The sequence below is a fragment of the Pseudomonas avellanae BPIC 631 genome (assembly GCF_000444135.1).
GTDB lineage: Bacteria > Pseudomonadota > Gammaproteobacteria > Pseudomonadales > Pseudomonadaceae > Aquipseudomonas > Aquipseudomonas avellanae.
This window is the reverse complement of sequence record NZ_ATDK01000330.1, coordinates 1-47462: the sequence shown is the minus strand read 5'-3', so window position 1 is coordinate 47462 and position 47462 is coordinate 1. Positions and strand designations below refer to the sequence as shown.

The following is a 47462-nucleotide window of genomic DNA, read 5'->3' as shown; positions in this document are numbered from 1 at the left end:
GGCATTGCAGGCTCGTATTGGTGTTGTGTGAGAACTCCAACAATACGGGCCTGTTCTCATAGGGATCAATAGGTTACGTCGAAACGGGAACAGACCCTAGCCGCAACGGCCAGCAGTTGCGGCGACCGTCAGGCCACGTTACGGCCTGGCGGGTTCATCCACCCGCGCGTACATCGTCACGGGCTCCAGAATGGCACTGGTGAATCGGTTTTCGTCGAACTGCACCCTGTACCGGGAAGAAACAGCCCTGGCCGAGCCCTCTGCGTTACGCAACGTCTCTGCAGACACATCAATCCCGAAATGAGGGAACGGCTCCTGAGCCACCCAGCCTCCGGCAGCCAGCACCAACAGTAGAAATACACCCGCGATGGGCTCTTTAGGTCCGCACATATCGCTTCTCCACTCAGGTAAAACGATTCGGTTCAAGATGAGCGACCGCTATACAGGCCGGGACGTCGCTCGCGTGTTGCCACCCTCGGTTCACTCGAAAGGCTCCTCGCCTTGCAGCTTGGTGCGGTGCATCATGCGCCCGCATTCAGGGTCGTACGCCTCTGCACGGTGCATGGTGCCGGTGTTGTCCCATATCACCAGATCGCCCACCTGCCACGCATGGCTGTAACTGAACGCCTCTGACGTGGCCCACTCGCGCAAGCCCACCAGAATCTGCGCGCTCTGCGCCAGGCTGGCACCGACAACATGCTGCGCCGTACACCCCAGAATCAGCGATTTGCGGCCGGAGCGGTGCTTCCACACCAGCGGCAGCTCCTTTTCGCCGATAGCCTGCATCGCCTTGAGCATGGCAAGACCGGGTTCCGGATTGTAATAGAGTAACGATGCCCATGGCGCGTGAATAACGCGTAAAGTTTCGTAACGTTGTTGATCAGCGCTCGACAGCGCGTCGTAAGCCGCATACGTATTACAGAAACCCGTGTTGCCTCCCCAAGAGGCCGTGACCTTACAGGACAACAGCGAAGCGAGGATTGGCGCGTCACTGCTCGTACCGTCGATGTGCCAGTAAAGCGAACCCTTGAGAAACTCGGCTCCCGCCGGGTTCTCTTTTACATCGAGACTGATTTTGGTGATGTTCTGGCCATCGCTGGCTTCCGGCGAAAAAGTCCCGAGCGTGCGAGTGAAAGCGATCTGCTCAGCATCGGAAAAGTGAATCTGCGGGAACACCAGCACACCTCGCTGCTCCAGCAGTTCTCGGATTTCCCCGGCGAATTGACCCGACAGCAACTCCTGCTTGCTGTTGAAAATACGCGCGCCAATACCTGGCTTGATGGATTCCTGCGACAGCTGAACGACCGAAGTGGCTAACATGATGCGACCCTCTTCATAAGTGAACACAACGGTACACTTATGAAGAAAAGTAAGCAACATCTTATTAAGTGAACTGGTTGTAGGCGGCGCAAACACCTTACACTGGCCGACCACCGGCCCTTCAAGGAATGAATCAACGTGCACGCTCCTGCCCCGCAAATCCTAATCCAGCGCATGGCTGAAACCCACCTCGAAGGCGTGACCGCGCTCTACAACGAGCCAGCAGTCTGCCGTCAGGTGTTGCAAATGCCTTTTCAGTCCATCGAGGTCTGGCGCCTGCGCCTGGCCAACAGCACTGAACGACAGGTGAAACTGGTCGCGCTGAATGGCGGCGAGGTGATCGGCAGCATCAGCCTGGAACAATACTCACGCAGCAGGCAAAGCCATGTCGGCTCTTTCGGCATGGGCGTCGCCTCGGCCTGGCAGGGCAAAGGCGTTGGCTCAAAGCTGCTGGCGGCGGTGCTGGACGTGGCAGACAACTGGATGAACCTGCACCGGGTAGAACTGACCGTGTATGCCGATAACGAGGCCGCACAAGGTCTCTATCGCAAGTTCGGTTTTGAAGTCGAAGGCCGCCTGCGCAACTACGCGGTGCGCGATGGCGCATTCGTCGATGCCTTGAGCATGGCGCGCCTGAGATAAGCCAAGGCGCTCGATTGCCGCTTGAGCAATCGCTGAAAGCATGCAAGGATCAGCCATGAATCAAATTCCTCAAAGCAACCGACATCACCATCACGGCGCCATCTCAAGGTGCTGCGGTTGCTTGTGCTCATCGATTGGTCAGGCTTAGGTTCATGCTCTGACCATCAGTGAAACAGACCAAGGCGCCCCAGGCGCCTTTTTTATTGCCTGGTTTTATTGCCTGGTTACTTACAAAAGAATCAGTTACCCGAAAATCAGTGGAGATCACACCTATGACCATGCTACGCGGAACCCGCATCGTGACCGGAACAGAAGCAGCAGCCTTGCGTGAAACGGAAAATCGTTTCCGGAGCTATCTTCATCGAAGCGGGCGCTGAGGAAGCAATCGTCCCGGCTTTATGGGGTCAGGACACGTTTATCGAAAAAGCCGGCGGCAGCGAAATCATCGGCCAGATGTGGGCCTTCAACGACAAGGCCGGGCGCGCCTGCTGCCTGATCCCAGAGGCAACTGCGCTGTTTCAGGAGCGCAGCGAATTGCTGCTGAACGGACGAAGCGAAGCGCTGTTTTTCTATGTGGCGCGCTGTTACCGGTATGAACGGCCCCAGGCTGGGCGCTATCGGGAATTTACTCAGTTGGGGCTGGAAATTCTCGGCCCCTCGCCACAACAGGCATTACTGTGCAGCCAGGCAATATGCACTGGCTTTCTCGACTCTCTGGGGCTGGATTATCAGCTGAACATTGCCGTCAAACGAGGCCTGAGTTATTACCTGGAAGGCAATGGCTTCGAGGTGCGCTGCCCGAAATTGGGTGCACAGCAACAGGTAGTGGGTGGCGGGGCCTATCGGGAGGGTGCCGGATTTGGCATAGGGCTGGAGCGACTGGTGCTGGCGCTTGGGCCTGGAGCTGATTGACGCACACTGACTGACAGCGCCTCTGCACTGAGGCGCTTGTCTACTGAGCGTCAAACCAGCAAGGATGCAGTCTCGGAAAATGCGCTCTCAACCACTCCACAAAGGCCTGCACCTGCGGCGCAAGATGCGACCGGCTCGGGTGGTGTGTCGATCTTTGCCGCGCAGATTGCAACGGCGCTGGGGGCGAACGTCATCGCGACCTCCAGCAAGGACGAAAACCTGCAAGCGGTGAAAGCGCTCGGGGCCGTCGCTGGCGTGAATTACCGAACCCATCCCGAGTGGGCAGAGGAAGTGCTGAAGCTCACCGACGGCAAGGGTGTGGACCTGTTGCTCGACGTGGCCGGTGGCGACGGCATCAATCAGTCGATTGCTGCCACAAAGGCGGGAGGACGCATCGCGCAGATCGGCTTTCTGACCGGCCAGACCTCGGCGCTCAACCTGATGCCTATGATCTTCCGCCAGACCACCTTTCGCGGCATCGCCGTAGCTCCCCGCTCGTCGTTTGACCGGATGAATGCGTTTCTCAACGAGCACAGGATTCGCCCGGTGATTGATCACGTCTACCCGTTCGAGCAGGCTCGCGAAGCCTATGAACACTTGGCCACAGGTGCATTCGGCAAGGTGGTGATCAAGGTCGGTAAAGACTGACCCAAGTGGATCGAAACCGGCTACGGCCCATCGCTTGCAACAGGCTGGACGCGCGCAACGGGTTACACTGCGCGCCCACCCTGCCCTGACCCGAGGCATTGCATGAAAGTTGGCGTGATTTCCGACACTCACGGGCTGCTCCGACCCGAAGCCATCGTGGCGCTTGAGGGCTGCGAGCAGATCATCCACGCCGGTGACATCGGCAGCCAGGACATCGTCGAGCAACTCGGCGCCATCGCCCCGCTGCACATCGTGCGGGGCAACAATGATGTAGACGCAGAGTGGGCAACATCCATCGCCGATCACCTGTGTTTCGACATCGAAGGCTGGCAAGTCCTGCTGGTCCACGACATCGCCGACGTTTCAGTGCTGCTGGATGACAGCGTGAGACTGGTCGTCACCGGCCATTCACACAAACCCCTCATCGAATGGCGCGGGAACACCCTGTACCTCAATCCGGGCAGTGCCGGAAGAAGACGGTTCAAGTTGCCGGTAACGCTGGCGCTGCTTGAAGTGGGTTCGGATGCGATGGCGCCGCATCTGTTGCAGTTGCTTGACTGATCGTTGTCGTTGCGGCGCTATGTGCTGTGTTTTACACGAAACTCGTTGAATCTCGTACCGATGCTCCGCGTCCGATCTTGAATGCGCGTTTGCTCAGGCGCGCGCACCCGTCAAGACATCAATGACCGCTGTGGTCACCGTGCCCGCCGTGCTCGTCAGTGGTCAGCGATTTGGCCACTGCGGTAACCTGAATCGACTCCTTCACGCCCTTGGCATCTTCAACGATCAGGGTCAGTGGCACCTTGTCGCCCTCTTTGACCTGCGCCGCCAGGCCCATGAACATGACGTGGTAGCCGTTGGCATCGAACACCACTGGCTTGCCCGCCGGCAGGTCGACCGAGGTGACACGCTGCATGCTCATCACATCACCTTTCATGCTCATCTGGTGGATCTGCACGGTCTTGGCAACAGGCGATGCAACGTCTACCAGTTTGCTGTCGGTGCTGGACGTGATGTGCATGAACGCGCCTGTGGCAGGCTGGCCCGGCACGGTGGCACGCACCCAGGCATCATCGACCTTGGTGTCGGCCAGCGCCTGAGCGCTCAGACCGAGCAGCGAAAGGGTCAGCAACAGTGGCTTTACGGCGTTACGAATCAGAACGGTCATCAGCATACTTCCATCAAAGTGAGCAGATCTTCGGTGCATTGTGGGGCAGACAGTATGTGCGACAAGCCCAGGCGCAGGACGCCACGGGTGTCGTAGACGTAACTGGTGGCGGTGTGGGAAATCGTGTAGGTATCGCCCAGCGGGACTTTCTCGAAAAACACGCCGAACTCCTTGGCCGTCGCGACGGTTTCTTCAAGCGTACCGGACAAGGCAACGAAGGTCGGATCGAAAGCCTTCACGTAGGCGTCGATCACCTCAGGCGTATCGCGCTCCGGGTCCAGAGTGATGAACACCACCTGGAGCGTCTTGCCCTCCTCGCCCATCAGCTTTCTGATCTGCGCTGCGCGCGCCAGCGCCGTCGGGCAAATGGCCGGGCATTGGGTGAATCCGAAGAAAATCATCGGCATCAGGCCGCGAAAACTCGAAAGCGTCTTGACGTTGCCTTGCGAATCCTTGAGCCGGAAGTTGCGGCCAACAATCTCGTTGCTCATGTCCTTGCCATGCTTGAACGGCAAGGCATTGGAATTGCCGCAGCCAGTCAGCAGGCCAAGGCTCAGCAACGAGAGGCCTGTGACCACCTCGCGGCGGGTCGGTCGGTACGTCATGTCTTACGTCCCCTGGAGGATAAGGCGCGTGGGTTCAGACAAATTCAAAGGCGGCGAATTTACCACTCAAGGACGGTGGGGAATACCGACAATCCTGTATCAAACCATGAGCAGGCGCGCAAACGTCGGCCTCATGGGCTGCGCTGCACGGTGCGACAAAACAGCACAGGCGGTTCGACAATCACCAAGCCTTCGCAAACGCCACAGGCACGCTTGGCAGTAAATGCAAAATATTCATGTAACATACTTATATAATTCAATACATTTATAATTAACATATAACCAAAAGGCCTTTCCCAGCCTGCTTTCATAACTCTATATTCGCCAGCAGACCGACCCTGACCTGTGGAGGTGCCCAAGACCTTTTCTAAATGCTCATAAGGATCACCGTGTTATGGCCCTCCCTGCTCGCGCCATCTGCCACACCCTGCGCACCCCGTTGATCAAAGGCATGGCGCTCGTCAGCCTCGGCCTGATGAATCCGGCTCAGGCCGCCGATAAATCCACGGAAGAGGAAGCCCGCCTGGAAAAGGTCACGGTGATCTCCACCGGGGTGCGTGGCACGCAGCGCACCGTCACCGACAGCCCGGCCCCGGTAGACATCGTGACCAGCGATCAACTGCTCAAGACCGGCCGCGCCGACCTGACCGAAGCCATCGCCAAGCTGCTGCCATCCTTCAACTACGGCACCAACGTCGCGGGCTATAACTCGACCATCCGCCCGCTGTCCAACCGCAGCCTGGCACCGGCTTACACGCTGGTGCTGGTCAACGGCAAACGTCGCCACAACAGCGCCCTGCCCGCCAATGGCTCGACCGACAGCAGCGGCGCGAACTCGGTGGACATCGACATGATCCCGATCAGCGCGGTGGAGCGTATCGAGGTGCTCAAGGACAGTGCCGCCGCGCAATACGGCTCGGATGCGATTGCCGGGGTGATCAACGTGATTCTAAAATCCAGCGCCGAGGGCGGTCACCTGGGGGTGACTTACGGCAAGCTGTACAGCGGCGAAGGCGAAGTCAGCAAGTTTGAAGGCGACACCGGTTTCGAACTGGGCAACGGCGGCTTTCTGCACCTTTCAGCCGACGCCCGCAAACGCGGTGATGCCAGCTGGAACGAGAAAGCCACCAATACCGCCTACTTTCCCGGCGACCCCAGAGAGGCGACATGGGATCGGGTCGGCGTCAAGAATGGCGACCCGCAGATCAAGGCGTTCAACCTGGCCTACAACGCCGAACTGCCGCTGGATGACCAGACAACGCTGTATTCCTACGGCACCTACGGGCAGCGCGACGCCATTATCAATAACTACTTCCGTTACCCCAACGGCAACGCCAACATCCCCGAGCTGTTCGCCGACGGCTATTACCCGCTCAACAACCTGGACGACACTGACTATCAGTACCTGATCGGTGGCAAGGGCGAGGCGCTGGGCTGGAACTGGGACCTGAGCACCACGTACGGGCGCAACAACAATCATCAATACAGCGACCTGACCATCAACCCGTCGCTGGGACCGGCCTCCCCGACGTCATTCGATGACCTGGCGACGTATCGATTCGAGCAATGGGTCAACAACCTCGACATCACCCGCGCCTTTGACGGGCTGTTTGGCGTGCCGCTGCAAGTGTCCGCAGGGCTGGAACATCGCTGGGAGCGTTTCCGGACGTTCTCCGGCGACGCGCAGGCCTATCAGGTGGGCGGTTATCGCTTTCCGGCGAGCCTGCCCAACGGTCAGGCCAACCCACTGGCCGGGCAACTGGCATCGATTGCCGCGCAGGCCGCCGCCGTTATCTCGCCGCAGGATGCCACCAGCCTGCAACGCAACAACTATGCGGCCTACGTGGATTTCGGCATCACCCCGATCGAACCGCTGTTTGTCGGTCTGGCGCTACGCGCCGAGCACTTCGACGATGACTCGGGCAACACGGTCAGTGCCAAGCTCAACTCGCGCTACGAATTCACCGACACCTTCGCGGTACGCGGCACCGTCGGCACCGGCTTTCGTGCGCCCTCGCTGACCCAGACAGGCTACAGCATCTCGGACAACCGGGTCGGTGCTGCGCCGGATGGCACCATTGTGCCCGCTGTGACGCGCATCGCGCCGGTCAACTCGGCGCTGGCCCAGGCACTTGGCGCGACCACCCTGGACCCGGAAAAATCGCGCAATCTGGGCTTCGGCGTGACCTGGCAACCGGCACCGCGCACCAGCCTGACGGCAGACGCCTACTGGATCGAAATCGCCGACCGCATCGCGCGCACCGAAAGCCTGTACGGCCCGGCGCTAGCGCCGATTCTCAGCGCACAAGGTGTCGACACCAGCACCTGGACCTCTTATTACGCCAACGCCTTCGACACCCGAACCCGTGGCCTGGACATCGTCCTCGACCACTCCAGCCAGTACGGCGCGTGGGGCGATGTGCGCTGGAGCGCCGGGTTCAACTACAACAAGACCCTCATCACCGACGTCAAGGATGCGCCCGCCGCCTTGCAGGGCCTGGGCAGTAACCCCGGCGGCAGCCTGACCTGGGTCGGCCGCGCCCGCGAAGGCGACCTGGCCGATGCACAGCCAAAAACCAAATGGGTGCTGGGCGGCAAATGGACGCTGGGCGATCTGGGTGTGAACCTGCAAACCACCCGCTACGGCAAGGTCAAGACCCTCCAGCAACTGGAAAGCGGCGACCGCAGCTTCGGTGCCAAATGGATTACCGATCTGGATGTGTCGTACACCCTCTACGACAACATCACGCTGAGCCTGGGCGGCACCAATATCTTCGATGTGCGCCCGGACAAACACGCAATCCCTTCCGCCGTCGGGCTGAATCTGTACGGCAACTCACCGTTCTATCCGGGCGGCGGCTTCTGGTACAGCAAGATTGCCTATGACTTTTAGCCTGCCGGCGTGAACACAACCTGTTCGTGGACCTGTTCGGCCGCCATTGCGCTGAAGTGCAGTGGGTTGATGCCGTAGTAACGACGAAACACCTTGGCGAAATGGCTGGCACTGGAATAACCCACTGCCGCCGCCACTTCGCTGACCGCCCCCTGTTGCTTCAACAGTTGCGCCGCCCGCTCAATGCGGACTTTCTGCAGATAGCCGTAGACGCCGCTGTCGTAGCTCTGACGAAACCCCTGCTTGAGCTTTTTGGTATTGAGCTCAACCGACTGGGCCAGCGATTCGATAGTCCAGTCCTGCTCGGGGTGCGCCTCCAGCAGCTTGCGCGCCCGTTCGACGCGCATCAGGTCACGGCCCCCCGCGTTGAGCCCGGTAAAATGCGCCAGGTCCTGAATATGCGCAGTCAACTGGCCAAGCATTTCATAAGCCTTGCCACGCAGCAGCAAATCCCTGGCAACCCCTTCAAGCTTGCAGCCGAGCATTTCCTGGCCAATGCGCCTTACCACCTGCGGTGCCGGAAACTGCACAAGCCGGGCCGTGCGATCCTGGGAACGGGTGTTTTCCCAAGGCCCCTGATAATCGAACAATTGACCGGCCAGATCGAGCATGCCCAATCGGTGCGCGGCAAAACTGATATTCACGCCGCGCCAGCAGGTGCCAGCGGGTACGAAGCCCTCGCCCCTGACCGGAACCGTCGAATGGAACAGGCAACAGTGATCTTCACGCCAGCTCAGCGGCGAGGTGTCGGCGAAGTAACGCCAACCCGAGCAGTTGGCGTGGTACGAGACGGTCAGCGATGCTTCGCAGAAAGCATCCAGATGCCGGTCTTCGTCGACCTGCCAGTCAATGAGCCGGATATCAAGCTCATCACCCACTTCATCGGTCAGGACCTTGGGCAGCTCGTAGTCAGCGCAATAATGATTGAGACTCATCGGCATGCACTCGTTTGGGAATCAGACTCAAATGATAACACTTATCAACTAAAGTACCGATTGCGCGCATTTCGACCCTGATCGCACGCGCAATGAAACGGTTAAGTCCAGAGAATACGGCCATTCCCTCTCACCCGAGTCTTTTCATGCAACGTTCCCTACTCAGCCTGGCAATCATGCTCGCGGTTTCCCATCAGGCGCTGGCCGATAACGTAATGACCTTGCCTGACATGCTGGTAACCGCCGGCAAGCGCGTGCAGTCTCAGGACCAGACCGACCTGGCGCTGTCGGTGGCAAGCCAGGCGGATCTGGAACGTGCCAATGTCTATGCCAGTGGCGACCTGGAGAGAGTATTTCCGGAACTGTTGATGCGCAACACCGGCGCAAGCGTATTCCCCAGCCTGAGCCTGCGCGGCGTTTCATCTTCTGACCCCTACAACGCGCCTGTCGGCATTTATGTCGATGGTGTGCCGCAATACCTGGGCACCTTCAATCAGCAGTTGCTCAATATCGAACACATCGAACTGCTCAAAGGCCCGCAAGGTACGCTTTACGGGCGTAATGCCCACGCCGGGGCACTGAATATCCTCACCCGTCAGCCGGACAACACGCCGACCGCCACGCTGCAAAGCCGCTTCAGCAATCTGCACCAACAAGTATCGGCGACCGGTTCGACGCCGCTGGTGGACGACAAACTGTTCATACAGGGCACCGTGTACCACGACGACACCGACGGCGAGCTGACCCGCAGCGAGCACCACGGCGACAGCGACAACGGGGGTGGCAATGTCGGTCTGACCTTCAAGCCCAACGAAGACTTCAGCCTCAAGCTGGCTTATGCCCGTGATCGCCTGACCTCCTACAACGAGCAGTATCTGGCAGACGCCACGTATGAAAAGCGTCGGGCAAGCGTTCCGCTGCTGGAGTCGGTCTATGTGCGCCGCGTGGAAACCAGCAGTGCAACCCTGGACTGGAACCTCAGCGATGCGCTCAAACTAACCTCCATCACCTCCTTGCAGAACTATCGACACGAGCGACTGTACGGCGATCTGGGTTTTCACTGGCCCGAAACCCAGCGCACCGTCAGCCAGGAACTGCGTCTTTCCACTCAGGGCGACGACCGTGCCTGGGACGCGGTAGGTGGACTTTACTGGCAGAAGAGCCGCAGCCACTCAGAGCGCGAACCTGACAGCAGCGCCCCGCTGTTCGGCATGTATGGCGTGGCCGACAGCCGCATCGAGAGTTCCGAAAAAGCAGTGTTTGGCGAATTCACCTGGCACCTGGCACCGCGCTGGGACCTGACACTGGGCGCACGGCACAGCGTCGAAAAAGCCGAAACCGATTACACCCAGGTTGATGCAGCCTTCACGCCCGGCTTCGTTTACAGCGGCAACGACACCTTCACCAGCACCACGCCCAAGATTGCCCTGGGTTTCCAGGCGACTCCGGACACGCGGCTGTATGCCTCGGTCAGCAAGGGCTACAAGGCCGGTGGCTACAATCGCATTGGTGCCATTACCCCGGGCGCCGTGGCGTATTCGCCGGAAAAATCGCTGAACACGGAGATCGGCGTCAAATCCAGCCTGCTCGACCAGCGCCTGTGGCTCAACGCCGCGCTGTACCGCATCGACATCGACGACGTGCAGCAATTCATCGGCGCCGCCGGCACCGGCACCCAGTCGCTGAGCAACATCGGCAAGGCCCGCAGCGAAGGCGCGGAGCTGTCCATGGACTGGCATGCAGATGAAGCCACCCTGATTCGTCTGGCGGGCACCGTCAACCGCAACCGCATGCTCGACTCCGAGCGCCAGGGCAACAGCCTGACGTACACGCCCGGACGCACCTTGCGCGCATCGGCCGAACACAGCTTCTACTTCGACGGCCTGCTGGGCGAGGTGCGGCCCAGCGTCGGCATCAGCTACACCGGCAAGCATTATTTCGACGTCGACAACGAGGTGTCGCAGGGCGGCTACAGCCTGGTGGACGCCCGACTGGCATGGCTGCCCATACCTGATCTGGAGGTTGCGCTGTACGGCAACAACCTCGGCGACAAGCACTACCACTCCTATTCCTATCTGTCTGGCGGCGCGCAGTTCAGCCAGCCCGGGCAAGGCCGGGAACTGGGGCTGAGTACCAAAATCAGCTTTTGATCTGAACAGACTCGACCAGGCTCGCGCACACGTGCACGAGCCCCATCGAGAAGCCACCGAGCCCATTCATCGGTAACAACGTCGGCCGCCCTTTCGGGTGTTCGTCAGCCGCTGCATGGCGAAATGACCGGTACGAATACCCAAGGAGTGCCCAATGAAGCGCAATCATGCTGCTGCCGACAGGCCCACAACCCGCCCCCTCAGCCATACCGGGCTGCTCAGACTGGCACCGGGCATGTTTGCCCTGTCGATCGGTTGCGCCGTGGTGTCAGCGCTGCTGAGCCTTGTACCGCTGTGGTGCATCTACAAGATCGCGCAGGTCTTGCTGAGCCCCTTGCCTGATGCACATGCGGCATTGGTCTGGGGCCTCTGGGCGCTGGCGGCGGTGCTGCTGCGCTGGCTGATCATGACCCTCAGCCATGTGAGCGCACATCTGGCGGCCTTCGAGTTGCTGTGTCAGTTGCGCAGCCGGATTGCCCGGCATCTGGGCGAAGTGCCGCTGAGCTTTTTCAGCCAGCACAGCAGTGCCGACCTGCGCCGCACAATGAGTGACGATGTCGGTGCGCTTGAAGGGTTCTTCGCTCACTCGCTGCCCGACTCTGTTTCAGCCGCAATCATGCCGCCGCTGACCCTGGCGGTGCTGTTCATCGTCGACTGGCGGCTGGCGCTGGCCTGTATCGCCCCGTTGCCGCTGGCGTTTCTTGCGCAGATGCTGATGGTGAAAGGCTCGGCCGAGCGCATGGCGCAGTGGCAAGGCATGCAGCAACGTATTTCACAAAGTTTCAGCGAGTACCTGCAAGGCATTCAGGTGGTGAAAAGCTTCGGCCTGACCAGCCTGCGCTTCGGCTCGCTGAGCAACGACATACGCGGTGCGGCAGAGTGGGTGGCCGGGTTTGCACGCAAGAGTTCGCTGTTCTGGGTGGTGTTTTCCGGGCTGCTGAGCGCCAGCCTGATGATCGTTGCACCGTTGGGCGCCTGGTTGCTGCTTAACGGCACTGTCACGCTGCAAACCCTGCTGTTGTTTCTGCTGCTGGCACCTGCCGCCCTGATGCCCTTGCTGCGCCTGACCTACATGCTCGGCGATCAGGTGCAGCGCAATGCCGCGCTGGCGAGGATCAACAGCGTGCTGCTCAGCCCGCCGCTGAGCGACAACGCCGATGCGCAAATCCCTGACGCCCCGCTGGACCTGTGCCTGGAAAACATCTGCCACGCCTATAGTGAAAAACAGGCGCTGGATCACGTCAGTTTCACTGCCCGGGCAGGTCAGTTGACCGCCCTGGTCGGCCCCAGCGGTTCGGGCAAAAGTACCCTGGCGCAACTGGTCAGTCGGTTGTTCGACGCCGACAGCGGCAGCATCACCCTGGGTGGCACCGAACTGCGCGACTGGCCACTGCAGGCGCTACTTGATCGGGTCGCGACGGTGTTTCAGCACGTGCACCTGTTTGACGGGTCGGTGCTCGACAATCTGCGCCTGGCCAACCCCGACGCCGATCAGGGGAGTGTCGAGGCCGCAGCACGTGCCGCGTGCGCCCATGATTTTATCGAACGCCTGCCGCAGGGTTATCACACAGCGATTGGCGAAGCCGGCGCGCAACTGTCCGGCGGCGAGCGCCAGCGCCTGTCGATTGCCCGCGCCTTGCTGAAAAACGCCCCCGTGCTGATCCTCGATGAAGCCACGGCCTACGCCGACAGCGAAAACGAGGTGCTGATCCAGCAGGCACTGGCCAACCTGTGTCGGGGCCGAACCGTCCTGATGATTGCCCATCGTCTGCACACCGTCATCGCGGCACAACGCATCGTCGTCCTCGATCAAGGCCGGGTGCTCGGCATCGGCCGCCATGAGCAGTTGCTTGAAAGCTGCGAGCTGTATCAACAACTCTGGCAAGACCACACCCGCATTCGCCAATGGCAACTGAGCAGTGGAGAACCCGCATGATTTCCAGTCTGATGCGCGCGGGCGAACGCCTCGCAGGGCAACGCGATCCACGCCTGAACAAAGGCTTGCGCCTGGCAGCCCTTGAAGGCCTGTTGAGCGCAGCGCCCTACCTGTTGCTGTACTGGCTGCTGGCGAGCCTGTTCGACAATACGCTGCAGGGCTGGAGCGTAATCTGGCTGGCGCTGGGCATGCTTGCCTGTCTGATCGCGCGAATTGTCGTCGGCGCCCTCGGCACACCGCTGATATTCACCGGTGCCTACGCAATGATGGCCAATGCCCGCCTGCGCCTGGTCGACCATTTACAGAAGCTGCCGCTGGGCTGGTTCGCGACCACCCACAGCGGAGAAGTCAGCGCTCAAGTCACCAGCGATCTGGCCATGGTCGAGCACCTGTGGTCGCACTTTCTCGGCGTGTTTGCGCTGTCGCTGGCTGAACTGACGTTTATTCTGCTTCTGCTGTTCTGGCTCGAACCCCTCCTCGCCTGCACGGTGTTGGTCACGTTGCCGCTTGCAGCGCTGGCAATCTACGTGGCAATCCGCAAGACGCTGCTGCACGCCGATCACATGCTCGCCACCAGCAACCGCACTCAGGCAGCGTTGCAGGAATACATTCAGGGCATTGCCGTGATCCGCAGCTTCGGACGTTTCGGCGGTGCCTTGCAGCGCTTGAACCGGGCGCTGGACGAGCAACACCGCGCAATGATCAGTATCGAACTGAAACCGGCAGCATGGGTCGCCCTATTCGGTCTGGTCATAGAGGCCGGTTTCATCCTCATGGTGCTGCTGGGCTGCAACCTGCTGCTCAACGGGCAGATGAGCATCCAGCACCTGATGACTTTCACCGTGCTGGCCTGGCCGCTGTATCGCAAGTCCATCGACCTGGGGTTTTCCATTCTGTTGCTGCGCTTCGGCCACCGCGCGCTGTCGCGCACCGAGCAGTTGCTCGACCAGCAACCGATGCCCGAGCCTGCGCAGCCTCGCAGCCCCGAACATTTCGATATCGACCTCAAGGATGTGCGTTTCAGCTATGCCGGACGCGAAGCGCCGGTTATCGAGGGGCTTTCGTGCCACCTGGCCGCTGGCACCCTGACTGCACTGGTAGGCCCCAGCGGCGCTGGGAAAAGCACCCTGGCGCAGTTGGTCGCCCGCCTTTGGGACATCGACAGCGGTCAGTTACGGATTGGCGGCATCGAGGCGCGGGAGATCGGCAGCGATCACCTGCAAAAGCACATATCGATGGTCTTTCAGGACGTCACGCTGTTCTCCGGCACGGTACTCGACAACCTGCTGGTCGGCAAACCCGACGCCAGCGAGCAGGAGGTCATTGACGCTGCACGTCTGGCCCACGCCCACACGTTCATCGAGGCGCTGCCCGACGGCTACGCCACGCGCATCGGCGAAGGCGGCGGCTGGCTGTCGGGCGGTGAACGGCAACGCCTTTCCATCGCCCGTGCGCTGCTGAAAAACAGCCCGATCCTGCTGCTCGACGAAGCCACCTCAAGCGTCGATCCGTCTTCGGAAGCCGCCATTCAGCGGGGCCTCGATGCGCTGGTACGTGCTCGCACCGTGCTGGTCATCGCCCATCGTCTGCACAACATCCAGCACGCCGACCAGATTCTGGTCATGGATCGCGGACGCATCGTGGAACGGGGCCGACACGCTGAGCTGTTGGCGCAGCAAGGGCTGTACACCCGCCTGTGGAACCGCCAGAGCCAGGCCCGGAACTGGCACCTGAACACTTGAATCCCCTGCGCCGCGCCACCTTGAGCGCGGCACGAGTACTTGTCTGGATGGAGTCTCACCATGTACACATCGACCAGAAAAGCCTCGACTGCTCGCGGTACGCCACCTCAAGCTTTCGACCCCGCCCTGCTGGGCGAGGACATCGCCAGGCAACTGCGTCTGTCCCCGGAGCAACTGGCGGATGACGCCAACCTGTTGAAGCTGGGCATGGACTCGATGCACCTGATGGCCTGGCTCAACCGGTTTCGCCGTCTGGGTTTCAAAGTGACCCTCAGCGACCTCTATGACCAGCCGACACTGCACGGCTGGCAGCAACTGCTGGGCAGCGCGACCGTTCAAGTCAACAGCGCCCAGATCGCCGGCAACGACGAGCCGCTTGCGCTCATGAGCGACGGCCAGCCCTTCGCCCTGACCAGTGTGCAGCACGCTTATCTGGTGGGGCGCTCCAGTGAACAGCCGCTGGGTGGCGTGGGTTGTCATCTTTATCAGGAATTCGACGGCCACGGCCTGACACCGCAGGTGCTGGAAGCCGCCATTTATCGGTTGATCGAACGGCATCCGATGCTCAAGACGTGCTTTCTGGCCGACGGTCGTCAACAGTGGCAAGCGCATTCGGCCTGGCCGGGCCTCAAGGTTCATGACCTGCGCGATAGCGATAACACGCTTCGCCAGCAACGCCTGTCGGAGCTGCGCGAACAGCTGGGCCATCGTCGCCTTGACGTCGAAAACGGCGAAACCTTCGATTTTCAGCTGTGCCTGTTGCCCGACGGAGGAAACCGGCTGCTGGTCAACATTGACCTGCTGGTTGCCGATGCGGCCAGCTTCAATCAGTTGTTCGAAGAACTGATCGCGCTGATCGAAGACCGGCCGTTGCCGCCGTCGCCCGTCGATTACGATTTCTGCAGTTACCTGACGCAGGTAAAACGCAATGATCAGGCCCGCGTCGAGAAGGCCAAAGCCTGGTGGCTGGGACGTCTGGACGACCTGCCACTGGCACCGATTCTGCCGCTGGCGCAAGACCCTGAGCGCATCGCGCAGGTGCGCATCAGCCGCCGCCGCGGGCAGCTGGACGCAGCGCAATGGCATGCGTTCAAGGACCACGCTGGAACCGCTGGCGTGACGCCAACCATGGCGCTGGCCACGCTGTTCGGTGCAGTGCTGGGGCGCTGGAGCGGGCAGCAGTCGCTATTGCTCAACCTCACCCTGTTTGACCGCCAGCCTCTGAACCCGGCAGTCGCCAGCATGATCGCCGACTTCACCAATATCCTCGCGTTGCCGGTGAGCTGCTACGGGCAAGCCTTCGCGGAGCTGGCGCGAGCCAATCAGCAGTCGTTTGCCGAGGTTCACGAACACAGTGCGTGGTCGGGGGTAGAGGTGCTGCGCGAACTGAAGAAACGCCAGCGCCACCCGCACGGTGCGCCGCTGGTGTTCACCAGCAACCTGGGCCGCCCGCTGTTTGGCGAAGCCGCAGAGAACACGCTGGGCGCGCCCGGCTGGGGCATTTCCCAGACGCCGCAGGTGTGGATCGACCACCTGGCGTTCGAGCATCAGGGTCAGGTCTATCTGCAGTGGGACAGCAATAACCAGCTGTTTCCCAAGGGGCTGACCGACACCCTGTTCGACGTCTATTTCGAACACGTGCTGGCGCTGGTCGCAGACCCCGCGCACTGGTCACAACCCTTGCCCGACCTGATGCCTTGCGCCCAGCGTGCCGTCCGCGAACAGGCCAATGCCACCGGGCAGGCCATTCCTGAAGGGCTGCTGCACGACGCCGTTTTCCTCCAGGCCAAACGCACCCCGCAAGCTACCGCACTGATTCAGGACCAGCGCCGTCTGAGCTTCGCCCAATTGGCCGATCAGGCCAGTCGCCTGGCGGGCTGCCTGCAAGCCCTGGGTGTCACAGCGGGCGACACCGTGGCGGTCAGCATGACCAAGGACATCGGCCAGATTGTCAGTGTGCTGGGCATTCTCAAGGCTGGTGCGATCTATGTGCCCGTACCGCCGGACCAGCCATTGGCGCGGCGTATCGGCATTTATCAGGGTGCGCGGGTGAAATGCGTGCTGACCAGCGCCGATGAGCCTGACGAGCACGACATCGGCACGGTCCTGACCTGGCAGCAAGCCATCCTCAGCGAGCCGCTTCAGCACCAGGTACCCATCAGCGCACAGCAACCGGCCTATATCATCTACACCTCAGGCTCGACCGGTGAACCCAAGGGCGTGGTGATCAGCCATCAAAGCGCCTTGAACACCTGCGTGGACATCAGCCAGCGCCACGCCGTCAGCCCCCAAGACCGTGTGCTGGCGCTGTCGGCGCTGCATTTTGACCTGTCGGTGTATGACATCTTCGGTGTGCTCGGCGCAGGTGCTTCGCTGGTGCTGGTCAACGACCAGCAACGTCGCGACCCGGCGCTGTGGTGCAAGCTGATTGATGAACACGGCATTACCCTGTGGAACAGCGTACCTGCCCTGCTGGACATGTTGCTGACCTACAGCGAAGGCTTCGATCTGCACAGCCCGGCGAGCCTGAGGCTGGTGATGCTGTCCGGCGACTGGATCGGCCTGGACCTGCCGGAGCGCTATCACCAGTACCGCAGCGATGGTCGGTTTGTTGCCATGGGTGGTGCGACGGAAGCGGCCATCTGGTCCAACACCTGCACCGTGAGCCGGGTTGAGCCGCACTGGCGCTCGATCCCCTATGGCACGCCGCTGGCCAACCAGCGTTATCGCGTGGTTGACGAACTGGGCCGTGACTGCCCGGACTGGGTCGCCGGCGAGCTGTGGATCGGCGGCGTAGGTGTTGCACACGGCTATTTCAACGATGCCGAACGCAGCGCACGGCAGTTCGTCGAAGTGGCCGGCGAACGCTGGTACCGCACCGGCGACATGGGCTGTTACTGGCCGGACGGAACGCTGGAATTCCTCGGCCGTCGCGACAAGCAGGTCAAGGTCGGTGGCTACCGCATCGAACTGGGTGAGATCGACGCAGCCTTGAACCGCCTGGAAGGTGTCAAGTCAGCCATCAGCATGGCACCGGGCGAGCGGGAAAAAAGCCTGGTGGCGTTTGTCGTGCCGCACGGTTCCAGCCTGTGCAGCAGCGTCGAAGCCGACCCGCGCACACCGGCCGGTTACGCCGACTGGCTGACGCCTGTCACCGTCGCGACTGACACAACGGACGGTCTGCTGGCCGATTTCCTGCTTGAGCATCTGGCGTTCAACGGCATACCGTTCAGCCCCTCTCTGACGACCGCCCAGGTGTTACAGACCTACGGCAGCGAGACGCACTGGCACCCGCTTCTGACGCGCTGGCTGGAGTGGCTCGCAACACAGGATCGCCTGTGCCGCGACGTCGAGGGCGCGTGGCAACTCAATCATTCGAGCGCAAAGGCCACGTCGCACGACGTTGCGTCGGATGCACTCACACACGCCCTGCAGGCGCACCACGACGCCCTGCGCGACATGCTTTCAGGCAAGCGCAGCCCTCAGACCCTGCTCGAGCACCCTTACTGGGCTCCCGAACAACTGCTGATGCACGCTGACGGCAGCCGCGAAACACTCAATGCGCTCGCGACATCGCTGGCGGATCTGAGCAAACGCCTGCAACGCCCGGTGCGCCTGATCGAAGCCGGTGCCCGCAGCGCTGTCACCGGGGCGTTTCTGCTGGGGCGACTCGACGCAGCGCAGTTGCACTACACCGCCCTCGATACGTCACAGGCAATGGTCCTCAAGGCCCGCGAACGCCTCGCAGGCTTTATTCATGGCAGTGCGCGCCGCGACATCGACAGCGAGCGCCAGACGCTTGTTCACAGTGCCGACGTGTTGCTGATCAACAATCAGCTGCACCGCCTGGATGTGCCGCAAGCAGCGTTACAGCAGTGGACGCCACTCTGCGCGCCAGGCGCTGCGGTCTATGTGCTGGAGCTGGCGCAGGCCTCGGCGCTGGCACTGGTGAGCGCCGATTTGCTTAACGAAGGCCGCAGCGCAGCCGAACAATTGCATCACAGCGAGCACTGGACGGCGCTGCTGATGCAGGCCGGGCTTGCCGCCCCTGAAACGGATCGAGCGGGCGCCCTGCAACGCCTGATCCTGCGCGCGCCCGATGTGCTGCAGCGCCCCGACCCTGCCCGGCTTGCCAAGGCGCTGGCCAACGAACTGCCCGGCTACATGATTCCGCAGCGCCTGTATTTTCTCGACGCATTGCCGCTGACCGCCAACGGCAAGATCGATCATCAGGCACTGCTGCAACGGTGCAAACCTGCCGCCACACAACCCGACCAATGCCAAGCCCCTGAAAACGTCCGCGAACAGGTGCTCGCACAGCTCTGGCAGGAGCTGCTGCAGAGCGGCGCGGTGCATCGTCACAGCCAGTTCTTCCAGCTTGGCGGCGACAGCCTGCTGGCAACCCGACTGATCGGCGAACTGGCCGGGCGTGGCTACCGCGCCCGGCTCGACGACCTGTTCAACTTCCCGAGCCTGCACGCGTTCGCGGCGACGCTGGTGGAGCACAATGCTCCGGCAACCGTGCGGCTTGAACACGACCCGGCGGGTCGTTATCAGCCCTTTGCCCTGAGTGAAGTGCAGCAGGCTTATCTGGTCGGGCGTCAGCCAGGGTTCGTGCTGGGCGGCGTGGGCGCGCATTTCTTTGTCGAGTTCTGCGTCGAACGACTTGATGTCCAGTTGTTTCAAAACGCCTGGCAGCGCCTCATCGAACGTCACGACGTTCTGCGTGCCGTGGTCCGTGACGGCATGCTGCACGTGTTGCAGCAGGTCCCGGCCTTCATTCCCCGGCGGCATCGGGTAGCCGCGCTGGAGGGCAGCGAAGCCCTTGCACTGCGCGACCGGCTTTCCCATCAGGTGCTCGATGCCGGGCAATGGCCACTGTTCGATGCGCAGATCGTCGAAGATGGCAGCCCGCATAGCCGGATTTTCGTCAGCCTCGACAACCTGCTGCTCGACGGCATGAGCATGCAAATACTGTTGGCCGAACTTGAGACGCTGTACCTGCACCCCGAACAGGCGCTGGAGCCGATCGCTGTCGGCTTTCGCGACTACCAGTGCCTGCGCGCCAGCCAGCCGCCCTCGCCCGGCGCTCAGGCGTACTGGCAGCGGCGTATCGACAACCTGCCGCCTGCACCGCGCCTGCCGCTGCGCTGCGCACCAGCCGACGTCGGCACACCGCGCTTTGTGCGCCTGGCCGAGCGGCTGCCCGCATCCCGTTGGGAGCGTTTGAAAGCCCAGGCCAATCAGCACCAGTTGACACCCTCGGGGCTGCTGCTCAGCGCTTTTTCCGCCGTGCTGTCGGCCTGGAGCAGCGCGCCAGAGCTGACCCTCAACCTGACCTTGTTTGACCGTCAGCCACTGCACGCGCACATCGACCGGGTGCTGGGCGATTTCACCTCGCTGCTGTTGCTGGCCTGGCACCCCACCACTGACTGGCTTGGCAGTGCTCAAAATCTACAGCAGCGGCTGTGGCGTGACCTGGCCCAGCGCGATCACTCGGCGATCCGGGTCATGCGTGAACTGGCCAGCCGCCATGGCATGGCTGCCGCGCAGATGCCGGTGGTCTTCACCAGTGCGCTGGGGTTCGACAACGGCCGCTTCATGGCCCAATCGTCATGGCTCAAACCGGTCTGGGGCATCTCGCAGACGCCGCAGGTCTGGCTGGATCATCAGGTGTATGAATCCGAAGGCGACCTGTGCCTTAACTGGGATGCGGTCGAGGCGCTGTTCGACCCCAACGTGTTGCGCGCCATGTTCGACCAGTACCTTGCCCTGCTCGAACGACTGGCCGAAGACCCGCAGGCATGGGCCTTGCCCTTGGCGCAACTGGTTACACCCGGACAACCTGGCGCTGACGTGGCACCGTTGCCCCGCCCGCAACCGCTGCCATTACCATTGCCGCACGAGCCCGAACAACAGGCCGATGAACAGCTCGTCGATCAGATCCGGCATGCCTTTCATGAGGTGGTCGGCCTGAAATTGCAGGACTGTCGGCAGAACTTCTTCGACGCAGGCGCCAGTTCGCTGAAACTGGTGCAGTTGCACGTAAAACTGACCCAGCAAGGCCATCGGCAGTTGCAGGCCACTGACCTGTTCGGCTACCCGAATGCCCGCGCACTGGCGCAGCACTTGAGCCAGACGCAACCGGCAAACGACACGCGAGACCAACCCCGACAGGCGCAACTGACGCAAAGAAACGCCAGAAGGTTACGGCGCAGCGGAGGTGGCTCATGAGCCGCTACCTGCCTTATTGGTGTTACTACCTGCATCAGGGCATGCTCACCGCGCTGATTTTGCAGGGCGTGGTCGGTTATTTCCGCCATCAGGGGCTGGATCTGGCCAGCCTCAGCCTGCTGTCGCTGACATTCCTGCCCTGGATCGGCAAGTTTCTCTGGGCACCCTGGTGCGAGCGCCACAGCCTTGAATTGCGCGGCAATCACTACCTGGGCAGCCTGGTGCTACTGCAACTGTGCATGGCGCTGACGCTGCTGGCGATCGGCTTTCTTGCCCCGGAGCACTCGCTCTATCCGATCATGACCGGGCTGATGCTGCTGGCGCTGTTATCTGCCAGCCATGACATCTATGCCGATGGCATCACGATCACCACCAGCGACGCCGCCAGCCGTCCGTTCGCCAACACCGCACAAGTGGGTGGCAGCTATCTGGGGATCGTGTTCGGCTCGTTCGTGTTCCTGTTTCTGGCCGAGCACTGGGGCTGGCGCGCCGGTTTCATCGGTATGGCGACAATCTCGTTGCTACTGCTGCTGCCGGTCGGGTTGCTGCCGGCCAGCAACAGCATCGACGAACCGGCAGTCAAGCCAAAGCTCGACCGCAGCAGCTTTACCGCGTTGTGGCCCGCCCTGTGCCTGACCGCCATTTATTACCTCGCCATGCGCGGCCTGATGGCCATCCAAACCGTGCTGTTGATGGACAACGGAATGAGCCTTGCCCAACTGGGTCTGGCTTCGACGCTATACAGCACGGTGGCCAGTGCCATCGGCGTGCTGCTCGGCGGCTGGATGGCCAGACGCTTCGGTGCCTGGCGCTGCCTGCTGCCGGCCATGTTGCTGCACGCGCTCATCGCCCTGGCGGCCGCGCTTGGCGCACGCGTCTATGACCTTACCGCGTGGCTGGTGGTGTTCAGCCTGGTCAACATCGCCGCCGCGATAGGCTTCGTCACCCTTTACAACCTGCTGATGGGCGTGGTCCGCCCGCACCAGCCCGCCTCGGATTACGCCTTGCTGCAATCGGTCGATGCCGCCATTGCCATGCTGGCGTCGATAGCCGCTCTGCAATCGGCCCACTACCTGGGCTATCCGCCGCTGCTCGCGGTACTGGCGAGCATTGCCTTTATCTGTCTGTGGCCCGCATGGCGCCTGTGTCGCCGTCTTGAGCGCGCCACGCCCGCCAGCCCGTCTTTCACGCCTGCCCACGAGGTCATCCATGCCCACCCTTGAACACACCTACGGTGCCAGCGAGCCCATTGCGGTCATCGGCCTGGCCTGCCGTTTTCCCGGTGCCCGCGACAGCGCCGAGTATTGGCAAAACCTGCTGGCCGGTCTCGAGTGCAGCCGTCACTTCAGCCGTGAAGAACTGCTCGCCGCAGGGCTGTCAGCCGAGCTGATCGACAACCCGGACTTCGTCAATGTGGCAGCAATCATCGACGATCCTGACCGCTTCGACGCCGCCCTGTTCGGTTACTCGCGTCAGGAGGCCGAATCCATCGACCCGCAGCAGCGGCTGTTCCTGCAGACCGTCTGGCACGCGCTGGAACACGCCGGTTTCGCGCCTCGCGACGTGGCGCATAAAACCGGCGTATTTGCCTCCGGGCGCATGAGCACCTACCCGGGCCGAGACGCTATTCGCGTTACCGAAGTGGCGCAGGTCAAGGGCCTGCAGGCGCTGATGGGCAACGACAAGGATTACCTGGCCAGCCGCGCCGCCTACAAACTCAACCTGCGCGGCCCGGCCATGAGCGTGCAGACCGCCTGCTCAAGCTCGCTGGTGGCGGTGCACATGGCCTGTGAAAGCCTGCGCAGTGGCGAGTGCGAAATGGCCGTGGCAGGCGGCGTGGCCGTGTCGTTTCCGCAGCAGGCCGGTTACCTGTACCAGCCGGGTATGATTTTCTCACCCGACGGTCGCTGCCGCCCGTTTGACGCCAGTGCCCAGGGCACCTTTGCCGGTAACGGCGTCGGTGCCGTGACCCTGCGTCGCCTGGAGGACGCTTTGCGCGACGGCGACCCGGTATTGGCCGTGTTACGCGGCAGCGCGATCAATAACGATGGTCATCACAAGGTCGGCTACACCGCACCCTCGGTGATCGGTCAGCGTGAAGTCATCCAGGATGCCCTGCTGCTGGCCGACATCGATTGCGCCAGCATCGGCATGCTCGAGGCGCATGGCACCGGCACACCACTGGGCGACCCCATCGAGGTTCAGGCACTGCGTGATGCCTTCGCGCACCGCACGGACATCGGTGGCTGCGCGCTGGGTTCGGTGAAAGGCAACCTCGGCCACCTGGACACCGCCGCAGGCATCGCCAGCCTGATCAAGACCGTTCTGGCGGTCAGCCACGGGCGTATTCCGCCCAGCATCAATGTCGAGCGGGTCAACCCGGCGCTGCAACTGGAACAAAGCCCGTTTTACGTCCCTACCCAGGACCGTTCATGGCCGGCCGGACCACGCCGCGCCGGTGTGTCGTCATTCGGCATTGGTGGCACCAACTGCCATGTGATTGTCGAAGCACTGCCCGACGCATTGCGCACCTCAGGCCCGGTGGCGCAGGCCAGTGCTCTGCTGCTCAGTGCTGCCAGCCAGCACTCGTTGCGCCAACTGGCGGGCCTTTACGCCGAACGCCTGCACGCGACGGCCCCTGCCTTCGACCTCGCACACACCGCGTTACATGCCCGGCAACTGAACCTGCCGTTTCGTCTGGCGGTGCCGTTGCACGAAGAAACCGCCCCGGCGCTGCAGGCGTTTGCCCAGGGCGGCAGCGATGCCTTGCTGTATCAAGGACAGGCTAGCCAGGGCGCGCAGGTATGGCTATGCAGCGGACAGGGCAGTCAGTGGGCCGGAATGGGCAAAAGCCTCTACGGTCAGTCGAAGGCCTTCAGCGAAAGTCTGGACCGCAGCTTTGCAGCCTGTGCCGCGCACCTGCAACCCTCGTTGCAATCGGTCATGTTCGGCGACCACGCAGAGCTGATCGACCGCATGGATTACGCGCAGCCGGCCATCGTCGCCTTTGAAGTGGCGATGGCGGCTCACTGGCGCGAGGCGGGCCTGAGCCCGGACCTGTTGATCGGCCATTCGGTGGGTGAATTCGCTGCCGTGGTCATCGCCGGGATCTATCGACTGGAAGACATCCTGCCGCTGGTGATCATCCGCGGCCGGCTGATGAACCAGTGCGCGGCACAAGGCTCGATGCTCGCGGTGTTCTGCGACGCGGCAACGCTGCAGCCTCTGGCGCTTGAACACGGCGTGGAAATCGCCGTGCATAACGCAGAGCAGCATCTGGTGGCCTCCGGTGACCGCCACGCCATCGACGCACTGGCGCAAACGCTGCAAGAGCGAAACCTGCGGCATAACCATCTGAGCGTGGCCGGCGCGGCGCACTCGCGCTTGCTGGACCCGATTCTCGATGAGTTCCAGCAAGCCAGTGCAGCTTTGCGCCCCGCCCCGGCGAAAATACCGCTGATCTCGACCCTGACTGGCCAACCGCTGAGCCACGCCGAGCTTGAGTGCGGCGATTACTGGCGCAGGCACCTGCGTGAACCGGTGCGCTATCACCAGGCACTGACTCACGCCTTGCAAACCGGCGTGACGATCGCGCTGGAACTGGGTGCCGATGCACCATTGACCGGCATCGGCACGCGCCTGGAACACGCCGGCGTGCACTGGATCGCCAGTGCCCGCCGCCATAAACCAGCTACCACCGTCTTGCAGGATAGCCTGCTGCGCCTGTTCGCCGCTGGCGCCGCCTTGCCGTGGCGCACCCTGTTGCCCTCGGTCGGCAAGCGCATCCATGCCCCGCTGTATGTTTTTGACGAGCAGCGCTACTGGTGCGATGCGCAGCAACAACCGGTCACGCAAACGCCGGATCTGTTGCTGGAGGCCGGTCGCAAGGTCGTGTTGCAGGAAGGCGCCAATCTGGACCTGCCACGCCTGGAGCGCCTGTATCACTGCGTGACCCAACTGCATGCCATCTACGTTGACCAGATGGTTCGTCAGTGTGTGCACGCGAGCATAGATCAGGGTGCCGAGCCGCTGAGTATCCTGCGTGGGGGCCGGTTGCTGCCGCGCCATCGGCAACTGCTGGTGCGTCTGCTCAATGCCTGTGTCGAGGATGGCTATTACACCCTTGAACACGGCCGTTACCGCAGCGCCCGGTCCATCCCCTACGAACAGCGCCCGGCATTGCTGGCTGAGCTGCGCAGTTGCTGTGAAGAGCTGGACGTGATCGCTGACACCGTCGAGCGGGCGGGAGAGCAACTCTTCGCCATGATGAGCGGTGCGGTGGAGCCGGTGTCGGTGATCTTTCCGGAGAGCGCTTCCAGCGGTGTTGAAGTGCTGTATCAGCAATTCAGCTTCGGCCGCTATTTCAATCAGATCGCAGCAGGTGTGATCACCGGGCTGATCCACGAACATCAGCACTCCGGACGCGGGCCGCTGCGTATTCTGGAAGTCGGGGGCGGCACCGGTGGCACCACCGCCTGGCTGCTCCCGGAACTGCGCAACGTCGCCGATGTGCGTTATTGCTTCACGGACATTTCCGCGCTGTTCAGTCGCCGCGCCGAAGAAAAGTTCAGCGAGTACGATTTTGTCGAGTATGCCCAGTTCGACCTGCAAAAACCCGCCAGCGAGCAGGGTTTCCGGGCCGGGCACTACGACCTGATCGTTGCCGCCAACGTGATCCACGCCACCCAGCACGTGGGCCAGACCCTGCGCAACCTGCGCCCGTTGCTCAAGACGGGCGGCGCGCTGTTGATGCGCGAGATTACTCGTCCGATGCGCCTGTTCGATTTTGTCTTCGGCCCGTTGGTATTGCCGCTGCATGACGAGCAGGCGCGCGGTGGTGAACTGTTCCTGTCCACCGAACACTGGCAGCAACAATGCCTGGAAAGCGGCTTTGAACGCCTCGACTGGCTGCCCGACGATGGCAGCGCCACCGCCGGTATCAGCGAACACATCCTGCTGGCACGCACCCAGGCCGCCAACGTTGCGCCAGCCCTGCTCACCGCCGGGCACGACAGCGGCAGCACGGTGCTGGGCAGGCAACTGGGCGAACACTTTTACCAGCCCGACTGGACAGATTGCGCAGGCCAGCCGCAACGCTGGAAGACACGCTTGCAGGAAGCCTGTGAACAACTGGCCGCGCGCCACGGCGATGCTCGCCGCGCTCCCGTATTTACCCGCGCGGTGCCGTTGCCCGAAACCCTGACCGGCCTGGCGCTGCACTGGAGTGCCGAGCCATTCGGGGAGGCCAGCGTCGAGCTCAAGCAGTGCAATGATCAGGGGCAATGGCAGCGGCTCGGCAGTGCCGACAACCGTTCTGAGCGCCTCACCACACTGCCCGCCGCAAACACTGCATCCGGCACCCATTACGTCTGGCAATGGGCGCCAGTGAATGCCCAGGATACCCCGTTGGCGAGACTGCGCGTCGAACCGGCCAGCGTCCGTCCGGCACTGGCCGCCGTTGGCGTGGCCCATGACCCGGAGGCTTCAGCGTGCCTGCTGATTGTGCAAGGCGGCTCGCTGGCGGAGGTCGCCAGCCAGGTGCTCGATGCGGTGAAAGCCGACACCGGGCAACCTCTGCTGGTGGTCACCCGCAACGCGTGGTCACTGGCTGCCGATCACACGGTAAAACCCGAGCAACGCGCACTGTGGGGCTTGCTGCGGGTTGCCTGCGCCGAACAACCGGAGCGCGCACTGGCTGTCATTGACCTGGATAGCAGCAAGCTCAACGGTAGCGATGACTGGCAGGCGCTGCTGCCGGGCTTGAAGGCGGCGCAAAGCGGTGAGCGCTGGATTGCCGTGCGTGACGGCGTCGCACAGGTGCAGACGCTCAGCGTTCAGCTTCATCAGAGCGTCAGCCTCCCGGCACAAAGCTTCAAAGACACCGGCTGGCATATCGTGACCGGCGCATTCGGCGGCCTGGGTCGCCTGAGCAGCCATTGGCTGGCCGATCAGGGCGCGTCGCGCATCGCCCTGCTTGCGCCACGCTGCCCGCATGACGGCGAACAGTGGATCGACACCCTGCAACAGCACTATGGCTGTGAAATACGCTGGATGGCCTGCGATGTCAGTGATCAGGCTGCGCTGGCGGCCTGCCTCGACGCGCTGCGGGACGAGGGCGGCCTGAGCGGCGCGATCCACAGCGCCGGCGTGCTGGACGACACGCCGCTGAGCAACCTCGACGCCGCGCGCATGCAGCCGCTGCTGCAGGTCAAATGCTCGGCAGCCCGCCAACTGCAGACGGCGCTGGCGGATCAGGGTCGCTACCTGCTGCTGTATTCCTCGGCTGCCGCCAGCCTCGGCGCAGCGGGCCAAGGGGCTCATGCGCTGGCCAGTGCCTACCTGGACGGACTGGCCGAATCGCAAACCGACGCCCGCCTGCACACGGTCAGTATCGCGTGGGGCGCCTGGGGCGAAACCGGACGCGCAGCTGACGACCAACTGCATGCGCAACTGGCACTCGGCGGCATGGGTACGCTGGCAACCAGCGAAGGCTTGTGGCACCTGGAACAGGCGGTCATGCGCAATTCGCCGTGGCGTCTGGCGATGCGTATAGACCCTGAGCGCATCGATCCGCGCCGGCGTCTGCTGACGCAGCACATCGAGCAACCCGCGACGCGGACGCCCGCGAAAAACAGTCGCCACAGCGATGCACTCCCGGCACCGACCCTGACCGGTGATCCGCAGGCAGATCAACATGCGCTCAGCCAGTGGTTGAGCGCATCGATCTGCCGTCAGTTGCGCCTGAGCCCTGACGCTGCACCGGCGCATAATCAGGACCTGATGCAACTGGGCCTCGACTCGTTACTGTTCCTTGAGCTGAGCAGCGACATCCAGCGCCAATTGGGCGTTCGTCTGGACGCCGAACAGGCGTACCGCGACCTGAGCATTCGTGGCCTGAGCGCACTGTTGCTGTCCAGCACCGAAAAAGCGCCGCTTGCAGCCCGTGACACTGTCATCGTGCCGCAACCCGATAGCCGCTTCGAGCCTTTCCCGCTGACGCCTATCCAGCACGCTTACTGGCTGGGCCGCACCGACCTGATCGATTACGGCGGCGTGGCCTGCCATGTGCTGTTTGAATGGGACAAGGCTTACGTAGACTTCGACCTGACCCGCTTCGAGCAGGCCTGGAACGCACTGATCGCCCGTCATGACATGCTGCGCATGGTGATCGACAGTGACGGCCGCCAGCGCATTCTGCACAACACGCCCTGGTATCGCCTGCCACGCAACGACCTGCGCGAGTTGCCTGCTGAACAACAGCAACAACGCCTGCTGGACATTCGTGAAGACATGTCTTATCGCGTCTTGCCCACCGACTGCTGGCCGCTGTTTGAAGTCACGGTCAGCGAACTCGACGCCGGGCATTGCCGTCTGCACATGAACCTCGACCTGCTGCTGTTCGACGTGCAGAGCTTCAAGGTGATGATGGACGATCTGGCCAGCGCCTACGCCGGCCAGACACTCAAGCCGCTGGAACTGACCTTCCGCGACTACGTGATGGCTGACCTGGCACAGCGCGACAGCCTGCAATGGCGACAAGCCTGGCGCTACTGGCAGGACACGCTGGAACAGTTGCCTGGCGCACCGCAATTGCCACTGGCAGACAGCCCGCCAAAGGGCCAGCCACGTTTCCGGACCGTTCAGGGCAAACTCGACGCGGCGCAATGGAACCGTTTCAAGGCGCACTGTCAGCACGTGGGTGTGACGGCCTCTGCCGCGCTGCTGGCGTTGTTCGCCCAGACGCTGGAAAGTGTCAGCCGCACCCCGGAATTCACCCTCAACCTGACCTACTTCAACCGTCGGCCCCTGCACCCGCAGGTTCAGCAACTGATCGGTGACTTCACGTCAGTGTTGTTGATCGATTTCCAGTTGGGGCGCGGTGAAAGCCCAGGTCAGGTCATGGCCAGCACGCAGGCGAGGCTCTGGCAGCGCCTGGCACACACCGCCGTGAACGGCGTGGAATTGATGCGCGAACTCGGCCGTCGTCAGGGGCTGACGCGTCAACCGGCCATGCCGGTGGTGTTCACCAGCATGCTCGGCATGTCGCTGGACGGCAAAGCCATCGACCAGGCCATGACCTCGACCCTCGGCGACCCGGTGCACGTCTTCACTCAGACCCCGCAAGTCTGGCTGGACCATCAGGTGATGGAAATCGACGGCGAGCTGGTGTTCAGTTGGTATTGCATGGAAGACGTGCTCGCCGACGGCTTGATCGATAGCCTGTTTCAGAGCTATTGCGACCTGTTACAAACGCTGGCCGACCAACCGCAGGGCTTCGACAGTCTGCCCGAGCTGCCACGCCACGACTGGTCGGTGAACCTGGACGGCGAGCGCTTCGACCCGCAACAGCTCGAAGCACAGTTGCGTCGTGAGCCGGGGGTGCAAAGCGCGCGCGTCAGCGTCGATCGCGAAGGTCGTAGCCTGCTTGGCGAGTTGATCAGCCAGTCACCGAGCGCGGTCGATGAAGCGTTGTGCGCCCCGCTGCCACTGCCGCTGAGCGAGTTGCCGCAACTGAGTGAAGCGCAACGCCTGGAAGTTGACCTGACCTGGCAGGCGCTGGAAAGCCGCGCTCGTGAAGGTATTCTGAGCACCCTGCAAAAGCGCGGGCTGTTCAGTGAAGCCGGGCAGCGTCATGACCTGGCACAGGTGATGACCCGACTGGGCGCGCAGCCGCAATTTGCGGGCCTGTTGCGCCAATGGCTGGCAATGCTCTGCCAGCAACGCCGCGTGCAGCAGGACGGCCAGCACTATCAGGCCCTGCCCGCGCAGGCGCTTCAAGCCGCTGGCCAGATGCTCCCCGACGCCGAGTGGAGCCAGACGCTTGGCACGTACCTTAACGCCTGTATCGAACAGCACGCAGAACTGCTGCGCGGTGATTGTTCGCCGTTGAGCCTGTTGTTCGGTCACAGCGATGCCGTCGTTCAGGCCCTCTACAGCAACAACCCGGTGCTGCACTGCCTGAACAGCGCACTGGCGCAAACTGCCAAAGCGCTGGCGGGCACACGTCGCGACCTGCGGGTGCTGGAAGTCGGTGCTGGCACCGGTGCGACAACCCGGCACCTGTTGCCGATGCTTGAAGAACACTTGAGCGAATACCGCTTCACTGATGTGTCCAATCTGTTTCTCACCCAGGCCCAGGAGAATTTCGCTGCCTGGCCACAACTGACCTGCTCGATGCTCGACGTCAACCAACCGGTGGATTTCAGCCAGCACCCGGCTCAAGGCTACGACTTGGTCGTGGCGGTCAACGTGATGCACGACGCCGCGCATGTCACACGCTCGCTCAAGCGTCTGCACCGCCTGTTACGCAGCGGTGGGCATTTGCTGTTGCTGGAAGCCACCGAACGCGACAGCGCGCTGCAACTGGCGAGCATCGGCTTTATCGAAGGGCTGAGCAACTTTGAAGACGAGCGCAGCGAAGACGACAAGGCCATGCTCGATCTGCCGCGCTGGCGCACTGCCGTGCAGGCATCGGGGTTCAGTTGGGTCATGAACTGGCCACAGCAGGCCGACGACAGCATGCGTCAGCACTTCATGCTCGCCAGAGCCGAAGGCATCAGCCATCTGGACCTGGCGGCCGTGGCCGATCACCTGGAGCCACACCCTGCACAATGGCCACTGGCATTGCGTCAGGTGGAACAAGTGGTTACAGCGCCTGCGGCCAGACAAACCCCGCAACAGACCCGCGACTCGGGGCCGCGCCGGGAGGCTGATCCGGCATTGCTGGAGGCCGTTTCGCAGCTCTGGCAGGAGCTGCTCGGCCAACCTGTCGAAGCCGACAGCGACTTCTTCCTCAGCGGCGGCGACAGCCTGATCGCCACGCGCATGATCGCCCGCCTGAACCGCATGGGGCATTCCGGCAGCAGCCTGCGCAACCTGTTCGACACCCCACGGCTGAGTGATTTCTGCGCCACCCTGCTCGACCACAGCGTGCAGACCGATGACAACCCGCTGGCGCTGGCCAGAGGGCGTAACACGCTGTCGCTGTTCGTGTTCCATGCCTCGGATGGCGAGGTCAGCGCTTATCTGCCGCTGGCACAGGCGCTGGACATGCAGGTGTTCGGGCTACAAGCGACGAATGCGCTGGGCACTGATTCGCTCAAGGCGCTGGCCGCCCAGTACCTGCAGGCCATTCGTCGTCAGCAGGCCAGCGGGCCTTACGTGCTGCTGGGCTGGTCGTACGGCACCTTCGTGGCCGAAGAAACCGCGCGTCTGCTGCTGCGCCAGGGTGAGCAGGTACGCCTGATTCTTCTTGATCCAGTGTGCCGCGCGGACTTTCGCTTCGATGATCGCCCAGGCTTGTTGCGCCTGATGGCCGAGGGCGCAAAAAGCATCGCCCTGCCTGACGACCTCGAACAATTGCCGGCCGCCGAGCAATTGAACGTGTTCATGAACAACGCCACGCAGGCCGGCGTGCTGAAAAACCCGCCACAAGCGCAGCAGGCCGAACAGTGGCTGCAGCGCATCGAGCACCTGATGACGCTGCTGGCGCAACACTCGCATCCACGACAACTGGACCTGCCCTGCCTGTGGCTGAGCGCCGAAGGCCGCCCGCAGCACTGGCTGCCCGCCGAGCAGGACTGGCAGGAATGGGCCGCTACGGCGTGCCGCGAATCGATACCGTGCGATCACTGGCAACTGCTGCTCGACACCGATCAGGTTCAGCGTACTGCCGCGTCGATCCGCGACTGGCTGGCCGCCACCCACAAGGAGAGTCATCCATGAAAAGGCCATTGAAGGTGCTTGTTGTCGGGGCCAAGTTCGGGGAGCTGTACCTCAACAGTTTTCTGCTCGAACAGCCCGGTTTGCAGCTGGCCGGGCTGCTCGCCAACGGCAGCCCGCGCGCCAGAGCGCTGGCCAACGCGTTCGGCATCGCACTGTATACCGATGTCGAGCAACTGCCGGACGACCTGGACATTGCCTGCTTGGTGGTGCGCTCGGCGGTGGTCGGCGGGGCCGGTGGGCAATTGACCGAGCGCCTGCTGCAACGCGGGCTGCATGTCATTCAAGAGCACCCGGTGCACCCGGATGAAATCGTTCGGCATCAGCAACTGGCCACCCTGATGGGCTGCCAGTACATCGTCAACAGCTTCTACCCGCACACCGAGGCGGGCCGCTGCTGGAGCGGCACGGCGCAACGCATCTCGCGGCTGCTCGACGGCCGCAAACCCAGCCTGGCACAGTTGACCACCAGTCGCCAGCTGCTCTACTCGGGCCTGGACCTGCTGTTTCAGGCGCTGGGCTGCGATCTGGCCAGGCAGGTCAGCGTCAGCCTGCTCGATGGCGACGATGACTTTCATACCCTGTCGCTGAACCTGCCGGATGGCCGCGTGCTGCTGCGCCTGCAACGCTGGATGGCGGCCGACGATCCGGACCTGCACAGTCTGGTCATGCACCAGCTCAATCTGGCGTGGCCCAGTGGCTACCTGTCGCTGGACGCCACCTACGGCCCGGTCAACTGGACACCTGCGCTGCACGCCGAGGCCCATGACGACGATCGCCAGACCCTCTACACCAGCAACGCCGACTACCTGCAGCACGCAACCGCGATGCCGTTACACCCGGCAGCCAGTCACTGGCGTAGCGCGCATGAAATCGAAGGGCCTGCCGGTGTCGCCTGGCTGCTGCAACAACTGCTGGCTGTCCTGCAAGGCCAGCCCCGCGCCGACGGCCTGCAGGCGGATTATCAGTTAGCCGTGGCCAGGCTCTGGCAAGACATCCTGCGCTGCGCCGGACCCGCCGAGCAGCGCATGGCCAGCGCGCCGCTTTTCATTGATGCCGCGCAACTGCGGGCGGAGGGTTGATCGCATGGATGTGGGTATGGATGCAGGTATGTTGCGCCCTTTTCTGCGCGCCGATCAGCGCCAGCCGCATGTGCTGCTGTGCCCGTTTGCCGGGGCCAGCGGTGGCGCCTTTCATCACTGGCGCGAGCTCGACGAGCCGGGCCTGAACCTGACGCTGGCGATCTATCCGGGGCGTGACCAGCGCATGCACGAGCCCTGTCTGCGCAAGGTCCAGCCACTCGCCGACAGCCTTGCCGCAGACATTCAGGCTATGCCGGATGCACAACGCCGAACCCTGATACTGGCCGGGCACAGCATGGGCGCGCAGGTTGCCTTAGAAACCTGCCTGCTGCTGGAACAGGCCGGCACGCCACCCGCAGGGCTGGTGTTGTCGGCCTGCCATGCACCCCACCTGACTGGCAGGCGGCTGCTCAGCCATCTGGATGACCAACGCTTCATCGAACAACTGGTTGCCATCGGCGGGGTCAGCGACGCCTTGCTGGCAAACCCGGACCTTCTGGCGTTGTTCATGCCCTTGCTGCGTGCCGATTTTCAAGCCACGGAAAGCTATCACCGTCCGTTGCAGGCGGATCGTCAGCGCTTGCAGACACCGACGCTGTTGCTGCACGGCAGTCACGACCCCGAAGCCGATCAGGAGGAAGTCAGCGCCTGGCGGCAATGGCTGTGCGGCGACTGTCGGCAACAGGTCATGGCCGGCGACCACTTCTACCTGACGCAACGCCCCAGAGCCTTCGCTGCAGAGGTTCTGAACTTCATCGAACAGAGCATCAGCCCTTTCCATCCGTAACGGGAAACGACCATGCACACCGAACACACGTCTCACGACCCGCTGCACCCCTTCGCCGACCAGACCCTGCCTCAACGGCTGCGTCGCTGGGCGAGTCAGTACGGCGCACACACCGCGCTGGTCGCAGGCGACGTATGCCTGAGCTACACGCAGTTGGATCAGCGGGTTGATCGCCTGGCCGGGGGCCTTGCAGCGCTGGGCATTACGGCCGGTGACCGGGTCATGCTGCAACTGCCCAACGGCGTCGGTTTTGTCTGCGCACTGTTTGCCGTAATGCGCATCGGTGCGGTGCCGGTACTGGCCATGCCCACCCAGCGTGCAGAGGACATTGCGGCGCTGTGCCGGCTGGCTGAACCGGTGGCCTACCTGATACCCGATCGCCTTCGGGACTTCGACTATCGGGACATGGCTGCGGAGATCGTCAAGCAGCAGCCCTCACTCGCGCACGTGATCGTCGACGGCGAACACGGGCCTTTCAACGCGATGTCGGCGCTGGATGCACCCTGCCCGGCCGATCCGCTGGCCGACCCGCGCGGGCTGGCCTTGCTGCTGCTTTCCGGCGGCACCACCGGCACGCCAAAACTGATCCCGCGCAGCCACGCCGACTACGCCTACAACTTTTCCCACTCGGCCAGACTCTGTGAACTGGACAGCGACAGCGTGTACCTGGCCGTGTTGCCGACCGCGCACAATTTCACCCTCGCCTGCCCCGGCGTGCTCGGCAGTCTGGCCGCCGGTGCAACGGTGGTACTGGGCGACAGCGCCAGTTGCGATGCGGCCATGCCGTTGATCGAGCGCGAAGGCGTCACCCATGTGGCGCTGGTCCCGCCGCTGGCGCAACTCTGGGCCCAAGGGCGCGATTGGGAAGACAGCGACCTGACCAGCCTGAAGCTGCTGCAGGTCGGCGGCTCGCGACTGGACCCGGCACTGGCAGCCCACCTGCTTGAAGCGCTGGACTGCCAAATACAACAGGTGTTCGGCATGGCCGAGGGCCTGCTGTGCTACACCCGCCCGGACGATCCGCTGGAGGTCGTGCTCAATACGCAGGGCCGTCCATTGTCGCCGTTCGACCAGGTTCGTCTGGTGGACGCGGACCTGAACGACGTCGCTGTCGGCCAGACCGGCGAACTGCTGACCCGCGGCCCCTACACCATTACCGGGTATTACCGGGCGGCAGATCACACTGCGCGCAGTTTCACCGACGACGGCTACTACCGCAGCGGCGACCTTGCGCGCTGGACGCCGCAAGGCAACCTGATCGTCGAAGGGCGCATCAAGGAACAGATCCAGCGCAGCGGTGAAAAGATCTCTGCGGCACACATCGAAAATCACCTTACGGCGCTGCCCGACATCGAATCTGCCGTTGTGGTGGCGGTGCCGGATCCGCTGCTGGGCGAGCGCATCTGCGCGTTCATTCTGGGCGACCCGCCGACGGGTGCCGGCCAGTGCATTCGCGACCAACTGCGTCAGCAGGGGCTGGGTGAAGACAAGCTGCCCGATCAGTTCGAGTGGCTTGCCGCATGGCCGCTGACGGCCGTGGGCAAGATCGACAAACGCCAACTGGCCGCTCTGGCCCAGTGAATCCGGGAGTAATCCATGAATGTTGTGAAGTCTGCACCTGAGTGTGAAAACCTCGGCGACATACGCCAGGGCATCGATGACCTCGACCGGCAGATTGTGCAAATCCTTGCCCGGCGCCTGACCTACGTAAAGGCCGCGACCCGCTTCAAGGCCAGCCAGCAGGCCATTCCGGCGCCCGATCGGGTGCGCGCAATGCTCGAAGAGCGACGTCAGTGGGCCCACGATGCAGGTTTGCCCGTCGATGAAACAGAGGACTTCTTCAAAGACCTGATCCACTGGTTCATCAACCAGCAGATCACCCATTGGCGAGTGCTGCACCCGGAGGCTCAGCCATGAACCAGCAGCCATCATTGCGCGATGTGCACGGATGTCTGACGGGAGGCCTGATGGAATGCCTGCACAGCGCGCGGTCGCAGGTCAGCGCAGCCCGGCCTCGGGTACTGGCCTCGTTCTCCACGCCTTCGCCACACGTCGAGCCGTTCGGATTGTTCACGGCCAATCGCGAGCAGGTCCAACCGGCCTGTCTGTGGCACGTTCAGGCACAAGGGCAATACCGTGTAGGCCTGGGCCTGGCCCATGAATTCAACGCCGGGCCTGCGGACAGTTGGCAAACACTCGAGAACCGCTGGCGGGACATGGCAGCCACTGCGGTGGTTCGCGGCGACCATCGCCCCACACTGTTCGGCGGTTTTGCCTTCGACCGTCGGCAGCCCAGAACACGCCTGTGGCGCGACTTTCCCGACGCCGCGTTGACGCTGCCGCGCTTTGAACTTCACGAGTCCGATGGTCAGACCCGGTTGATCGTCAATGTGCTGATTGACGAGCACAGCCAGTGCGACCCTCTGGCAGAAGCGCTGGCTGGCGAATGGGCAGAAATTCTCGCCCGGCCTTTGCCCGGCGCACCGGCAACCGGCGATCAGTTCGTGCGTTTGTCGATGGCACACCTGTGGAAACAGGACGTGTTTCACGCGGTAAACCGGATCAAGCGTGGCGGACTGGAAAAGGTCGTCCTGGCCCGCTCGCAAAATGTCGCAGCGGCCAGCCCTCTGGAACAGGTCATGCAGCGCTTGATGCGCAAGCAGCCCAACGCCTACCTGTTTGCTTTCGCGCGGGGCAGCAGTTGCTTCATGGGTGCATCACCCGAATGCCTGTTGACCGTGCATGGTGATCAATTGCACACCATGGCCCTGGCAGGCACCGCACCACGCGGGGTAAACAGCGCAGACGACGCGCGTCTGGGCGAGCAATTGCTGCTGAGCGAAAAAGACAACAGCGAACACGCCATGGTGATCGACTGCATCAGGCATGGTCTGGCTGAGCACTGCCTGGCACTGGACATCGCGTGCCGGCCGCGACTGCACAAGCTGCCGCATATCCAGCATCTGCTGACCCCCGTTCAGGCTACCCTCGCTCCGAACCCCAGCCTGCTGGGCATCGCCCAAAGCCTGCACCCGACGCCTGCGGTGGGCGGCCTGCCGCGCAATGAGGCGCTGGACTACATCCGCAGCCATGAACAACTCGACAGAGGCTGGTACGCCGGACCGATTGGCTGGCTTGACGATCAGGGCAACGGCGAACTCGCTGTCGCGCTGCGCTCGGCACTGTTGAACGGCCATAGAGCCACGCTGTTTGCAGGCTGTGGGCTGGTCAGCGGATCGGAGCCGGAAAGCGAGTACCGGGAAAGCGACTTGAAAATGCAGACGATGAGGGAAGCATTGTCGGGAAGCGGCCTGCCTGGTTAGACGCCTCCAGGCTGATACGGCGCCTTCACGCACCGCTTCGCGCGCCCTGCATGAACATCTGCAGCAACGCGGCATCCATACCCGTGCGCGCAACGCGGCCACGGCGCTCTGCATCGACCAGCCCGAAGAGCAGTGAAGCGAAGGTCTCGGTCAGTACCGGGGCGCTGATGTCGATACGAAACAGGCCTTCGCGCTGGCCGCGCAGAAAAAACGCATCCAGAGCGTCTGAATAGGGCAGCCAGCGCAGGCCGCCGCAGCTTTCATCCATGGTGTCCGGGCGCCACTGAAAAACCAGAAACACCAGCATTTCACGGTGGGTCAGGTGGTTGTCGATCAGGCGTTGCAGCGCCTCAAGCGGTGGCGCGTTCTGCAGATCGGCGTCGGCGATCATTTTGTTCATCAACTCGGAAGCGTGGATGAGCAGTATCTCGATCAGGTTGGCGCGGGTGCCGCAGAAGCGATTGAGCGTGGCCTTGCTCACCCCGGCCGCTTCGGCGATGTCCTTGAAGGTGCCGGTGGAGTGGTCGACCAGCGCAACGGCCAGCGCTTTCAGGAATTTTTCGTCAGCAGGTACGTCCATCAGGTGCGTCTTTACCTCGTCATAGAGTGCGTGCGGCGCATTGTGCAGAACGCCTGTTTATTCGCAAAGCATATACACAATTAGTCACGAAAGTCTCATATGAGGCAATATTGACTCAAAGCCGTACAAAAGTGGATCATTCGCGCCTTTAGCGTCTGATGGGCTGCGCCCGGGTGAATGATGAGTAATTTGAGCGATTGGCGTGTGATGCCTGCGATAGCGCTGCTGGCAGCGTTGGGTCTTGCCGGTTGTGAGCAGAAGCCGCAGCAGGATCCCGCCGCCTCGGCAGCGCCCAAAGAGGTTGAAGCGGTTGCTGTCAAAGCTGAATCGTTCACGGTGGTCGACGAACTGCCCGGCCGTATCGAGCCGGTTCGTGTGGCACAGGTGCGTGCCCGGGTGGCTGGCATTGTGCTCACGCGCAATTTCGAGGAAGGCGCCGACGTGAAAGCAGGCGCAGTGCTGTTCCAGATCGACCCGGCGCCTTTCAAGGCGGCATTGTCCAAGGCGCAGGGTGATCTGGCGCGCACCGAAGCCACGTTGTTCGAAACCCAGGCCACGGTCAAACGCTACGAGTCGCTGGTGGAGATCGAAGCGGTCAGCCGCCAGACCTTCGACACCGCACGCTCCGCATTGCAAAACGCCGCCGCCGCCAAAAAATCGGCCCAGGCTGACGTGGAAACGGCCAGGCTGGACCTGGGCTACGCCACGGTCAGGGCGCCGATTTCAGGGCGCATCGGGCGCGCGATGGTCACCGAAGGCGCGCTGGTCGGTCAGGGCGAAACCACGCTGCTGGCGACCATTCAGCAACTCGACCCGGTCTACGCCGACTTCACCCAACCGGTCGCCGACGCCTTGCAGATGCGCGCCGCCATTCAGGAAGGCCGCTTGCCCAAGGGCGGCGAGGACGCCTTGTCACTGAGCGTCGACGGCACCGACTATCAAAGCACCGGCACCCTGCTGTTTACCGACGTGGCAGTAGACCGCACCACCGGCCAGGTGTCCTTGCGCGCCCGCTTCGCCAACCCCAAAGGCGTGTTGCTGCCGGGCATGTATGTGCGCGTGCGCACGCCGCAGCGGGTCGATGCCAACGCCATTCTTGTCCCTCAGCGTGCCGTGCAGCGCTCCAGTGATGGTGCGGCCCGCGTGCTGGTGATCGCTCAGGACGGCACGGCAGAAGCGCGTCCGGTCAAAAACGGCGCCATGCAGGACTCGCGCTGGCAGATCACCGAAGGCCTGAAAGATGGCGAACAGATCATCATCGGCAACATGACCGGGCTCAATCCCGGTGACAAGGTCGTGCCCAAATCGCCGTCCGCCCAGCAGCAGGTCAAGGCTCAATAACGCCGCCTTCAGCGCGATCGAGGATCACTGTCCATGTCTCTGTTTTTTATCAAGCGACCCAACTTTGCCTGGGTGCTGGCCCTGTTCATTCTGCTCGCCGGGCTGATGGCGCTGCCTGCCCTGCCCGTGGCGCTATACCCGAACGTGGCACCGCCACAGATCACCATTACCGCGACTTACCCTGGCGCGTCCGCCAAGGTGCTGGTGGATTCGGTAACCAGCGTCATTGAGGAAGAGCTCAACGGCGCCAAAGGTATGCTGTATTACGAGTCGACCAGCAACTCGACCGGCAGCGCAGAAATCAACGTGACGTTCGTGCCCGGCACTAACCCGGACATGGCCCAGGTAGAGGTTCAGAACCGCATCAAGAAAGCCGAAGCGCGCCTGCCGCAGACCGTGCTCAGCCAGGGTTTGCAGGTCGAACAGGCCAGTTCCGGCTTCCTGATGATCTACACCCTGAGCTACACGGGCGACTCAGCCAACAAGGGCACAGTCGCGCTGGCCGACTATGCCGCGCGTAACGTCAACAATGAGATCAGCCGGGTAAACGGCGTCGGCAGGCTGCAATTCTTTGCCGCAGAAGCTGCCATGCGCGTCTGGATCGACCCACAGAAGCTGGTCGGTTTCGGGCTGTCCATCGATGACGTCAACGCTGCCGTGCGGGCGCAGAACGTGCAGGTCCCGGCAGGCAGTTTCGGCAGCAGCCCGGGCTCGTCGCTGCAGGAGCTGACGGCCACCCTGGCGGTCAAAGGCACGCTGGACAACCCGGAAGAATTTGGCCGCATCGTGTTGCGCGCCAACGAAGACGGCTCGACGGTGCATTTGTCCGACGTCGCGCGGGTGGCCATCGGCAGTCAGGATTACAGTTTCGAATCCCGCCTGAACGGCAAGCGCGCGGTGGCCGGTGCGGTTCAGTTGTCACCGGGTGCCAACGCGATTGAAACCGTCAAGGCAGTCAAACAGCGGCTCACCGAGCTGTCGGTGAATTTCCCGGAAGGCGTCGAATTTTCCGTGCCGTATGACACCTCGCGCTTCGTCGATGTGGCCATCGACAAGGTGATCTACACCCTCATCGAGGCCATGGTGCTGGTGTTTCTGGTGATGTTCCTGTTTCTGCAGAACATCCGCTACACGCTGATCCCGACCATCGTGGTGCCGGTGTGCCTGGCCGGTACGCTGGCGATCATGTACCTGCTGGGCTTCTCGGTGAACATGATGACCATGTTCGGCATGGTGCTGGCCATCGGTATTCTGGTCGACGACGCCATTGTGGTGGTCGAAAACGTCGAGCGCATCATGGCCGAGGAAGGCCTCTCCCCTGCGGCAGCGACCGTGAAGGCGATGCAGCAGGTGTCCGGCGCGATTTTCGGCATCACCCTGGTGCTGGCTGCGGTGTTTCTGCCGCTGGCGTTCATGGGTGGCTCGGTCGGGGTCATCTACCAGCAGTTTTCACTGTCGCTGGCCGTGTCGATTCTGTTCTCGGGCTTTCTGGCCCTGACGTTCACCCCGGCGTTGTGCGCCACGCTGCTCAAGCCAATCCCGGCGGGTCATCATGAGAAGCGCGGTTTCTTCGGCGGCTTCAATCGGCTGTTCGGCAAGTTCACCGACCGCTACGAGCGGGTCAGTTCCAGCATGATCAAACGCGCTGGCAGCTACATGCTGCTGTACGTCGGTATCGTCGGTTTGCTGGGCTTTTTCTACCTGCGTCTGCCAGAGTCGTTTGTGCCGGTGGAAGACCAGGGTTATCTGATCATCGACGTGCAGCTGCCGCCGGGAGCCACCCGGGCGCGCACCGACGCCACCGCGCAGTTGCTGGAAACCTACATGTTGTCCCGCGAGGCGACCGGGGCTGTGACCATGCTGCTGGGTTTCAGTTTTTCCGGCATGGGCGAAAACGCCGGTCTGGCGTTCCCGACCCTCAAGGACTGGTCAGTGCGCGGCGACGGGCAATCGGCGGGTGAAGAAGCGGCGGCGTTCAATCAGCATTTTGCCGGTCTCAGCGACGGCACGGTCATGGCCGTGACACCGCCGCCTATCGACGGGCTGGGCACTTCAGGCGGTTTTGCGCTGCGTTTGCAAGACCGCGCAGGTCTGGGCCGCGAAGCCCTGCTTGCAGCGCGCAACGAGTTGCTGGGCAAAGCCAATGGCAACCCGAAGATTCTCTACGCGATGATGGAGGGGCTGGCCGAAGCACCGCAGTTACGCCTGAACATCGACCGCGAAAAAGCGCGGGCGCTGGGGGTTAGCTTCGAGTCGATCAGCAACGCGCTGTCCACCGCTTTCGGCTCCTCGGTGATCAGTGATTTCGCCAACGCTGGACGTCAGCAGCGGGTTGTGGTGCAGGCCGAGCAGAGTTCGCGGATGACCCCGGAAAGCGTGCTCAAGCTGTACGTGCCCAACAGCAGCGGCACGCTGGTGCCGCTGAGTGCATTCGTTTCGACGCACTGGGAAGAAGGTCCGGTGCAGATCGCCCGCTACAACGGCTACCCCACGTTCAGGATCGCGGGTGACGCACCACCGGGTGTCAGTACCGGCGAAGCGATGGCGGAGATTGAAAGAATCGTCTCCCAGTTGCCTCCCGGCATCGGTTACGAATGGACCGGCCTCTCCTACCAGGAAAAAGTAGCCAGCGGCCAGGCGACCGGGCTGTTTGCCCTGGCCTTGCTGGTGGTCTTTCTGCTGCTGGTCGCGCTGTACGAAAGCTGGGCGATCCCGCTGGTGGTCATGCTGATTGTGCCGGTGGGCGCGCTCGGTTCGGTGCTGGCAGTGACCGCCGTCGGCATGCCGAATGATGTGTATTTCAAGGTAGGGCTGATCACCATCATTGGCTTGGCAGCGAAAAACGCGATTCTGATCGTCGAGTTTGCCAAGGAGCTGTGGGATCAAGGGCATTCGCTGCGTGATGCGGCGCTTCAGGCCGCACGACTGCGCTTTCGGCCGATTGTCATGACCTCGCTGGCGTTCATCCTCGGCGTGGTGCCGTTGACACTGGCGACCGGCGCAGGCGCTGCAAGCCAGCGGGCCATCGGCACCGGGGTGATCGGCGGCATGCTCAGCGCGACGCTGCTGGGGGTGGTTCTGGTACCGATCTTCTTCGTCTGGGTGCTGTCAGTGCTGCGGCGCAAGCCCCACGAGACGCAACAGCTTGCCGACGCCGAGCAGCCTGCCAAAGACTGAGCGCGCCGCACGTGACGGGCACTCTGGATTCAATCCCGCGTGTCCGCCGTTGGCCCGAAGGGCGGGTCAACAGAGGTATTGACCTGCGTCCAGGCCGGGACCGTGTTGAAGGCGATTTCCGACGCCACATTCACCCGGTTGCGGCCCTGCGACTTGGCCGCGTACAGCGCGCGGTCGGCCAGCTCGATCAGGCCTCGCTGGCTGATCTGGCGGTTACTGCCAATGACCGTTGCAACGCCCAGACTGACCGTCACGATGCCGAACGGGCTGGCGGGGTGCGTGATCTGCTCGTCACGGATGGCCTGCAGGATACTCTCGGCGACCTGCCGAGCGCTCGCCTCGTCAGTGCCAGGCAACACGACGGCAATCTCCTCACCGCCATAACGAGCAGCAACATCGCCGGGGCGACGGATGCATTGCTCGACCAGCCGAGCGAGCGCCACCAGGCATTCGTCACCGGCCAGATGACCGAAATGGTCGTTGTAACGCTTGAAATGATCGGCATCCATAAGGATCAATGACAGCATGTTGCGCTCGCGTCGGGCGCGCTTGAATTCGACATCCAGAAACTGATCGAAACGTCTGCGATTGGCCAGCCCGGTAAGCTTGTCTTCCGAGGCAATGAACTCCAGATGCTGGTTCAACTGAATGAGGGCTGCCTGGGATTCCAGCAACTGATCCTCTGCACGTATGCGGCTATGTATGTGCTTGATCAGGCGAATGCCAAGCCCGATCACCAGCCCAAGCAGCACCAGCATGACCAGCACCGACTGTTTGGTCTGCCCCAGCCAGTCCAGCATAGCCTCCCTCTGACCCACCGCGACGACGGTCACGATCGGGTAGATCTCGCTGCGTTTGAACGCATAAAAGCGCGGGATACCGTCGATTCTGGAAACGAAGCGTGTGGTGCCGGAGGGTTTGTCACGTTCGGACGTGAAAATCGGCGTCGATGACAAGTCGCGCCCGATTTCCGCCTCAAGATGGGGATAGCGCACACGCAACTGCCCAGCCGTCGATGTCAGGCTGATGATGCCGGTGTCTCCGACCTGAATGCCTGAGTAGAACTTCAGCAGATGCTCGACACCGATGGTCACCACCATCAACCCGGCAAAACTCGAGTCAGGATGATTGATACGCCGACTGACTGATATCACCCACTCGCCAGAGGCACGGCTGCGAATGGTCGGCCCGATGTAGGGCGCCCGGCCAGGCGTCTGCAGGTGGTGCTGAAAAAACTCGCGTTTGACACTGTTGACGCCGACAGCCTTGGGGTTGGTCGAAAAGGTGCAAATCCCTTCGACGTTGTACAACGAAACCGTATCGATCTGCGGCAGCGCGCCCATTTCACGGGCAATCACCGACTTCAGCCGCTCGATCTGTAGCGGCCCGACGCCGTCCTTTTCGACACGCTCCGTCAGGCCGATCAGCATCAGCTCGCTCTGTTTGAAGATACCGTCTGTGTAAGTGCTCAGCGCCGCAGCCAGATTCACTGTACTGGTCTGGATGTTATCCATCGTGTTGCGGCGCGCGGTCCATGCCTGCCAGACCATCAACATCACCACGCAGGCGCACACTACGAAGATCAGCCATGACGCAAGCCGAAGGTCGCGTTTCAAAACTTGCCTCCACAACAGGTGAGAACCAGTGCATCTGGTTTTTCTGAAAACCGGACCTGATTGCTCAGGGGCCATCGACAATCCTTTCACTATCAATTGCCATTGTCGGCAAGCACTCGGCCATACCTGAAGGGGCTGGCATGGGATCAGAGCATGCCAGAGAGTGGCATCATAGTGCCACTTACAGACATCTGTTGGTTGTCAGGGGTTCAACATACGCAGGCAGGCGCACACTGGATCACAGTGGCGCCTGATTTTCTGGCGGGCTCGTAAGCGGCGTGCGCTTAAGGCGTCATGGCGGGGTTATGCGGGTTGCCGGGTTGTCAGGCCGTGGCGGCGACGGGCTTGCGCTGCGCGGCGGCCTCCAGCTCGCGTACCAGCGGCAGCACATGCTCGCCAAAATAGGCGACTTCTTCCTGAAAATGCAGAAAGGCGGAAAGCACCAGGTCTACGCCAACCGACTTGAGTTCGACGATGCGCTCGGCAATCTGGCGCGGCGTGCCGATCAGATTGGTCTTGAAACCATCGTTGTATTGCACCAGATCCTGAAAAGTCGATTTGGCCCAGTTGCCCTCGCCTTCCGGGCTGGCCTTGCCCGCCTGTTTCGCGGCATCACCAAACGCATTGACGGCCTCGGGATCGGCCTTGTCGACGATCTCGGCCAGTACCGCGCGCGCCTCCTCTTCGGTATCGCGAGCGATAATGAAGGCATTGACGCCGATCTTCACCGAATGGCCGTTCGCGGCAGCCTTGGCGCGAATATCATCGACCTGAGCCTTGATGCCTTCGACGGTGTTACCGTTGGTGAAATACCAGTCCGACACACGGGCCGCCATGTCCCGCGCGGCACGTGAGCTGCCGCCCTGGAAAATCTCAGGATGCGGACGCTGGATGGGCTTGGGTTTGAGGGTGTAATCGTGGAAGCGGTAGAAATCACCCTTGAACGTGAAGTTGTCGGTGGTCCAGATTCCCTTGAGGGCGCGAATAAACTCTTCGGAACGTCGATAGCGCTCGTCGTGTTCCAGCCAGGGTTCACCGATGGCCTGAAATTCACCCTTGAACCAGCCGCTGACGATGTTCACCGCCACACGCCCTGCGGTGAGCTGGTCAATGGTCGCCAGCTGTTTGGCCGCCACCGAGGGCGTCCACGGCCCTGGCAAAATAGCCGCGATGACCTTGAGCTTTTCGGTGGCGGCCAGCAGCGCGTGGCTGAAGGCCACGGATTCATGCTGAAACTCGGCACCGTAACCGGCGGTGAAGCGGATTTGCGTCAGCGCGTATTCAAAACCGGATTGCTCGGCGATCTGCGCCAGCTTGCGGTTGTAGTCGATGGTCCAACTGGTGCGCTGCTCGATCTTGCTGACGACCAGTCCTCCGCTGACGTTCGGCACCCAGTAGGCAAATTTTATCGATGAATGGCTCATGTCGGCACTCCTCTGACTGCAGGCTCCCGAGCACGGGAGTCGAATAGGGTTGCATGTGCACAAAGCAGCAACCGTGCCAGCCACTAAAAGCAATACAGATCAATGGGTTGAACAGGCTAAAAGATAGCGTCAACTGTCCATGCACCGTCAAGGTGTCGATGTGCTGTTGGCAGAGCAACAGCCATTGCCGGAATCAACCCGCGCAAGGCAAGGTCAGCCAAAATGAAAAACCGACGAAAGGCCCCTTGCCCCGGCTATTCAGAAGCACGCGGCCGGAGTAACTTTTGGATCCAATGAAGCCCTATTCATCCGCAGGAGCACAGATGAAATTTCATGCCATTTTTCTGGCCTTGATGATCCCCGCCGTTTCGGTGCACGCCGAAGTAAAGGTCATTAACATCCCTCTTGACCCGGCAGGTAAGCATGCGTTGGTGGAAAAAAGTGGAAGCCCGGACCTGCGAGTGGTAGTGACCCGCCGAGAAGGCCTTCTTGGTGTGATCTACTCCAAACGTCTCTACAACTGCGAAAACCACACGGTGAACCTGGTGGGCACTGGCTCGACGCTGGAAATCATGGAGCAGTCCAATGCCGTCAGTGGCATGGCACCCATCATCCGCAATTCCACAGATGACTCAATCAGTTCCGAAGCCTGTAGTTGAACTGACCAGGCGATAACCTGCTCAATCATCAATACATGATGCCCTCTCCCAGAAAAGCGCCCGGCACAAGGCGCTTTTTTCGTTTCTGCCTGTTGCTAACTGCACCATTATCCCTTGAGCAAAAAAGACTTGCACCATAGGTATTACGGTATACCATCATACAAAAATAAATCACCGTACCGGTCAATCAGGCGGGTGCCTGGATCACGCGAGGTAAATGCCATGAAGTTTTCATTGTTCGTGCACATGGAGCGCTGGGATGAAAGTGTCAGTCATCGCCAGCTTTTCGAAGACCTGACCGAACTGACGCTGATGGCCGAACACGGTGGCTTCAGTACGGTATGGATCGGCGAACACCATGCGATGGAATACACCATTTCGCCTAGTCCCATGCCGCTGCTGGCTTATCTGGCCGCCAGAACCACCCGTATTCACTTGGGCGCGGGCACTATCATTGCGCCGTTCTGGCACCCGTTGCGGGTGGCCGGAGAATGCGCGCTGCTGGATGTGATCAGTAACGGGCGCATGGAAGTCGGCCTGGCACGCGGTGCCTACCAAGTAGAATTCGACCGGATGGCGGGCGGCATGCCAGCTTCTGAAGGCGGCAAGGCGTTACGTGAGATGGTGCCGGTGGTGCGAGCTCTGTGGCAGGGCGATTACGCTCACGATGGCGATATCTGGAAATTCCCCACGTCGACGTGTGTGCCCAAGCCGATCAGCACTCCGCCGATGTGGATCGCCGCACGAGACCCCGATTCGCACAATTTCGCGGTGCAGAACGGCTGCAATGTGATGGTCACGCCGCTGATGAAGGGCGACGAGGAAGTCGTCGATCTGAAGAACAAGTTCGAGGCAGCCCTGGCCAACAACCCTGACGTGCCCCGCCCGCAATTGATGGTGCTGCGCCATACGCATGTGCATGCGGCGGACAATCCAGAAGGCTGGAAAGTGGGCGCGAGCGCCATCGCGAAGTTCTACCGCACGTTTGATGCGTGGTTTGGCAATAAACAGACGCCGGTGAATGGTTTTCTTGCGCCGAGCCCCGAAGAGAAATTCAAGGAGCGCCCGGAGTTTGAGCTGGAGAATATCCGCAAGAACACGATGATCGGCACCCCGGAAGAGATTATTCCGCGCATTCGGTATTATCAGGAACTGGGTGTCGACGAGTTCAGTTTCTGGTGCGATAACAGTTTGCCGCATGCCGAGAAGAAGAAATCGCTTGAGCTGTTTATCAAACACGTGGTGCCGGCGTTTCGTTGAGTGTTCAGATTGTCTGAGGGCACTGAAAAGCGCTGCCCAGACCACGATAATGATCGTTCCACTGTGTGTGACCGGGGCCTTCGGCCAGAATCAAAAGCTGACTTTGATTATCGTGCCGATGCTCCGCGTCGGCATGCCGTTCTGGACGCTCTGCGTCCTCTGTGTGGCGCTTGTGGCGCTCCGCGCCACAATAGGGTTCTGCGCTGCCAGGTGGATTTACATAAGACTCAAGGCACCTTTTCGCCCCTCGGCGAGTGACTTTGACGGATCAAAGTAACCAAAATCCCGGCTCCGTTTCCGGCCCGA

Annotated in this window: 27 protein-coding genes and 2 pseudogenes; 20 read left to right on the top strand and 9 right to left on the bottom strand. The window is 62.0% G+C overall.

The annotated features are described in order from the left end of the window. Window positions 1–138 precede the first annotated feature (138 nt). Window positions 139–390 (bottom strand): hypothetical protein, encoded by a 252-nt coding sequence (locus DW49_RS0120235; RefSeq protein ID WP_024419605.1) that lies wholly within the window; start codon window positions 388–390, stop codon window positions 139–141. A gap of 90 nt (window positions 391–480) precedes the next feature. Then, window positions 481–1320 carry a TauD/TfdA dioxygenase family protein gene (locus DW49_RS0120230; protein ID WP_005617766.1) on the bottom strand — a complete coding sequence of 280 codons (840 nt, stop codon included), beginning with the start codon at window positions 1318–1320 and terminating at the stop codon, window positions 481–483. 138 nt (window positions 1321–1458) lie between these two features. On the opposite strand from DW49_RS0120230, the gene DW49_RS0120225 reads away from it, so the two are divergent. Then, window positions 1459–1962 (top strand): GNAT family N-acetyltransferase, encoded by a 504-nt coding sequence (locus tag DW49_RS0120225; RefSeq protein WP_005617765.1) that lies wholly within the window; start codon window positions 1459–1461, stop codon window positions 1960–1962. Between the two features lie 327 nt (window positions 1963–2289). Next, complete coding sequence (locus DW49_RS0120220) at window positions 2290–2874, top strand: ATP phosphoribosyltransferase regulatory subunit (RefSeq protein WP_005617764.1); 585 nt, start codon at window positions 2290–2292, stop codon at window positions 2872–2874. Between the two features lie 40 nt (window positions 2875–2914). Here DW49_RS0120220 and DW49_RS1000000133730 read toward each other — a convergent pair. After that, window positions 2915–3019: pseudogene (locus tag DW49_RS1000000133730) on the bottom strand (LysR family transcriptional regulator); the annotation flags it as partial. Here DW49_RS1000000133730 and DW49_RS0120215 point away from each other — a divergent pair. Together DW49_RS0120215 and DW49_RS0120210 are read left to right on the top strand one after the other, a co-directional pair. Beyond that, window positions 3007–3522: pseudogene (locus tag DW49_RS0120215) on the top strand (zinc-dependent alcohol dehydrogenase family protein); the annotation flags it as partial. The pseudogenes DW49_RS1000000133730 and DW49_RS0120215 sit on opposite strands and share 13 nt — an antisense overlap. 102 nt (window positions 3523–3624) lie before the next feature. Further along, window positions 3625–4083, top strand: coding sequence for a metallophosphoesterase family protein (locus DW49_RS0120210; protein ID WP_005617762.1), 459 nt, complete (start codon window positions 3625–3627; stop codon window positions 4081–4083). A 118-nt stretch (window positions 4084–4201) separates the two neighbouring features. Here the strand turns inward: DW49_RS0120210 and DW49_RS0120205 are convergent, their stop codons facing one another. Together DW49_RS0120205 and DW49_RS0120200 are read right to left on the bottom strand one after the other, a co-directional pair. Next, on the bottom strand, window positions 4202–4696 hold the full coding sequence (locus DW49_RS0120205; protein ID WP_005738466.1) for a copper chaperone PCu(A)C: 495 nt from the start codon (window positions 4694–4696) through the stop codon (window positions 4202–4204). Continuing rightward, the gene (locus DW49_RS0120200; RefSeq protein ID WP_005617760.1) at window positions 4690–5295 is read right to left on the bottom strand and encodes an SCO family protein; all 606 of its coding nucleotides are present in this window, start codon (window positions 5293–5295) and stop codon (window positions 4690–4692) included. The genes DW49_RS0120205 and DW49_RS0120200 overlap by 7 nt, the downstream gene beginning before the upstream one ends. A 394-nt stretch (window positions 5296–5689) precedes the next feature. On the opposite strand from DW49_RS0120200, the gene DW49_RS0120190 reads away from it, so the two are divergent. Continuing rightward, a complete protein-coding gene (locus DW49_RS0120190; protein WP_005617758.1) occupies window positions 5690–8188 on the top strand; it encodes a TonB-dependent receptor plug domain-containing protein in 2499 nt (832 codons plus the stop codon). Here the strand turns inward: DW49_RS0120190 and DW49_RS0120185 are convergent. Further along, the gene (locus DW49_RS0120185) at window positions 8185–9123 is read right to left on the bottom strand and encodes a helix-turn-helix transcriptional regulator (RefSeq protein WP_024419607.1); all 939 of its coding nucleotides are present in this window, start codon (window positions 9121–9123) and stop codon (window positions 8185–8187) included. The two genes, DW49_RS0120190 and DW49_RS0120185, sit on opposite strands and share 4 nt — an antisense overlap. A 146-nt stretch (window positions 9124–9269) precedes the next feature. Between DW49_RS0120185 and DW49_RS0120180 the strand changes: the two genes are divergently transcribed. The 11 genes from DW49_RS0120180 (at window position 9270) to DW49_RS0120130 (ending at window position 37099) form a co-directional block, all read left to right on the top strand. Next, complete coding sequence (locus tag DW49_RS0120180) at window positions 9270–11273, top strand: TonB-dependent receptor (protein ID WP_005617754.1); 2004 nt, start codon at window positions 9270–9272, stop codon at window positions 11271–11273. A gap of 154 nt (window positions 11274–11427) precedes the next feature. Then, the gene (locus DW49_RS0120175; RefSeq protein WP_005617753.1) at window positions 11428–13209 is read left to right on the top strand and encodes an ABC transporter ATP-binding protein; all 1782 of its coding nucleotides are present in this window, start codon (window positions 11428–11430) and stop codon (window positions 13207–13209) included. Continuing rightward, window positions 13206–14951, top strand: coding sequence for an ABC transporter ATP-binding protein (locus tag DW49_RS0120170; RefSeq protein WP_005617751.1), 1746 nt, complete (start codon window positions 13206–13208; stop codon window positions 14949–14951). The genes DW49_RS0120175 and DW49_RS0120170 overlap by 4 nt, the downstream gene beginning before the upstream one ends. 60 nt (window positions 14952–15011) lie before the next feature. Beyond that, on the top strand, window positions 15012–21185 hold the full coding sequence (locus tag DW49_RS0120165) for a non-ribosomal peptide synthetase (protein WP_024419608.1): 6174 nt from the start codon (window positions 15012–15014) through the stop codon (window positions 21183–21185). Beyond that, on the top strand, window positions 21182–22408 hold the full coding sequence (locus tag DW49_RS0120160) for an MFS transporter (protein WP_005617746.1): 1227 nt from the start codon (window positions 21182–21184) through the stop codon (window positions 22406–22408). The genes DW49_RS0120165 and DW49_RS0120160 overlap by 4 nt, the downstream gene beginning before the upstream one ends. Continuing rightward, complete coding sequence (locus DW49_RS0120155; RefSeq protein ID WP_005617745.1) at window positions 22395–31910, top strand: type I polyketide synthase; 9516 nt, start codon at window positions 22395–22397, stop codon at window positions 31908–31910. Before DW49_RS0120160 ends, DW49_RS0120155 begins: the two co-directional genes overlap by 14 nt. Further along, entirely contained in the window at window positions 31907–32989 is a 1083-nt protein-coding gene (locus DW49_RS0120150) for a Gfo/Idh/MocA family oxidoreductase (protein WP_024419610.1), read from the top strand. The genes DW49_RS0120155 and DW49_RS0120150 overlap by 4 nt, the downstream gene beginning before the upstream one ends. Before the next feature lie 16 nt (window positions 32990–33005). After that, window positions 33006–33776 carry a thioesterase II family protein gene (locus DW49_RS0120145; protein WP_024419611.1) on the top strand — a complete coding sequence of 257 codons (771 nt, stop codon included), beginning with the start codon at window positions 33006–33008 and terminating at the stop codon, window positions 33774–33776. 12 nt (window positions 33777–33788) lie between these two features. Then, the gene (gene ybtE / locus DW49_RS0120140) at window positions 33789–35357 is read left to right on the top strand and encodes a yersiniabactin biosynthesis salycil-AMP ligase YbtE (RefSeq protein WP_005617739.1); all 1569 of its coding nucleotides are present in this window, start codon (window positions 33789–33791) and stop codon (window positions 35355–35357) included. Window positions 35358–35372: 15 nt separating this feature from the next. After that, the gene (locus DW49_RS0120135) at window positions 35373–35693 is read left to right on the top strand and encodes an isochorismate lyase (RefSeq protein ID WP_003376926.1); all 321 of its coding nucleotides are present in this window, start codon (window positions 35373–35375) and stop codon (window positions 35691–35693) included. Next, window positions 35690–37099, top strand: a complete 1410-nt coding sequence (locus DW49_RS0120130; protein WP_005617735.1) for an isochorismate synthase — start codon at window positions 35690–35692, stop codon at window positions 37097–37099. The genes DW49_RS0120135 and DW49_RS0120130 overlap by 4 nt, the downstream gene beginning before the upstream one ends. Before the next feature lie 25 nt (window positions 37100–37124). On the opposite strand, the gene DW49_RS0120125 is transcribed toward DW49_RS0120130, so the two are convergent. Then, on the bottom strand, window positions 37125–37679 hold the full coding sequence (locus tag DW49_RS0120125; RefSeq protein WP_005617733.1) for a TetR/AcrR family transcriptional regulator: 555 nt from the start codon (window positions 37677–37679) through the stop codon (window positions 37125–37127). Between the two features lie 180 nt (window positions 37680–37859). Here DW49_RS0120125 and DW49_RS0120120 point away from each other — a divergent pair, with 180 nt between their 5' ends. Continuing rightward, on the top strand, window positions 37860–39020 hold the full coding sequence (locus tag DW49_RS0120120) for an efflux RND transporter periplasmic adaptor subunit (protein WP_029768425.1): 1161 nt from the start codon (window positions 37860–37862) through the stop codon (window positions 39018–39020). A gap of 33 nt (window positions 39021–39053) precedes the next feature. Next, entirely contained in the window at window positions 39054–42197 is a 3144-nt protein-coding gene (locus DW49_RS0120115) for an efflux RND transporter permease subunit (protein ID WP_005617729.1), read from the top strand. A gap of 29 nt (window positions 42198–42226) precedes the next feature. Here the strand turns inward: DW49_RS0120115 and DW49_RS0120110 are convergent, their stop codons facing one another. Then, complete coding sequence (locus tag DW49_RS0120110) at window positions 42227–43813, bottom strand: sensor domain-containing diguanylate cyclase (RefSeq protein ID WP_024419613.1); 1587 nt, start codon at window positions 43811–43813, stop codon at window positions 42227–42229. A 323-nt stretch (window positions 43814–44136) separates the two neighbouring features. After that, a complete protein-coding gene (gene sfnG, locus DW49_RS0120105; protein ID WP_017702763.1) occupies window positions 44137–45237 on the bottom strand; it encodes a dimethylsulfone monooxygenase SfnG in 1101 nt (366 codons plus the stop codon). A gap of 323 nt (window positions 45238–45560) precedes the next feature. Here sfnG and DW49_RS0120100 point away from each other — a divergent pair, with 323 nt between their 5' ends. After that, window positions 45561–45896, top strand: coding sequence for a hypothetical protein (locus DW49_RS0120100; protein WP_005617725.1), 336 nt, complete (start codon window positions 45561–45563; stop codon window positions 45894–45896). A gap of 222 nt (window positions 45897–46118) precedes the next feature. Next, window positions 46119–47156, top strand: a complete 1038-nt coding sequence (locus tag DW49_RS0120095) for an LLM class flavin-dependent oxidoreductase (protein WP_005617724.1) — start codon at window positions 46119–46121, stop codon at window positions 47154–47156. Window positions 47157–47462 lie beyond the last annotated feature (306 nt).

Coding starts and splice junctions, on each gene's coding strand:
- DW49_RS0120235 (WP_024419605.1), bottom strand. CDS start 390: ATGTGCGGACCTAAAGAGCCCATCGCGGGTGTATTTCTACTGTTGGTG.
- DW49_RS0120230 (WP_005617766.1), bottom strand. CDS start 1,320: ATGTTAGCCACTTCGGTCGTTCAGCTGTCGCAGGAATCCATCAAGCCA.
- DW49_RS0120210 (WP_005617762.1), top strand. CDS start 3,625: ATGAAAGTTGGCGTGATTTCCGACACTCACGGGCTGCTCCGACCCGAA.
- DW49_RS0120205 (WP_005738466.1), bottom strand. CDS start 4,696: ATGCTGATGACCGTTCTGATTCGTAACGCCGTAAAGCCACTGTTGCTG.
- DW49_RS0120200 (WP_005617760.1), bottom strand. CDS start 5,295: ATGACGTACCGACCGACCCGCCGCGAGGTGGTCACAGGCCTCTCGTTG.
- DW49_RS0120190 (WP_005617758.1), top strand. CDS start 5,690: ATGGCCCTCCCTGCTCGCGCCATCTGCCACACCCTGCGCACCCCGTTG.
- DW49_RS0120185 (WP_024419607.1), bottom strand. CDS start 9,123: ATGAGTCTCAATCATTATTGCGCTGACTACGAGCTGCCCAAGGTCCTG.
- DW49_RS0120180 (WP_005617754.1), top strand. CDS start 9,270: ATGCAACGTTCCCTACTCAGCCTGGCAATCATGCTCGCGGTTTCCCAT.
- DW49_RS0120175 (WP_005617753.1), top strand. CDS start 11,428: ATGAAGCGCAATCATGCTGCTGCCGACAGGCCCACAACCCGCCCCCTC.
- DW49_RS0120170 (WP_005617751.1), top strand. CDS start 13,206: ATGATTTCCAGTCTGATGCGCGCGGGCGAACGCCTCGCAGGGCAACGC.
- DW49_RS0120165 (WP_024419608.1), top strand. CDS start 15,012: ATGTACACATCGACCAGAAAAGCCTCGACTGCTCGCGGTACGCCACCT.
- DW49_RS0120160 (WP_005617746.1), top strand. CDS start 21,182: ATGAGCCGCTACCTGCCTTATTGGTGTTACTACCTGCATCAGGGCATG.
- DW49_RS0120155 (WP_005617745.1), top strand. CDS start 22,395: ATGCCCACCCTTGAACACACCTACGGTGCCAGCGAGCCCATTGCGGTC.
- DW49_RS0120150 (WP_024419610.1), top strand. CDS start 31,907: ATGAAAAGGCCATTGAAGGTGCTTGTTGTCGGGGCCAAGTTCGGGGAG.
- DW49_RS0120145 (WP_024419611.1), top strand. CDS start 33,006: ATGGATGCAGGTATGTTGCGCCCTTTTCTGCGCGCCGATCAGCGCCAG.
- ybtE (WP_005617739.1), top strand. CDS start 33,789: ATGCACACCGAACACACGTCTCACGACCCGCTGCACCCCTTCGCCGAC.
- DW49_RS0120135 (WP_003376926.1), top strand. CDS start 35,373: ATGAATGTTGTGAAGTCTGCACCTGAGTGTGAAAACCTCGGCGACATA.
- DW49_RS0120130 (WP_005617735.1), top strand. CDS start 35,690: ATGAACCAGCAGCCATCATTGCGCGATGTGCACGGATGTCTGACGGGA.
- DW49_RS0120125 (WP_005617733.1), bottom strand. CDS start 37,679: ATGGACGTACCTGCTGACGAAAAATTCCTGAAAGCGCTGGCCGTTGCG.
- DW49_RS0120120 (WP_029768425.1), top strand. CDS start 37,860: ATGAGTAATTTGAGCGATTGGCGTGTGATGCCTGCGATAGCGCTGCTG.
- DW49_RS0120115 (WP_005617729.1), top strand. CDS start 39,054: ATGTCTCTGTTTTTTATCAAGCGACCCAACTTTGCCTGGGTGCTGGCC.
- sfnG (WP_017702763.1), bottom strand. CDS start 45,237: ATGAGCCATTCATCGATAAAATTTGCCTACTGGGTGCCGAACGTCAGC.
- DW49_RS0120100 (WP_005617725.1), top strand. CDS start 45,561: ATGAAATTTCATGCCATTTTTCTGGCCTTGATGATCCCCGCCGTTTCG.
- DW49_RS0120095 (WP_005617724.1), top strand. CDS start 46,119: ATGAAGTTTTCATTGTTCGTGCACATGGAGCGCTGGGATGAAAGTGTC.